The organism is Micromonospora sp. RB23 (genome assembly GCF_053585025.1).
This window is the reverse complement of the sequence record NZ_CM132111.1, coordinates 1,080,724-1,137,013: the sequence shown is the minus strand read 5'-3', so window position 1 is coordinate 1,137,013 and position 56,290 is coordinate 1,080,724. Positions and strand designations below refer to the sequence as shown.

Below are 56,290 nucleotides of genomic sequence, written 5' to 3'. Positions count from 1 at the left end.
GGTCGTGGCCGGGCACCTCGTCGGGCAGCGGTGGAACCGCTACCTCGCCGAGGAGCACGGCCTCACCCAGGCCGGCATGATCACCCTGATGACGCTCGCCCGGCACGGCGAGCTGCCCCACCGCCAGGTCGCCGAGAAGGGATTCGTCCGCCCGGCAACGCTGACCGGCATCGTCGACACCCTCGAACGCGACGGCCTGGTCGAGCGCCAGCGCGACGACAACGACCGGCGCAGCATCCGACTCGCCATCACCCCCGCCGGCCGGGAGCGGGTGGCCGCCCTCGGCGCTCTCATGCACTCCGGACGCCCGCTCACCTCGGTCGACGCCGACCCGGCGAAGGCCCAGGTGATCCGGGAGTTCCTACTCGAAGTCATCGGCAGCGGTCACGACCCGCAGATGACCGGACGACCCACCGACGCGGAGGAACCGTCGTGCTGATCCGACTGTTACGCGGCCAACTGAGCCCGTACTCCAGACCACTGATGGCGGTGGTGCTGCTCCAGTTCGTGGGCACCATGGCCTCGCTCTACCTGCCCAGCCTCAACGCGGACATCATCGACAAGGGTGTGGCCCGGGGCGACACCGGCTACATCGTGCACACCGGCGGCTGGATGCTGCTGGTCAGCCTGATCCAGATCGTCTGCTCGATCGCGGCCGTCTACCTGGGGGCGCAGGTCGCCATGGGCTTCGGCCGGGACGTCCGCGCCCGGCTGTTCTCGCACGTCAACCGCTTCTCCGCCCGTGAAGTGGCCCGGTTCGGGGCACCGTCGCTGATCACCCGCAACACCAACGACGTCCAACAGGTGCAGATGCTCGTGCTGATGAGCTGCACCATGCTGGTCGCCGCACCGATCATGAGCGTCGGCGGGGTGGTCATGGCGCTGCGCGAGGACATCGGGCTCTCCTGGCTGATGCTGGTCAGCGTGCCGGTGTTGGCCGTCGCGCTGAGCGCCATCATCCGCCGGATGGTGCCGGGCTTCCGGCTGATGCAGACCCGGATCGACACGGTCAACCGGGTGCTGCGCGAGCAGATCACCGGCATCCGGGTGGTCCGCGCGTTCGTCCGCGAGCCGTACGAGACGGAGCGCTTCGGCGTCGCCAACGCCGACCTGACCGCCACCGCGCTGCGTACCGGACGGTTGTTGGCGTTGATCTTCCCGGTGGTCATGCTGGTACTGAACGTCTCCAGCGTGGCGGTGCTCTGGTTCGGCGCGCAGCGGGTCGACTCCGGCGCGATCCAGATCGGCGCGCTCACCGCGTTCCTGGCGTACCTGATGCAGATCCTGATGGCCGTCATGATGGCCACCTTCATGCTGATGATGGTGCCCCGGGCGGCCGTCTGCGCCGAACGCATCGTCGAGGTGCTGGACACCGACTCCTCGGTGGTCCCCGCCGCCGCGCCGGTCACCGAACTGCCCACCCGGGCCGAGTTGGAGCTGCGCGGGGTGCGCTTCCAGTACCCGGGCGCGGTCGAGCCGGTGCTGCGCGACATCTCCTTCCGCGCCACCCCCGGCACCACGACGGCGATCATCGGCAGCACCGGCGCCGGCAAGACGACCCTGCTGTCGCTCATCCCCCGCCTGGTCGACGTCACCGACGGGGCGGTACTTGTCGACGGGGTCGACGTACGCGAGTTGGAACCCGACGAACTGTGGCGACGCATCGGGCTGGTGCCGCAGCGGCCGTACCTGTTCACCGGCACGGTCGCCAGCAACCTGCGCTACGGCAACCCGGACGCCACCGACGATGAGCTGTGGGCGGCGTTGGAGATCGCCCAGGCCCGGGACTTCGTGGCCCAGATGCCCGGCGGGCTGGACGCGCCGATCGCCCAGGGCGGCAGCACCGTCTCCGGCGGGCAGCGGCAACGTCTGGCCATCGCCCGGGCGTTGGTCCGGCAGCCGGAGATCTACCTGTTCGACGACTCGTTCTCGGCGCTGGACCTCGGCACCGATGCACGGCTGCGGGCAGCGCTGCGGCCGGTCACCGCGCAGTCGGCAGTGGTGATCGTCGCGCAGCGGGTGTCCACGATCGTCGACGCCGACCAGATCATCGTGCTCGAGAACGGAGGGGTCGTCGGAGTGGGACGACACGCGGAGTTGCTAAAGACCTGCCCGACGTACGCCGAGATCGTGGCCTCCCAGCAGACGACGGAGGTGGCGGCATGAGCGAGCGCGACGAATCGCGGACCGCGGCCGTACCCAGTCAGAAGCCGGCCGGCGACGCGCCGGCGCCGACCGGCGGAGCCGCGCCGCAGCCCGGCGGCGACGCGCGGACGCCGAAGCGGCTGCCGGCGGGCCGGCCGGGCGGCGGCCCGCCGTGGATGAGCGCGGGGATGCCCGCCGAGAAGTCGATGAACTTCGGGCCGTCGGCCCGGCGGTTGCTCGGCCGGCTGCGCCCGCACCGCCTGCACCTGGGCGCGATCATCACGCTCGCCGTGGTGAGCGTCGGTTTCAGCGTGGCCGGACCGAAGATCCTGGGCCACGCCACCGACCTCATCTTCAGTGGGGTGATCGGTCGGCAACTGCCCGCGGGCACCACCGTCGACCAGGCCGTCGCCGGGGCACGGGCCAGCGGCAACGAGAGCTTCGCCGACATGCTGGCCCGGATGGACGTGGTGCCCGGCGTGGGCATCGACTTCGACGCGCTGGGCCGGGTCCTGCTGTTGGCGCTCGGGCTCTACCTGGCGTCGAGCGTGCTGTCGTGGTGGCAGGGCTGGCTGCTCAACGGGGTGGTCCAGCGCACGGTGCTGCGGCTGCGCGCCGAGGTGGAGGAGAAGCTCAACCGGCTGCCGCTGCCCTACTTCGACCGGCAACCCCGTGGTGAGCTGCTCAGTCGGGTCACCAACGACATCGACAACATCTCCACCAGCCTCCAGCAGACCCTCAGTCAGCTGCTCACCTCGCTGCTGACCGTTGTCGGCGTACTCGGTGTGATGTTCTGGATCTCGCCGCTGCTGGCCCTGGTGGCGCTCGTCGCGGTACCGCTGTCGGTGCTGGTCACCCAGCGCATCGCCAAGCGCTCGCAGAAGCAGTTCGTCGCGCAGTGGACGCACACCGGCGCGTTGAACGGCCAGATCGAGGAGGCGTACACCGGGCACGAGCTGGTGAAGGTCTTCGGCCGGCAGCGTGAGGTGGAGGCCGCCTTCCACGCGAAGAACGAGGAGCTGTTCCGGGCCAGCTTCGGCGCGCAGTTCATCTCCGGGATCATCATGCCGTCGATGATGTTCATCGGGAACCTGAGCTACGTGGCGATCGCGGTGGTCGGTGGCCTGCGGGTGGCCTCCGGTGCGATGAGCCTCGGTGACGTGCAGGCGTTCATCCAGTACTCCCGCCAGTTCACCCAGCCGCTCACCCAGCTCGCCTCGATGGCCAACCTGCTCCAGTCCGGAGTGGCGTCGGCCGAACGGGTCTTCGCCGTGCTCGACGCCGACGAGCAGAGCCCCGACCCGGCGCAGCCGGTCCGGGTCGTCGACCCGCACGGCCGGGTCGAGTTCGCGCACGTCTCCTTCCGGTACGCGCCGGACAAGCCCCTGATCGACGACCTGTCGCTGGTCGCCGAGCCGGGGCACACGGTCGCGATCGTCGGCCCGACCGGCGCGGGTAAGACCACCCTGGTCAACCTGATCATGCGTTTCTACGAGCTGGACGCCGGCCGGATCACGCTCGACGGCGTGGACATCACCACGATGCGCCGCGACGACCTGCGCGGACGGATCGGCATGGTGCTCCAGGACACCTGGCTGTTCGGCGGCACCATCCGCGACAACATCGCGTACGGCCGCCCCGACGCCACCGAGGAGGAGATCGTCGCCGCGGCCCGGGCCACCTTCGTGGACCGGTTCGTGCGCAGCCTGCCCGACGGCTACGACACCGTCATCGACGAGGAGGGCAGCAACGTCAGCGCCGGCGAGAAACAGCTCATCACCATCGCCCGGGCGTTCCTCGCCGAACCGTCCCTGCTGATCCTCGACGAGGCCACCAGCTCGGTGGACACCCGTACCGAGGTGCTGCTCCAGCGGGCGATGGCGGCGCTGCGTTCGGACCGGACGAGCTTCGTCATTGCGCACCGGCTCTCCACCATCCGGGACGCCGACCTGATCCTGATGATGGAGAACGGGCGCATCGTCGAGCAGGGCACCCACGAGCAGTTGCTCGCCGCCCACGGCGCGTACCACCGGCTGTACCGCTCGCAGTTCACTCAAGCGGTGGTCGACGACGAGTCGGCCACCGCCTCCCAGCCGGCGTCGGTCTAGCGTGTCAGCCCGGGAGCAGATCCGCCGAGCGGGCCGCGACCTGCCCGCCGATCAGGGCGAGCGCGGCGGCGGCCGGCATCGGAGCCAGGGCACGACCGTCGCGCAGCCGGAGAGCGAGCGCGCCGTCGGCGGCCTCCCGGGCACCCAGCACCCCGAGGTACGGGACGCGGCGGCGGGCCGCGTCCCGGACCCGGGCGCCGAGCGAGCCGGCGACGTCGACCTCGACACGCAACCCGGCGTCGACGGCCCGCCGGGCGAGGTCGGCAGCCGCGTCGGCCTGCCCGTCGTCCACCGGCAGCACCACCAACTGGACAGGCGCGTACCAGGCCGGGAACGCGCCCTCGTGCGCCTCGATGAGGTACGCGAACAGCCGTTCCATGCTGCCGACCAGGCTGCGGTGCAGCATCACCGGCCGACGCCGGCTGCCGTCGGAGTCGGTGTACGACAGGTCGAACCGCTCCGGCTTGTCGAAGTCCACCTGGATGGTGGAGATGGTCGACTCCCGGCCCATCGCGTCGACGATCTGGATGTCGATCTTCGGTCCGTAGAACGCGGCCTCTCCTTCGGCCTCGACGTACTCCACCCCGGCCAGCGCGCCGCGCAGCAGGTCCTCGGCGCGAGCCCACTGCGCGTCGTCGCCGACGTACTTCTCCCCCGGCCCGCGCAGCGACAACCGGAAGCCCGCCGGACGCACACCGAGCGCGGCGTGCGCGGCGCGGATCAGCCCGAGGATCTCGGCGACCTCCGCGCCGACCTGCTCGGGAGCGCAGAAGGTGTGCGCGTCGTTGAGGGAGATGGCCCGTACCCGGGACAGCCCGCCGAGCACCCCGGAGCGCTCCGCGCGGTACATGCCGCCCAGCTCCGCGACGCGCAGCGGCAACTCCCGGTAGGAGCGGCCCCGGGCACGGAACACCAACGCGTGGTGCGGGCAGAGCGCCGGCCGGAGCACGAACTCGTCGTCGGCACTGAGCCGCAGCGGCGGGAACATGTCGTCGGCGAAGTAGCCGAGATGGCCGGAGAGTTCGAACAGTTCGCGCTTGCCCAGGGGCGGCGAGTAGACGTGCTGGTGGCCGGAGCGGCGCTCCAACTCCCGGACGTACTCCTCGACGGCGTGCCGGGCGGCGGCGCCGGCCGGCAACCAGATGGGCAGGCCGGCGCCGGCCAACGGATCGGAGACGAACAGGTCCAGCTCGCGGCCGAGCCTACGGTGGTCGATCATGTCGGGCTCCTGGATCGGGTACGACCCGGAGGCGACCTGGACACCGAACGCCGAACGGCCCTCGGGGGCGGATCGCCCCGGGCCTGGTCGACGGTGGTTACGTCAGAGCGGCACGCCGGGGACACCCGGCGTCGTCGTCATCACTACCGCGCTGCGCATGCCGCGACGCTACCCGTCGGGCGGTCGGGGACGCACCCGGATTTGCGGCGGCGGGAAGAGGGGCGGGCCGCCGGCGCGGGACCCGCCGGCGGCCCTGGGCGGCCCGCGTCGTCAGGAACGGGGGACCCGACGTGCTGGGCCGCGCCCGACCACGGTACGCCGACGGCCGCCGATCCGGCGACCACCTCGGCCGGGCTGGGACCGTCACCAGCGAGGGCTTGCCTCGTTGGGACAAGGTGGCCCTGTGGTGTCGGCGGTCACGACGCCCCGGGGCCGTTCACGGTGACGCCGGCCATGCCGTCAGGCTCAAGACACCCAATCGGCCGCATCCGGCGAGGTGGCAGGCGTGCCCGAACTACTGACTGACGTCGCATCGCCGACGTGGGCGTACCTGGTGCTGCTCGGGCTCCTCATCGCCGACGCCTTCGTACCCGTCATCCCGACCCAGATCGTCATGATCACCAGTGGCGCGCTGACCGTGTACGGCGGCTTGAGCCTGCCGGTCACCATCGCCGTCGGCGCGCTCGGCGTGTTCGCCGGTGACCTCGCCTGCTACCTGCTCGGCCGTCTCGCCCCGGACCGGCGGGCGCCCCGGCACGCCGAGCCCAGCCGCGCCCGCCGCGTCGCCAGCCGCGTCACCCAGGGTCTCCGGCAACCCGGCCCACTTGTCATCCTGCTGTGCCGGTTCGTGCCCGGCGGACGGATGGCAGCCTGTTTCTCGGCCGGCCGCAGCCGCTACCCGTACCGGCTGTTCGCGCTCTACGAGATGATCGCCGCGCTGGGCTGGGCCAGCTACGGCGCGCTGGTCGGGCACCTGGGCGGCGCCGCGCTCACTGAGTCGGCCTGGCGGCTGGCCATCATCGCCGCCGCCGCCGCGGCCGGTTTCGCCGCCGCCGGATGGGCGATGACAGTGGTCAGCGCCCGCCACGCCCGCACGGCCACCCAGGTCCCCCTCGACTGAGTGTCACTCAGTCCTGCGGGTATAAGGTTGACTTATATTGACGGCATGTGAGAGGTCAAACTTCACCCCGAGGTTGAGAAATGGTTCCTCCACCTCTGCGAGACGGAACCAACCAGCGCCGACCTCGTCAGCGAGGCCATCGACCTCCTCGCCGAACACGGTCCCGCTCTCGGCCGCCCCTTGGTCGACCGCCTCAAAGGCAGCATCTTCCACCACATGAAGGAGTTGCGACCCGGCTCGGCCGGCTCCACGGAGATCCGCATGATCTTCGCTTTCGATCCCGTCCGAGAGCAGTCTTCCTGGTCGCTGGAGACAAATCGGGTCAGTGGCAGAGTTGGTACAGGACGGCGGTCTCTCTCGCGGACGACCGATTCCAGGAGCACCTCTCAAGGCTGAAGGAAGCGCAGAGATGACCGACGGAGTGGACTGGCGGGATGTCCGGGCCAAGGCCCGAGAACTCGATCCGTCCTGGGAACATCCAGACCGGGTCGCCCGGCGAGCTCAGCACCGCGAACAGATGTTGGCGCTGGTGAGCGGCGCCCAACTGGCGGAGATCCGCAAGCACCTGGGGATGACCCAGGCTCAACTGGCCGAGGCCGCAGGGTTGAGCCAGGCAAGGATCAGTCAGATCGAGAACGGCGAACACACCAGTCTGGACACCCTTCGCGCCTACGTCACCGGCCTGGGGGGCCACCTCGACATCGTCGCCCGCATCGGGAACATCCACCTCAACGTCGCCTAGGGCGAGGGCGACGGAGGACCGGCCTCTAGGGGTGGGTTCTGCGGGTGAAGTCGGTGGCGGTCCCGGATCTGGCTGGGGTGTTCGCGGCGACAGGCTGAGGCATGCCTGGAACCCGGAGTACCGGCCTGCTGGCCCTCGGCGGGATCGCCGTGGCGGCGCTGCTCACCGTGATCGGCCACCTGGAAGTCAACGACGACCTCAACCCGTGGGCGCTGACCATCAGCGACTTCGCCGTCTCCGACCGGGGCGGTGTCATCGACGTCGCCATGGTGGTGCTGGCCCTCGCCACCGTGGCACTGATGTACGGGCTACGCCGCACCGGCACGCCGCCCGGACGGGCGGTGGAGCTGCTGTTCGGCGCCTGGGTGACGGGGCTGCTGCTGGCCGCCGCGGTGCCGACGAACGAGCCGGGCACCGGCATGACCACGTCCGCCTACGTGCACCGGTACGCCTCGGTGGTCGCCTTCCTGGCTCTCCCGATCGGCGGTTGGCTGCTCGCGCGTCGCCCCGACCTGACGCCTGCCGCGTCCCGGCTCCGTGCCCTCGTGGTGCTGAGCCTGGTTCTGGCGGCGGGGATGGTCTGGTCCGCCTACCCCGGCGAGCGCCTGCTGATCGGCCTGGCCGAACGCCTCCTGATCGTCACCGAGGTAGCGGTCCTGGCGACGGTAGCGGTAACCCAGGTCCGGCGTTCACCCGTCGATCATGGAGTCGTGGTGCCTCACGAAAGGGGCGTGGCACCGCAGAACGGCCACCACAAGTCCATGATCGACGAGAACGGCTACTCCAGTTCGTGGAGCATGAGCTGGCGGGCCGACTCGGTGATCGAGCCGGAGAGGCTCGGGTAGATGGTGATCGTCTGGGCCAGCTCGTTGACCGTCAGATTGTTCTCCACGGCCATCGTGATGGGCAGGATCAGCTCGCTGGCCTTGGGCGCGACCACCACACCGCCGATCACCTGACCGCTGGCGGGCCGGCAGAACAGCTTCACGAAGCCGTCGGAGAGGTCGTCCATCTTGGCGCGGGCGTTCCCGGACAACGGCAGCATCACCTGCCGGGCCGGCACCTTGCCCGCGTCGACCTCGTCCTGCGAGACGCCGACGGTGGCCAGCTCCGGGTCGGTGAAGACGTTCGCGGCGACGGTCCGCAGCCGCAGCGGGCGGACCGCCTCACCGAGGGCGTGCCACATGGCGATCCGACCCTGCATGGCGGCGACGCTCGCCAGCAGCAGCACGCCGGTGCAGTCACCGGCGGCGTAGATGCCGGGCACGTTCGTCCGGGAGACCCGGTCGACCGTGACGTAACCGCCCCGACCCAGCTCCACGCCGTACTCGGCCAGGCCCAGCTCGGCGGTGTTCGGAATCGAACCGACCGCGATGAGGGCGTGCGAACCGGTGACCCTGCGCCCGTCGGACAGCTCCACCTCGACCCCGTCGGCGGTACGACGCACCGCGTCGGCCCGGGAGTTGTTGAGGATGTTCATGCCCCGGTTGCGGAACACCCGCTCGATGGCCGACGCCGCGTCGGCGTCCTCGTGCGGCATCACCCGGTCGCGGCTGGAGACGAGGGTGACCTCCACCCCCATCGCGAGGTACGCGCTGGCGAACTCGGCGCCGGTCACGCCCGAGCCGACCACGATCAGGTGCTCCGGCAGCTCCGGCAGGTCGTACACCTGACGCCAGGTCAGGATGCGCTCGCCGTCGGGTACGGCGGTGGGCAACTGCCGGGGCGTCGAGCCGGTGGCCACGAGCACGGTGGACGCGTCGATCGGGTACTCCTCGCCACCGTCGGCGGGCGTGACGATGACCCGGTGGGTGTGCCCGAGCGCGTCCTCCCCGAGACGGGCGGTGCCGGCCACGAAGGTGACACCCGCCTTGAGCAGCTTGGCGTGGATGTCGGCGGACTGCGCCAGCGCCAGCCGCTTCACCCGCGCGTGCACGGCCTGCGCGTCGACGGTCACCGCTTCCAGGCCGTCCGAGTGCACCCCGAACTCCTCGGTGTCCCGGTAGCCGGTGACCACCTGAGAGCTGGCGATGAAGGTCTTCGACGGTACGCAGTCGGAGAGCACACAGGCCCCGCCCGCGCCGTCGGCCTCGACCACGGTGACATCGGCGTCCAGTTGGGCGGCGACCAGTGCCGCCTCGTACCCGGCCGGCCCACCGCCGATGATCACGATCCGGCTCACAGCGCCATCCTTTCGCTCGCGGCTGCGGGGCTCCGCTGCGCTGCACTCCTCGCGCTCACAGCGTTCGCCCTTCGTTGGTGCTCACAGTGACTTTCTTCTCCCGAGCGCATCCGACACGCACAGTCGTATTCTCCCCCACCCACAAGCCGGGCTATCGTCATCGCCGTGGGTCATCACGCCGCCTACGGCTCAAACCTCGATCCGTCCCGGATGCGGGCCTACTGCCCGCACTCCCCGATGGTCGGCACCGGCTGGCTGGAAGGCTGGCGGCTGACCTTCGCCGGTGAGGATGTGATCGGCTGGGAGGGCGCGGTGAGCACCGTCGTCGAGTCTCCCGGCGACCGGGTGTTCGTGGCGATCTACGACATCCACCCGTACGACGCGGCCCAGCTCGACGAGATCGAGGGCGTGACCGCCGGCACCTACCGCAAGCTGCACGTACGGATCTCCACCCTCGACGGCGACGTCACGGCGTGGATCTACGTGTTCGACGGGTACGAGGGCGGACTGCCGACCTCGTGGTACCTGTCCGAGATCGCGAACGCCGCCAAGAAGGCGGGCGCGCCGGACGACTACGTCACCGAGCTGCGGTCCCGCCCCACCGGCACCGCGTCGCCGTAGCGCGTATCCCACGCCTCCAGTCTGCAACCGTCGTCGACCCGGACGCCCGGCGGGCCCGGCCGGGGTCGTCAATCACACACCGGCGGCCGGGACGACCCGCTCGTACATGTCGGTCCACCCGGTCTCCCGCAGGCCCACCGAGCGGTAGAGCGACAGCGGGGCGGTCTGGTTGGTGAGGTCCACGCCGAGGCCGGCGAACTGCCGGCCCTTGTCGGCGTAGCGGGCGAACGCGCGGCGCAGCAGCGCCGCACCGACACCCCGGCGGCGGTACGCGGGTAGCACCGACAGACTCTTCACCCAGCCCTCCTGCCGGTCGAGCGCCTGGTCCGAGGACTGCAACGCGCCGGCGAGCACCCCGTCGACCTCGGCGACGAACCACTCGTCCCAGGCGGTCACGTCACCGATGCGGGCCCGCCACCTGTCGTACGACAGCGGCTCGTGGTCCGGGGTGTCGCCGAAGGCGATGTCGTGGATCCGGTGGAACTCCCGCAACTCGGCATCGTCGTCGGAGCGGACCGGCCGCACCGTGACGCCGGTCGGAGTGGCCGGCTCGACGGGCAGGTCGACCAACGATCGGCGCATCCGCACGTACCGCTTGGCGAGGGTGAAACCGGCGGCCCGCAGGTCCCGGTCCCAGTCGCGTTCCGGGGCGAACACCGCGCAGCGGACGGTGAGCGCCGGCAGTCGCCGTTCCGCGGCCCGCTCGGCGACCCGGTCGAGCTGGCGGGCGAGCAGCGGCGCACGAAGGGTGGCACCCCGCTCCGGGTCGACGTAGACCTCCACGAACTCCCGGCCGACCCCGGTCGGATTGTCGAGCGTCGCCCAGGCGACGACGGCGCCGTCCGGGTCGAGCGCCAACCAGGAGTCCCGGCTCGCGTCGAAGTAGGGCGCGGTCAGAGCCTCCTCCACGTCCTCGGCGTCGAAGTCGGGATGGCCGATGGCGAAGGTGTCGGCGGCGCGTACCACCGCGAGGATCGCCGGTACGTCGTCGAGGGTGGGCCGGCGCGCGGTCCAGCCGGCGGGAAGCGTCACGGCAGGAGATCCTGACAGCCGGCGGCCGGGAGCGCCGCCCATTTTCGTAGCTGGTCGGCTCGGTCAGGTGAGGCCGGCGCGGGTGTGGTGCAGCAACTCCACCAGCTCGGCGCCGTCGGCGGGACCGAGCGCCGCGAACGCGGGCGCGGCCAACCGGTTGGTCACCGCCTCCGCCCACAGCCGCCGACGCACCAGGGGCCCGACCGCGGGGTACGGCGGCGGCCAGCCGCACGCCACCGCGCCGGCCTCGCCCTCCGGCCCGGCCAGCACCGCCTCCAGCGGGGTCATGCCGGCGGCCCGTACCGCCAGCAGGTAGGCGCCGGTGAAGTGTTCGCGCAGCAGTCGCAGCCCGGCGGCGCTCCGGGCGCCCGGAGAGCGATCCGGCAGCGGCATGGCCCGCCACGCGGCGAAGAGCGGCATGCCGCTGGTGTCGGCGGCGGCGACAGCCCGCTCGACGAGGTCGGCCAGGCGCTCGGTCCCCGGTAGCGCGCCCAGCATCTCCGTCCCCCACCGGCAGCACTCGGCGAGACTCGCGGCGGCCACCTCGACGGGCGGCAGGACCCGGGCGGCGGCGTCCCACCCGTCGGCCACGGCGTCCGGCGCGACGAAGCCGATCGCGGCGGCGGCCGTCTCCGCGCGTACGTCGCCGAGCGCGCCGGCCCGGCCGCTGATGTAGAAGGCCCAGCCGGAGATGCCGAGCAGCCGAGCCCGACGCAGCGTGCTCGGGCACCTGCTGAACCCGTCGCCGAGGTCGAGGACGGCGGGTTTGCTGGCGGCGGCGACCTGCTCCGGCGTCATCCGGACGCCGCCCGCATGCGCCGCTCGGAGACGGCCGGCCGCAGACGGCCCACCCGCTCTTCGTCGTCCATCGATGTCAGTCTGCCGCCCCACCGCCCGCGTCCGCATCCCCCTCTTCGGCCACCAACGCCTCGACGGCCGCCTCGACCTCGCCCGCCCGACGGCGGGCCACGGTCACCGCCCGTTCGGCCGCACGCCGGGCCAGCTTGGCCCGGCTCAGGTCCTGTTCCGCCACCGCGCGACGGCGTTCCAACTCGGCCAACTCCGTTTCGATGCCGTCGAGTACGGCGATGCCGTCGCGCTCCTGCCCGGCAGCCTCGGCCAACTCGTCCTCAGCCCGCTGCTGGTCGGTGCGTGCACGGTCCAACTCGCGGTCCAGGGCCCGACGGCGGCGGGCACGCTCGGCCCGGGCCGCCCGCTGCGCAGCCCGCTCGGCCTGCGCGGCACGCTCCCCGGCGCGGTCGGTGCGACGGGTCGACTCCGAGCTTTCCCGCTGGACGCCCGGGCGCCGGGCCGGCGGCTCCTCCTCGTCGCCGGTGACCAGGCGCAACTGCGGCCGGGGCACCTCACCGAAGCCGGCGTAGGTGGCCGAGCGGAGCAGACGCCCCGCCCGCACCTGCTCGGCGACGTCGGCGTCGGAGAGCGCCGCGTTCAGGGTCGCCTCCACCTCGGCCAGCGGCAGCCGGCCGGCCGGTGGCGCCTCGGGCTCCCCCGCGGCGAGCGTACGGACCTCGGCGACCAGGGCCGCCACCACCGCGCGGCGCTGGGCCGACAACTCCCGCAGCCGGGGGCCACGCAGTTCCCGCTGGGCCGTTCGGAGCGCGTCGGCGAGACCGACCAGGTCGGCGACCAGCTCGGGGCGTTCGATGGCGAGCAGGTTGACCAGCCAGGCGGCGACGGTGGGGCGGCGCAGCCGGGCCAGTTGCCGGGCGGAGGTCGCGTCGCCGGCTCGCCGGGCCTCGGCCACCGCGGCGTCCCGGGCGGCCACGAACCGGTCCGGTGGGGTGCGGTAGAGCTGTCGCACCAGCTCCGCGGAGGGGCCGGGCATCGCGTCAGACGTCCACCCGGGTACCGGGCTCCAGACGTTGGTACTCGGTGCCGGACATCGCGGCGTACTGCCGGTTGAGCACGCCCAGCCCGTTGTGGTTGAGCAGGGCGTCGTGCACGGCGTACGCGCGGCGCGGGGCGACCGCCCGGATGAAGTCGAGCACCTCGGAGAACTTCGACCAGGGTGCGTGGATCGGCGCGAGGAGCGTGTCGACAGGCGTCTCCTGCGGTACCACGAGCGAGTCGCCGGGATGGTAGACCACGTCGTTGATGAGGTAACCGATGTTGTCGATCACCGGGATGTCCGGGTGGATGACCGCGTGCCGTCCCCCGTAGGCGCGGACCGCGACCCCGGCGGCGGTGAACGACTCACCGGGCTCGACGGGGCACAGCGCCTCGGCCGCGTCGCCGAGAGCGTCGGCGAGCGAGGCGGGCCCGTAGATCGGGAACGGCTGCCGGTCGAGCTGGAGGCGCACCGCGGCCGGGTCGAGGTGGTCCGCGTGCTCGTGGGTGACGAGCACCGCGTCCGCACCGTCGAGCGCCGTCGCGGGATCGCTGAACACTCCGGGATCGACCACGAGCACTCCGCCGTCGTGTTCCACCCGGACACAGGAGTGGGCGTACTTGGTGAGCCGCATCGTGACTCCTCGACTATCGAATCGTGATGTCCTCAGCGCAGTCTGCCGGAACCAGCCGGTGGACGCGTCGCGTCCGAACTATCGCCACCGAAGCTGACGACGATAGGAGCGGGGATGGACGAACGGAGAGGACGACGCCGCTGCGCACTCCTGGCGGCGGGAACACTTGTGGCGGCGCTGGCCCTGGCGGGGTGCGGCGCCGGCGACAGCGGATCTTCGGATTCGGCGGGTACGGCGGCCGAGGCGCCGCAAGGCGCACAGGGGGCGCTCGACAAGGGCAGCGGGGCCGAGGCGGCGGGGACCGCCGGGGCCGGCGCTCCGGATCTGCGGGTCGACCAGCGGGCGATCATCTACACCGGATCGATGCGGGTGCAGGTGGCCGATGTGGACGCGGCGGCCCGTGAGGTCAGCGCGGTGGTCACCCGGGCGGGTGGTTTCATCGGCGGGGACCAGCGGCGCAGCGCCGAGGCCGACGCGGTGGCCGAATTGGAGTTGCGGGTGCCGGCGGCCAGGTTCGCCGCGGTGGTGGAGGAGGTCGCGAAGCTCGGTCGACAGGAGAGCCGCGAGATCAACACCCAGGACGTCACGGAGGAGACCGTCGACCTGGAGGCGCGGATCGTCACGCAGCGGGCGCGCGTGGACAGCGCGCGACGGCTGCTCGCCCGCGCCAACTCGATCGCCGACCTCGTGTCGCTGGAGAACGAGTTGGGTCGCCGGGAGGCGGACCTGGCCTCGCTGGAGGCCAAGAAGCGCCGCCTGGCCGACCTGACCGCCCTGTCCACGATCACGGTGTCGCTGGCCGGGCCCGCAGCGAAGAGCACTGAGGAGAAGTCCGAGACCGGCTTCCTGGTCGGGCTCAAGGGCGGCTGGGAGGCGTTCGTCACCTCGATGACCATCCTGCTCACCGTCCTGGGCGCGCTGCTGCCATGGCTGGTGGCGTTCGGCGTACCCCTGGCGGTCCTGCTGCTGGCGCTGCGCCGGCGACGGCGGTCGCCGGCGCTGGTCGCCGAGGTCAGCGCGCCGCCGCCAGTGCCCGCAGCGCGGTCTGCACCATGACGCGTACGCCGGCCGGGATGGCCCGCTCGTCCACGTCGAAGGACGCCCGGTGCAGGTCGACGTTCGGCCCGATACGGCCGACGCCGAGGCGGGCGAGCGCGCCGGGGACGTACTCCAGGTACCAGGAGAAGTCCTCGCCGCCCATGCTCTGCGGCGTCTCGGCGATGCCCTCCGGCCCGAGCGCCGCGCCGGTGGCGGCGGTCAGCACCTGGATGGCCCGCGAGTCGTTGCTGACCGGCGGTCGGCCGCGCAGGTACTCCAGGTCGACCGTCGCGCCGGTGGGCGCGATCACGTCCCGGACCACCTGAGCCACGATCTTGGGGGCCTGCTCCCAGGTGTCGCGGTCCATCACCCGCAGGGTGCCCGAGGCGGACGCCTCGGAGGGAATGACGTTGTAACGGGTGCCGGCCGAGGCGTGGCCGAAGACCAGCAGCAGCCCGCTGTTGGCCGGCACCCGGCGGCTGACCAGGGCGGGGACCTCGGTGATCAACCGACCGAGGGCGTCGACCAGATCCACGGTCAGGTGGGGCCGGGCGGTGTGCCCGCCCGGCCCGGAGAGCCGGACGGTGACGTTGTCGGCGGCCGCCGTGATCGGGCCGACGCGCAGGCCGACCTGGCCCACCGGCAGGTTCGGGTCGCAGTGCAGGGCGAAGATCTGCACCACGTCGTCCAGGCCACCGGCCTCGATGACCTCCAGCGAGCCGCAGGGCAGGATCTCCTCGGCCGGCTGGAAGATCAGCCGGACCCGGCCGTCCAGCTCGCCGAGGTCGGCGAGCTGGGCCAGCAGCATGCCGACGCCGAGCAGGATCGAGGTGTGCACGTCGTGGCCGCAGGCGTGGCAGACGCCCTCGACGGTGGAGCGGTACGGCACGTCCTTGGGGTCGTCGAGCGGCAGGGCGTCGATGTCGGCGCGCAGCGCGACGACCGGGCCGTCCGGGCGACCGTTGACGTCGCAGATGACGCCGTTGCCCTTGGGCAGCAGTCGGGGGTTCAGGCCCGCCAGGGAGAGTTCCCGGGCGATCAGGGCCGCCGTCTCGAACTCCGAACCGGACAACTCGGGGTGCGAGTGGAGGTGACGGCGCGTGGCGATGAGGCCGGGTACCCGAAGAGCGAGCAGGTGGTCCAGGTCGCGGGGCAGGGGCTGGGACCCGGGCGGAGTCTCTTCCAGCCAGGACGACGCCAGCTGGCCGCCCGTGGGCAGCGTCAACGCACTCGTCACGTCGAATTCTCGATCACTAGAGATGGATGGATCATCGGGGACAGCAGACAGCCTAGACCTCCGACGGTGACGCTGCGCAACCTCGTTACGGTGATGATCGGACCGCGCAGCGTCACGTATGCCCTGCTGAGCGCGCTCATCGAGGTACGGGACCGCAGGTAGATCGCGTTCAAACGCCGTCATCTGCCCCCTCACCTCCTACAACGCGTAACCGACCCGAGTGGCCACGAGTTGCCATGCCGCCCATGGACCCACGCTGCGAATTGTCGCATTAGTCAGGGTGATGAACTGACACTCCGACAATAAGACGACCACTCTCCGCAACGAGCCGGACAAGGACGCTCACATAACCTCGCCGACGCCGACCGCACACCGTGTGCGTTCCGGTCCAGTTATGGGCGTACCCCCGGAGCCGGCCGGACACACCCGACGCCGGTCGCGTCAGAACCGGTCGGTGGGCCGGTACTGCCCCCACACCTCGCGCAGCGTGCCGCAGACCTCGCCCACGGTGGCCCGGGCCCGCAGCGCCTCCCGCATCGGGTACAGCACGTTGTCCGAGCCCTCGGCGGCGGCCCGCAGGTCCGCCAGAGCACGCGTCACCGCGTCGGCGTCCCGCCCGGCCCGCAGCCGGGCCAACCGCTCGGCCTGCGCCGCCTCGATCGTCGGGTCGACCCGCAACGGCTCGTACGGCTCCTCCTCGTCGACCGTGAACCGGTTGAGCCCCACCACCACCCGCTCACTGGAGTCGATCTCCTGGGCGATCCGGTACGCGGACTGCTCGATCTCCCGCTTCTGGAAACCCGCCTCGATGGCGTCGACCGCCGAACCGTGATCGGCCACCCGCTCCATCAACTCGACGGCGGCGGCCTCGATCTCGGCGGTCATCGCCTCCACCACGTACGAGCCGGCGAACGGGTCGACGGTGGCTGTGAGGTCCGTCTCGTACGCCAGCACCTGCTGGGTGCGCAGCGCGAGCCGGGCGGCCTTCTCGGTGGGCAGCGCGATGGCCTCGTCGAAGCTGTTGGTGTGCAGCGACTGCGTACCGCCGAGGACCGCGGCCAGCCCCTGCACCGCGACCCGGACCAGGTTCACCTCCGGCTGCTGGGCGGTGAGCTGCACACCGGCGGTCTGGGTGTGGAAGCGCAGCATCATCGACTTCGGATCCCTGGCGCCGAAGTCGTCACGCATGAGCCGGGCCCAGATCCGCCGGGCGGCGCGGAACTTCGCCACCTCCTCCAACAACGTGGTGCGGGCCACGAAGAAGAACGAGAGCCGGGGCGCGAAGTCGTCCACCGCGAGACCCGCGGCCAACGCCGCCCGGACGTACTCCACACCGTTGGCCAGGGTGAACGCGATCTCCTGCGCGGGCGTCGCGCCGGCCTCGGCCATGTGGTAGCCGGAGATGGAGATGGTGTTCCACTTCGGCACCTCCTTGCGGCAGTACGCGAACGTGTCGGCCACCAGCCGCAGCGACGGCTTCGGCGGGAAGATGTACGTCCCCCGGGCGATGTACTCCTTGAGGATGTCGTTCTGGATGGTGCCGTTGAGCGCCGAGCCGGCGACGCCGTTCTCCTCCGCGACGAGCTGGTAGAGCAGCAGCAGCACCGAACCGGGAGCGTTGATGGTCATCGAGGTGGAGACCTTGTCCAGCGGGATGTCGGCGAAGAGCAGCCGCATGTCCTCGATGGAGTCGATGGCCACGCCGACCTTGCCGACCTCGCCGTGCGCGATCGGGTCGTCGGAGTCGTACCCCATCTGGGTCGGCAGGTCGAAGGCGACCGAGAGTCCGGTCGTGCCGGCCCGCAACAGTTGGTGGTACCGGGCGTTGGACTCGGTGGCGGTGCCGAAGCCGGCGTACTGGCGCATGGTCCACGGACGGGAGGTGTACATCGTGGGGTAGACCCCCCGGGTGTACGGGAACTCGCCGGGGCCGCCCAGCCGGGAGTCCAGGTCCTCCGGAAGGTCGGCCGCCGTGTAGACGCCCTTGATCGGGAAACCGGACTCGCTTGACCGCGGTTCGCTCATCCCCGGATGGTAGGACGCCCTGGCCCGAGGTCGGGTGAGGGATACCGCACAGTGCGTCCCGACCGGTCGACGGGAGGTGAACGGTTGGGCACGATCTGTCGACTTCGCCAAACGTCCGCCGCGTCGGCTTTCGCATCGGGCGTCGGAACCAGCAAGATAGGGGGGTTGTGTCCCAGCCCCCCTCGATTTCCCCCGGTGGCTTTTCTGTGACTCAGATCCCGACGTGGAGCGGCGGACAGGTAAGTCCCGCCAGCGGACGAGCAGCGCCCGGCACCACCATCGGTGACCGGTACTCGCTGCGGTCCGCGGTGGGCAACGGCGGCATGGGCACGGTGTGGCGCGCCACAGACACCCTGCTGCGCCGCGATGTGGCGGTGAAGGAGGTCGTCCTCCCGCCGGGGCTGGCCCCCAGTGACCGCGACGCCATGTACGAGCGGACGCTGCGCGAGGCCCGCGCCGCCGCCGCCATCCAGCACCCCGCCGTGGTGCAGGTGTACGACGTGGTCACCGAGGCCGGTCGGCCGTGGATCGTCATGGAGCTGCTGGACGCCCGCAGCCTCGCCGACATGGTCATCGAGGACGGTCCGGTCGCGCCCCGGGCGGTCGCCAAGATCGGCATCGCGCTGCTCGGCGCGCTGGAGGTGGCGCACGCCATCGGCGTCCTGCACCGCGACGTCAAACCGGCCAACGTGCTGATCTGCTCCGACGGCCGTTGCGTGCTGACCGACTTCGGTGTGGCGCGGATGCCCACCGACGTGCAGCTCACCACGCCCGGCATGGTGCTCGGCTCCCCGCACTTCATCTCGCCCGAGCGGGCCATGGGCCAGGAGTTCGGTCCGCCGAGCGACCTCTTCTCGCTGGGTGTGACGCTCTACACGGCCGTGGAGGGGCGTCCGCCGTTCGACAAGGGCGACCCCATCGAGACCATGCACGCCGTCGTCGAGGACCCGCCGGCCCCGCCGCAGCGCAGCGGCCCGCTGACCCGGGTGCTGATGGGCCTGCTGGAGAAGGACCCGGCCCGCCGGCTGGACGTGCACACCTCCCGGGGCATGCTGCGTGAGCTGCTCGCCGGCCCGTTGGGCAGCACCGCCACCGCCGTGCACTCGGTCACCGACCCGTACGCCGTCGTGCCGGTACAGCAGCGTCCGGCCCCCGTGCACGCGCCGGCCGCACCGGAGTCGAAGTCGGACAGCCAGATCGGTGGCCGGGCCATGCTCGGCCCCGAGGAGTCGTTGACCGACCGGTTGGCCGCGCTGCGCCGGGGTGAACGCCCCCAGCCGGCCGGCGCGGCCGCCGCCGCGGCCCTCGACGAGACCAGCGCCGACGCGCTCGCGGGTCCGCTGCACACCCCCACGGGCGCGATGCCCGCCTCGGGCCGCCCCACCGCGGGTCGTACCTACGGCGGCAGCGCGGACGCCACCCAGCGGGTGGATGCCGGCGCCCACCCCGATGCCACCCAGCGGGTCACCTACGGCAACCGGCCCGACGCGACCCAGCCGGTCGGCTACGGCGCGCCCGAGGCCACCCAGCGCATCGGCGGCACGTACGGCGGCGGCAACCAGTGGTCGGTGCCGGGCACGGGCCAGCCCTGGACGACGACGCCGCCCCCGGCCGCCGGCGGCGGCAGTCCCCTGGACAAGGTCCGCGCGACCGGCGGTCAACTCGTCACCACGGTCAAGGGCTGGCCACGCAAGGTCCAGCTCGCCGCGGCCGGCGGTCTGGCCGTGGTGCTGCTGATCAGCATCGTGGCGCTGTCCGGCGGGGACGACCCTGCGCCGAGCACCCCGCAGGCGCAGCCCACCCCGTCCGTCGCGGCGGGCCCCGGCATCGAGATGCAGGAGCACGCGGCCCGCGGCATCCAGGTCATGGTGCCGAAGGGTTGGAAGAAGTCCACCGGCGGCTCGTACACCGACTACGTCGACCCGGAGGACAGCGGCCGCAAGGTGCGCATCATCACCGAGAAGTGGTCCAGCAGCTCCAGCCGGTGGGCCGAGACGGCCGAGAACGGCCTCAAGACCAGGAGCACCTCCTGCGTCAAGCCGTACGAGCAGGTCGCCTCCACCGAGACCAAGCTGGCCGACAAGCCGGCCGCCGAATTCGAGTACACCTGCGGCCAGGGCGACACCATGCGGCACGGCATCTGGCGTGGCGTCGCGCAGGACGGCAAGGCGTACTCGTTCTACCTGACCGCGAACGACGCGAAGTTCGCCGAGAGCAAGCCGATCTTCGACGAGATGGTGCGCACGTTCCAGCTCACCGGCGACGGCTGAGCCGAGGGAAGCAGCAGCGGTGATCCGCCGTCGTGCTATCAAGGGGCATGGCGGCGGACACCACTGACATCGACGACATTCGCGAGCAAGCTCGGCGTTGGCTGGCCGACGACCCCGACCCGGCGAGCCGGGACGAGCTGACGGCGGTGCTCGACGGGCTGCCGGCGAGCGCCCCGGAGCTGGCCGACCGGTTCGCCGGCCCGCTGACCTTCGGCACCGCGGGGCTGCGCGGTCCGCTGCGCGCCGGCCCGAACGGCATGAACCTCGCCGTGGTCACCCAGGCCGCCGCCGGCCTGGTCACGTGGCTCGCGGCCCAGGGCGGCACCGGCCCGCTGGTGATCGGGTACGACGCCCGGCGCGGCTCCCGCCAGTTCGCCGAACGCACCGCTCAGGTGGCGACCGGCGCCGGCCGGCCGGCGCTGCTGCTCCCCCGCCCGCTGCCCACCCCGGTCCTCGCGTACGCGGTCCGTCAACTGGGCGCGGTGGCCGGCGTGATGGTCACCGCCAGCCACAACCCGCCGCAGGACAACGGCTACAAGGTCTACCTGGGTGCGGAGCTGGGCGGTGAGCTGGGCGCCGGGGCGCAGATCGTGCCGCCGGCCGACGCCGGCATCGAGGCCGCCATCCGGGCCGTCGGCCCGCTGACGCAGGTGCCGCTGGGGCGGCCCGGCGAGGTGCTCGGTGACGATCTCGTCGCCGCGTACGTCGAGCGGGCCACCACCGTGATCGACCCGGACGGGCCACGGGACCTGTCCGTGGCGTACACCCCTCTGCACGGGGTGGGCGCGGCGGTGCTCACCGCGGCGTTCGCACGGGCCGGTTTCCCGATCCCCGGCGTGGTGCCCGACCAGGCCGAGCCCGACCCGGCTTTTCCGACCGTCTCGTTCCCCAACCCGGAGGAGCCCGGGGCCGTCGACCGGCTGATCGCGCTGGCCGACGCCACCGGCGCGGACCTCGCCATCGCCAACGACCCGGACGCCGACCGCTGCGCCGTGGTCGTCCGCGAGGGCTCGCCCGCGAGCCCGGGGAGTGCGCTTGCGAGCCCGGCGGTCGAGGGCGATGACCGGCACGGCTGGCGGATGCTGCGCGGCGACGAGGTGGGCGTGCTGCTCGCCGACCACCTGATGCGACGCGGCGTGACCGGGCTCTACGCCACCACCATCGTCTCGTCGTCGCTGCTGCGGGCGATGTGCGCGGCCCGGGGCCTGCCCTACGACGAGACGCTGACCGGCTTCAAGTGGATCGTGCGGGCCGGCGGCGGGAGCGCACCGCTGGTCTTCGGCTACGAGGAGGCGCTCGGTTACTGCGTCGCCCCGGAGCACGTCCGGGACAAGGACGGCATCACCGCGGCGCTGACGGTGGCCGAGCTGGCCGCCGGCCTCAAGGCGCAGGGTCGGACGCTGACCGACCGGCTGGACGAGCTGGCCGCCGAGTTCGGCGTGCACCAGACCGACCAGCTCTCCGTCCGGGTGGACGACCTGCGGGAGATCGCCGACGCGATGACCCGGATCCGGGCGGCCACCCCGGGCTCGCTGCTGGGCCAGCCGGTCGACAGTGTCCGGGACCTGTTGCCCGAGTCGGACGTGGTGATCCTGCGTACCGCGACGGCCCGGGTGGTGATCCGCCCCTCCGGGACCGAGCCGAAGCTCAAGGCGTACCTCGAGGTGGTGGAGCCGGTGACCGACGGCGATGTCGCCGCCGCGCGGAGCCGGGCCGGCGCGGCGGTCGCGCGGCTGCGGAGCGAGATCGCCGCCGCCCTCGGGGTGTAGTGCCCAGCGGTCAGCGACGGGGGCCGAGTGCCTGGTCGACGGCGATGGCCAGGGCGGCGACCACCAGGCCGACGGACGGGCGGACCACCGAGTCGTCGGTGCTCACCTGACCGGAGAAGCCCGCCCCGGTGGCGATCTCCTCCAACCGGCGGCGGGCGGTGGCGGCCTCCTCGCCGCTCACGCCCAGCGCGGACTCCATCCGCAGCACGACGACCAGGGTGGCGAGGGCCGCGGTCCGCTCGTCCGGGGCCGCCGCGCCGGCCAGCGCCTCGGCCAGCCGCCGGCGGGTGTCCGCCTCGACGGAGGTGTCCACCACGGGATAGCGGTGCACGTGGATGAAGCCCAGCTCGGTCTCGTCGATATCGCGGACGACACCCTGGGAGCACAGGTCACCGAGGATCTTGTCGCGCAGGCCGTGCCGCAGGCGCTGCACCCACGAGGCCGGGGTGTGCGGGGTGTCGGCGGCGATCCGGGCGAGCACCTCGTCGGTGACCGGCTCGCCGGTGGGCGTCGCGTCGATCACGGTCAACGACCCGTCGCCGTACGCGATCCGGCCGGCCAGCGCCAGCTCGACCAGCACGGCGGCGGCCATGCCCAGGTCCAGGCTGATCCGCGGCATGGTCGCCTTGCCGGTCGAGTCGTCGTAGGCGAGGAGCAGAAGCTCCTCGGCGAGCGCAACACCAGTCATGGCCGGAGACGGTAGCGGGTCCGCGCCCATCGCGCGCGGACCCGCCGGACCCGGCACCGACCGGGTGTCCCCCTCAGAACCGGGGCATGCCACCGAACTGGCGGTCGCCGGCGTCGCCGAGCCCGGGGACGATGAACATCTTGTCGTTGAGGCCCTCGTCGATCGAGGCGGTGACCAGGCGCAGCGGCAGGCCGGAACGCTCCAGCCGCTCGATGCCGACCGGCGCGGCGAGCACGCAGAGCACCGTGATGTCGGTGCAGCCCCGGTCGGCCAGCAGCCGACAGGAGTGCTCCAGCGAGCCGCCGGTGGCGAGCATCGGGTCGAGCACCAGCACCGGCAGGCCGGCCAGGTCCCGGGGCAGCGACTCCATGTAGGCGCGCGGCTCGTACGTCTCCTCGTCGCGGGCCAGGCCGACGAAGCCCATCGAGGACTCGGGCAGCAGGCCGAGCGCGGCGTCCGCCATGCCCAGGCCCGCCCGCAGCACCGGCACCAGCAACGGCGGGTTCGCCAGCCGGGTGCCCTCGGTGCCGGTGACCGGCGTCTGCACCGGGTACCGCTCGACGGGGAAGGTGCGCGCCGCCTCGTACACCAGCATGGTGGTCAGTTCGTGCAGCGCCGCCCGGAACGTCGAGGAATCGGTGCGCGCGTCCCGCATGGCGGTCAGCCGGGACTGGGCCAGCGGGTGGTCAATGACGTGTACGTCCACGATCGCTCAACCTACCGGTCCGGTCGGCGTGCCGGTGGGGGTGCGGGCGGACCGGCGACGTCGCTCACGCCGACGCCCACCGTGACCAAGATCACTCAGCCGTTCCGTGCGTAGACTTCTCGGCATGACGGCGACAACGACGTCGGCCCGGTCGGACCTCTCCGAGCTGGGACGATCCGAGACCGCTCTGCGGACCTTCCTGCACGGCCTGCCCGGCGTGGACCAGGTCGGCGCGGAGCAGCGGGCGGCACAGCTCGGCACCCGCTCCATCAAGACCACCGCCAAGGCCCAGGCGATCGACCTGGCGATCCGGATGGTCGACCTGACCACTCTCGAAGGGGCCGACACCCCCGGCAAGGTACGCGCGCTGGCCGCGAAGGCGCTGCGCCCGGACCCGGCCGACCCTTCGTGCCCGCACGTCGGCGCGGTCTGCGTCTACCCCGCGATGGTCCCGTACGTCGCCGAGGTGCTGCGCGGCAGCAAGGTGCACCTGGCCAGCGTGGCGACCGCCTTCCCGTCCGGCCAGGCGCCGCTGGAGATCAAGCTCGCCGACGTCCGGGCCGCCGTCGAGGCGGGCGCCGACGAGATCGACATGGTGATCAACCGGGGCGCGTTCCTGGCCGGGCGCTACAAGGAGGTCTACGACGAGATCGTGGCCACCAAGCAGGCGTGCGGGGACGCCCACCTGAAGGTCATCCTGGAGACCGGCGAGCTGGCCACCTACGACAACGTCCGCCGGGCCTCCTGGCTGGCCATGCTGGCCGGCGGCGACTTCATCAAGACGTCCACCGGCAAGGTTCCGGTCGCGGCGACGCTGCCGGTGACCCTGGTCATGCTGGAAGCCGTCCGCGACTTCCGCGCGGCGACCGGACGGCAGGTGGGCGTGAAGCCCGCCGGCGGCATCAAGACCACCAAGGACGCGATCAAGTACCTGGTGATGGTCAACGAGACCGTCGGCGCGGACTGGCTCGACCCGGACTGGTTCCGCTTCGGCGCGTCCAGCCTGCTCAACGACCTGCTGATGCAGCGCACCAAGCTGACGACCGGCACCTACTCCGGTCCCGACTACTTCACCCTGGACTGATAGCCGATGTTCGAATACGCCCCCGCCCCCGAGTCCCGCTCGGTGGTGGACCTCAAGCCCTCGTACGGGCTGTTCATCGACGGCGCGTTCGTCGACCCGACCAGCGGCGGCAGCTTCAAGTCGATCAACCCTGCCTCCGAGGAGGTGCTGGCCGAGGTCGCCGAGGCCGACGCCGAGGACGTGCAGCGTGCGGTCCGGGCCGCCCGTAAGGCGTACGACAAGGTCTGGGGTCCGATGTCCGGCCGCGACCGGGCGAAGTACCTGTTCCGGATCGCCCGGCTCATCCAGGAGCGCTCCCGCGAGCTGGCCGTCCTCGAGTCGCTGGACAACGGCAAGCCGATCAAGGAGTCCCGCGACGTCGACCTGCCGCTGGTCGCCGCGCACTTCTTCTACTACGCGGGCTGGGCCGACAAGCTGGAGCACGCCGGCTTCGGCGCGGACCCGCGGCCGATCGGGGTGGCCGCGCAGGTCATCCCGTGGAACTTCCCGCTGCTCATGCTGGCCTGGAAGATCGCCCCGGCCCTCGCCGCGGGCAACACGGTGGTGCTCAAGCCCGCCGAGACCACCCCGCTGACCGCGCTGCTGTTCGCCGAGATCTGCCAGCAGGCCGACCTACCGGCCGGCGTGGTCAACATCGTCACCGGCGCCGGCGACACCGGTCGCGCGCTTGTCGAGCACCCCGACGTGGACAAGGTCGCCTTCACCGGCTCCACCGAGGTGGGCCGCGCCATCGCCCGCTCGGTCGCCGGCACCCGCAAGAAGCTCACCCTGGAGCTGGGCGGCAAAGCCGCCAACATCGTCTTCGACGACGCGCCCATCGACCAGGCTGTCGAGGGCATCGTCAACGGCATCTTCTTCAACCAGGGGCACGTCTGCTGCGCCGGCTCGCGCCTCCTCGTCCAGGAGAACGTCGCCGACCGCGTGTTGGAGTCACTGAAGCGGCGGATGGCCCAGCTCCGCGTCGGCGACCCGCTGGACAAGAACACCGACGTCGGAGCCATCAACTCCGCCGCCCAGTTGGAGCGGATCCGCGAGCTGTCCGACGCCGGCTCCGCCGAAGGGGCCGAGCGCTGGTCGGCGCCGTGCGAGCTGCCCGACCGGGGCTTCTGGTTCGCGCCCACCATCTTCACGGGCGTCACCCAGGCACACCGCATCGCCCGCGAGGAGATCTTCGGGCCGGTGCTGTCGGTGCTCACCTTCCGCACGCCGGCCGAGGCCGTCGAGAAGGCCAACAACACGCCGTACGGGCTGTCGGCGGGAATCTGGACCGACAAGGGCTCCCGCATCCTGTGGATGGCCGACCGGCTGCGCGCCGGCGTGGTCTGGGCCAACACGTTCAACAAGTTCGACCCCACCTCGCCGTTCGGCGGCTACAAGGAGTCGGGCTACGGTCGCGAGGGCGGCCGGCACGGGCTGGAGGGGTACCTCAATGTCTGAGCGGGTCGCGGTACGCAAGACGTACAAGCTCTTCATCGGCGGGAAGTTCCCGCGCAGCGAGTCGGGACGGTCGTATCTCGTGCAGTCCTCGAATGTGTCACTGGCCTCCCGCAAGGACGCCCGGGACGCGGTGGTCGCCGCCCGCGCCGCCGTGAAGGGCTGGGCCGGCGCGACCGCGTACAACCGGGGTCAGATCCTCTACCGGGCCGCCGAGATGCTGGAGGGTCGCCGCGAGCAGTTCGTCGCCCTGGGCATCCCCGGCGACGAGGTCGACGCCGCCGTCGACCGGTGGGTCTGGTACGCCGGCTGGGCCGACAAGCTCGCCCAGGTGTACGGCGGCGCCAACCCGGTCGCCGGCCCCTACTTCAACATCTCCGCGCCCGAGCCGACCGGCGTGGTCGCGGTGGTCGCCCCGGAACGTCCGGCGCTGCTGGGCCTGGTCAGCGTGATCGCACCGGCGATCGTCACCGGTAACACGGTGGTCGTGGCGGCGTCGCCGTCCGAACCACTGGCGGCGGTGACGCTGGCCGAGGTGCTGGCGACGTCCGACCTGCCCGGCGGCGTGGTCAACATCCTCACCGGCGCCATCACCGAGACCGCGCCCACGTTGGCCTCGCACCTGGACGTCAACGCGATCGACCTGACCGGGGTGACCGACGCGTCGCTCGCCACCGAACTGGAGGTCAAGGCGGCCGAGAACCTCAAGCGGGTGCTCCGGCCGGCCCCGGCCGACCACGACTGGACCACCGATCCGGGCGTAACCCGGATGACGACGCTGCTGGAGACGAAGACGGTGTGGCATCCCAAGGGGGTGTGATCTCTTTGTTCCGGCCGCTTGGGTTTTCCGGGGGGAGCCCGCCCACTCCGGGCGGTCAGGCTTGATCCCTGCGTGGGCGGGCTCCCCCCGGAAAACCTGACGTGGGCCGGGTCCGTCGGGTGGGTCAGCTTGCGGGTACCGCCCGACGTCGGGTTTCCGGTCAGCGGGGCGATCGGGCGCACCCGCCGCCGCGACGGGTGCGGCCGGCTGCGGGGTCGTGATTTGCGCAACTTCAGGGATGGTGCTGCCTCCGAGGCGTTGGAGGCAGCAACATCCCTGTTCTTGTGCGGATCTTGCGCGGTGGGCGGCGGGCGGTGGCGGTGGGCGGGGCTGTGGCGTGGCTGCCGGGACGGGTGGGGGCTGATCTACTACCGGGGGTAGGATTGGGCTGTGACTCGGCTGGGCGATCTTGAGCGTGCGGTGATGGACGTGCTGTGGGACGTGGTCCCGGGCACGTCGGACGGTGTGACCGTGCGCGAGGTCGCCGACGCGCTCGACGGCCGCGAACTGGCGTACACGACGGTGATGACCGTTCTGGACCGGCTCGCCGGCAAGGGCATGGTGCAGCGGGAGCGTGAGGGCCGCGCCTGGCGGTACCGGCCGGCGGCCAGCCGCGAGGCGCACATCGCCCAGCTCATGCTCGACGCCCTCGACCTCGGCGGCAGCCGGGACGCCGCGCTGGTGCGCTTCGCCCGCTCGGTGACCGGCACCGAGGCCGAGGTGCTGCGGGCAGCCCTGGGCAGCGAGGCCGGACTGACCGGCAGCGACGCCGGGCTCACCGACCGGGTGGATCCGCCGGCGGGCCGACGGCCGGCCGACGAGGCAGCGGAGCGGTAGGCACGCCATGGCCTACGCCGTGCACTTCGCCGCCACGATGCTGGCCTGCTATCTGACCGCGCAGGTGCTGGCCCGCTCCACCTGGACGTGGCGCAGTCCCCGGGTGGCGATCGTCTGCTGGCAGGCAGTCGGGTTGGCGGTGGGCCTCTCCGCGATGGGGCTGCCGATGGCGCTCGGGCTGGCCGCGTACGACCGGCCCACCGGGAGCGCCCTGCTCGCCCTGGCCGACGACCTCGCCCACGGCACCCTGCCGGTAGGCGTGACGGCGCTGCACCTCGCCGGCGTCGGGGTGGGCTTCGGCATCGGGGCGGTGCTCGTCACCACGACCGTCCGCAGCATCCACGGCACCATCCGCGCCCAGCGCCGGCACCGGGACCTGCTCACACTCGTGGCCCGGGACGACCCGGCCGCCCCGGGGGCGCTCGTCCTGGACCATCCGAGCGCCGCCGCGTACTGCCTGCCCGGGGTGAAGCCGCAGGTGGTGGTCAGCGCGGGCACGCTGAGCCTGCTGGACCGGGCCGAGTTGGCCGCCGTGCTCTCGCACGAGCGCGCCCACGCTCACGAGCGGCACGACCTGGTGCTGCTGCCGTTCACCGCGCTCTGCCGGGCGCTGCCGTGGTTCGGCTGGGTCCGCGACGCGCACGAGCGGGTCGCCCTGCTGGTCGAGATGCGCGCCGACGACAAGGCCCGCGAGTTGCACGCCGAGGCGCCGTTGGCGGGCGCGCTGCGCCGCTTCGCGGCCGCCGGGCACCGGGTCACCCCGGCGGGCGCGTTGGGCCTGGGCGACCGCGATCTCGACGTACGCGTCCAGCGCCTGCTGGTCGCCGACCGCCCACCCCGCGCCCTGGGCGCCACGGCCCTGGCAGTAGCCACCACCCTGGTAGCCCTCCCGATAACCCTCTTCCTGACCTAACCCCCACCCCCGCGCCCCGCGCCTCCCGCCCCAAGTTCGCGCCGATCTTGCACTTCCTGTTGTTGATACGGGAGGTAATGCACCTTTTGTGACCGCAGAAAGTGCAAGATCGCGGGAGTTTGGGGGCCTGCGGTGATCTTGGGATCAGTGCGATCTTTATTACTACAGGGCGTAGTAGTATTAATATGTAGCTAGTCTACGTGTAGTGTTGCTATGGCAAGGGAGCCAACAGCTAGGAAAGAGTCGGCCATGGACACGCTGCTCCTCGCTCGCCTCCAGTTCGCCACCACCACGTCGATCCACTTCCTGTTCGTGGTCGTCACGCTCGGGCTGGTCACCCTGCTGGTCGGCATGCAGACCGCCTGGGTGCTCACCGGCAACCCGAAGTGGGAGCGGCTGACCCGGTTCTGGGGCCAGCTCTACGTGATCAATTACGTGCTCGGCATCGCCACCGGCATCGTGATGGAGTTCCAGTTCGGGCTGAACTGGAGCGGCCTGTCGCGCTACGTCGGCAACGTCTTCGGCGCGCCACTGGCAATCGAGACGCTTGTGGCGTTCTTCCTGGAGTCCACGTTCCTCGGGATGTGGATCTTCGGCTGGCACCGGCTCCGCAAGGGCGTCCACCTGGCGCTGCTCTGGGGCGTGGCGCTCACGGCGTACGCCTCAGCCTTCTGGAGCATGGTGGCGAACTCCTGGCTCCAACACCCGGTCGGGTACGAGGTCCGCGACGGCATCGCCCACCTCACCGACTTCGGGGCGCTGCTCACCAATCCCAGCCTCGGTATGGCGTTCGGGCACGTGGTCTCCGCCGCGCTCCTGGTCGGCGGGATGCTGATGGCGGCGGTCAGCGCGTGGCACCTGATCCGGCGTACGCCCGACTTCGCGCTCTTCCGCACCTCGCTGCGGATCGGCCTGGTCACGGCCGCGCTGGCGATCACCATGGTGCAGGGCTTCGGGTTCGCCCAGTTCGGGCCGGTCGGCGAGGTGCAGCCGACCAAGTTCTCCCAAGGGCCGGAGGCCCAGGCGTTGATCGCCGAGTGGACCACCCGGTTCGGCCCGGGCGACTACACCCCGCCGGCACTGGCCAGCGTCGGGCTCGGCTTCATGATCCTGATCGGGTTCACGCTCGGTTGCGTCTGGTTCCTGCTGCCGCTGCTCTTCCGGGACTGGATCATCCGGCTGCGCTTCCCGCTCTGGCTGATCCTGCTCGGCGCGCCGCTGCCGTTCGTCGCGGTGATCCTCGGCTGGATCGCCCGGGAGGTCGGCCGCCAGCCCTGGGTCGCGTACGGGCTGCTCCCGACCGAACAGGCGGTCTCCGGAGTCGGCGCACCGGTGATGCTCACCTCGCTGATCGGCTTCAGCCTGCTGCTGGGCACCCTCGCCGTCACCAACTGGGTGCTGCTCGCCCGGCACGCGGCCCGCGGCGCCGCCGACCCGGCTCTCGGTCGCCCGCCGGCGCCACCCACCGAACCGGCCCAGCCGGAACCCGTGCTCGCCTGAGGAGATCACCGTGGACCTCGCCTGGTACGCCCTGCTCGGCCTCTTCTTCGCCAGTTACCTGGTGCTCGCCGGCTACGACTACGGCGTCGGACTGCTGCTCGCCCGGGGCGGCGCTCCGGCCGGACGGCGGGCCACGCTCACCGCCCTCGGGCCGTTCTTCCTCGGCAACGAGGTCTGGCTGGTCGCCGCCGTGGGCATCCTGTTCGGCGCCTTCCCGGTGCTGGAGGGGGAACTGCTCGCCGGCTGCTACCCGGCGGTCGCCGGCGCGCTGGCCGGGGTCGTCCTGGTCACCGCCGGGGTGCAACTGCGCAGCCGACCGGGCGACGAGCGGATCCGCGCCCGCTGGGACCGCGTGATCGTGGTCGGCAGCGCGCTCGCCGCGCTCGGTTGGGGTGTGGTGCTGGCCGCGCTGTTGCAGGGCCTGCCCCGCCAAACCGACGGGCACGTCGCGGGGGTGTCGCACCTGGCCACCCCGTTCGCCGCCGCCACCGGGCTGGCCATGCTCGCACTGGTCGCGGTGCACGGTGCGACGTTCCTCACGCTGCGCCTGCCGGCCGACGCCGCCGCCGTGGCCGGGCGCACGGCCCGCCGGCTGGTGCCGGTGGCACTCTGCGCCGTCGGCCTGGCCACCGTCGCGGGCCTGCTCTCTTCGCGGGTACGCGACGCCGTCCAGCGACCGGCGGTGGCCGTACTCCTGCCGGTGTTGCTGGTGGTGGCGCTGCTGGCGGCCCGCACGGCGCTGGCGCGGCGGCGGCCGGGGTGGGCCCTGGTCGGCACCGGCGCGGCCCTGGCGCTGCCGGTGGCGCTTGTCGGCGCGGCCCTGTGGCCCTACGTGCTGGTGTCCACGGCGGACCCGGGCGTCTCGCTGACGGTGGCCGACGCCGCCGCCAGCGCACCGACGTTGCGCCTACTCGGCTGGGTGGCGCTGCCGCTCCTGCCGGCCCTACTAGGCTTCCAGGCGATGTGCTGGTGGGTTTTCCGGGGACGGACCGACGGTAGGGCACCGGTGTACTGGTGAACCGCCGTCCGTTCGACCCGCGTCTGCTGCGTCGGGTCCCCGCGGCCCGGCGCGATCTCGCCGTGCTCGCGCTCCTCGGCGTGGTCGCCGCCGCGTTGATCGTCGCGCAGGCCACCGCCCTGGCGGCGGTGCTGGCCACCGCCTTCGACGGGCGCCTGAACCGGCCGGCGCTGGCGGGTTTCGTGCTCGCCGTCGCCGCCCGTTCGGCACTGGTCTGGGCGCAGGGCACGGTGTCCGCGCGGGTCGCCGCCACGGTCAAGGCCACGCTGCGGGCCGACCTGCTCGGCGCGGTGGGTCGGCACGGGCCGGGCTGGGTGGCGGGGCAGCGGGCCGGCGAGCTGGCCACCCTCACCGGGCGCGGGTTGGACGCGCTGGACGCGTACTTCACCGGATACCTGCCGCAGTTGGTGCTCAGCGTGACGGTGCCGGTGGCGGTGCTGGCGCGGATCGTCCTCGCCGACTGGAGCTCGGCGCTGATCATCGCGTTGACGCTGCCGCTGATCCCGGTCTTCGGCGCGCTGCTGGGCTGGCAGGCGCAGGCCGCCACCGAGCGGCAGTGGCGGCGGCTCTCCCTGCTGGGCGGGCACTTCCTGGACATGGTCGCCGGGCTGCCGACGCTGCGGGCGTTCGGTCGGGCCCGGGCACAGACCGAGGTGGTACGCCGGATGGCCGACGGGCACCGGCTCGCCACCATGAAGACGTTGCGGATCGCGTTCCTCTCCGCGCTGGTGCTGGAGCTGGTCGCCACCCTCTCGGTGGCGCTGGTCGCGGTGCCGGTGGGCATCCGCCTGCTCGGCGGCGGTCTGGCCCTGCACACCGCGCTGCTGGTGCTGCTGCTCACCCCGGAGGCGTACCTGCCGCTGCGGGCGGCCGGCAGCCGCTTCCACGCCAGCATGGAGGGGCTCGCGGCGCTGGACGAGGCGCTCACCGTCTCCGCCGCGCCGGCCACCCCCCGCGCCGCCGAGGGCGCGGCCGTCCCCGACGGGCGCGGTGAGATCCACCTCGAGGCGGTGACCGTGGCGTACGAGCGGACCACCGCGCTGCGCGACGTGACCCTGACCATCCGGCCCGGCGAGCGGATCGCCGTCATCGGGCCCAGCGGGGCCGGCAAGAGCACCCTGCTCGGTCTGCTGCTCGGCTTCGTGACGCCGACCGCCGGCCGGGTCACCGTGGACGGGATCGACCTGGCCACCGCCGACCTGGACGCCTGGCGTCGACAACTCGCCTGGGTGCCGCAGCGCGCCCACCTGTTCGCCGCCTCGCTGACCGACAACATCCGGCTCGGCGCGCCGGACACCCGGCATGAGGCGGTCGCCGCCGCGGTGCGGGACGCGGCCCTGGACGACGTGGTCGCCGGCCTGCCCGACGGTCTGGACACGCTGCTCGGCGAGCGCGGCCACGGGCTGTCCAGTGGGCAGCGGCAGCGGGTGGCGCTGGCTCGGGCGTTCCTGCGGGACGCGCCGGTGGTGCTGCTCGACGAGCCCACCGCGCGGCTGGACTCGGCCAGTGAGGCGGTGGTGCTCGACGCCACCCGCCGGCTGGTCGCGGGCCGGACCGCGCTGCTGGTCGCGCATCGGCCGGCGCTGCTGGCCGACGCCGACCGCGTCCTGCGCGTCGAGGACGGGCGGGTCACCGAGCTGACGCCGGAGCCGACTCCGAAGGTGGCCCGATGAACACCGTGCCAGGGCCGGTGGACCCCGCGCCGAGCGCCGACGCGGCACCCGCCGAGCGTGCCGTACTGCGGCTGGCCCGCCCGTACCTGGGTCGCCTGGTCGGTGCCGGGCTGCTCGCCGCCGCCACCGAGTTCGCCGGCCTCGCACTGATGGCCACCGCGACGTGGCTGCTGATGAGCGCCGCCGGCCGACCGCCGCTGGACCGCCTCACGGTGGCGATCGTGGCGGTCCGGGCCCTCGCCATCAGCCGGGGTGTCTTCCGGTACGCCGAGCGGCTCGCCGGGCACGACGCGGTCCTGCGCATGATCACCGATGTGCGGGCCCGGGTCTTCGCCACCCTCGCGGCCCGTCGCGACGCCCAGCACCGCTCCGGGGACGTCCTGAGCCGACTCGTCTCCGACGTCGAGGCGGTCCAGGACCTGCTGCTGCGGGTCCTGGTGCCCGGCGCGGCGGCCGCCCTGGTCGGGGTGCTGGCGGTGGTCGGGGCGGTACTGATCTCGCCGCCGGCCGCCGGGGTACTCGCCCTCGGGCTGGTCGTCGCCGGTGTGGCGCTGCCCGCGCTGGCCACCGTGGTCACCCGACGCAGCGCGGCGGAGGTGGCGCCGCTGCGCGGCGCGCTGGCCACCGACGCCGTCGACCTCACCCACGGCGCCGCCGACCTGGCCGCGTTCGGGGCGGCCGACTCCGCGCTGCGCGCCGCCGAACAGCGGGCCGGCCGGCTGGCCCGCCTGGAACGCCGGTTGGCGGCCACCGGCTTCGCGGTGGACGCGGCCGGGGTGCTGGTCGCCGGGCTGACCGCCGCCGCCGTGGTGCTGGTCGCCCTGGCCTCCGACGTGCGGGGCGTCCTCGTCGGCGTGCTGGCCGTCGGCACCCTGGCCGCCGTGGAGGTGGCGCTGGCCCTGGTCTCGGCCGCCCGGCAGTGGACCCAGTTGCGGCCCGGCCTGACCCGGGTCGCCGCCCTCCTCGACGCCGCCCCGCCCGCCCACACGTCCCCCGGCGCCGGGGCCGCACCGTCCGGCCCGCACGACCTGCGCTTCGCCGAGGTGAGCGTGCGATACCGGGCGGGTGCCGCGCCCGCGCTGGACCGGGTGAGCGTGGACCTGCCCGCCGGCCGGCGCATCGCTGTCGTCGGCCCGAGTGGCGCCGGCAAGAGCACCCTCGCCGCCGTGCTGACCGGCGCGGTCCGCCCCGCCGCCGGCCACGTCACCCTGGCCGATCGGGACCTGTCCGCGTACGGCGAGGAGGAGTTGCCCCGGGTCGTCGGTGGACTGCTCGCCGAGGCGTACGTCTTCCACGCCACCGTCCGGGAGAACCTGCTGCTCGGCCGGGCCGGGGCGAGCGAGGCCGAGCTGACCGGGGCGATGACGGCCGCCGGCCTGCTGGACTGGGTCAACGCCCAGCCGGCCGGCTGGGACACCCTGGTCGGCGAGGAGGGTGGTCAACTCTCCGGCGGCCAGCGGCAGCGGCTCGCGCTCGCCCGGGCCCTGCTCGCCGCGCCGCCGGTGCTGGTGCTCGACGAGCCCACCGAGGGGCTGGATCCGGCCGCCGCGGACGCGGTGCTCGCGTCCGCCCTCGCCGCCACCCCGGCCGGGCACTCGGTCCTGCTGATCAGTCACCGGCTCAGTGGGCTGGAGGGCCTGGACGAGATCGTGGTCCTCGACGGCGGTCGGGTGATCCAACGCGGCCGGCACGTCGAGTTGGTCGCCACCCCTGGCTGGTACCGGGACCAGTGGCTTCTTCAGGCGGCGGCGGAGCGTGGGTACCTGGCGCTGGCGCCCTGAGGTGTTTCGGGGACGGACCAGGGTTCTCCCCGACGTGGACGCCGTCGTGCCCGTGGCAGGGTAGTGCCATGCGGCATGCGGAGGACTTCCTGGTCGAGGAGCACCTGCGGGTGCTGGAGTCCCGGTTGCAGGGCCCGGCACGGTTGAAGTCCGAGCTGTTGACCGAGGCGCGTCACGACCTGCTGGACGCCGTCGACGCGTACCGCGAAAGGGGTGTGCCGCCCACGGAGGCGCAGCGCCGGGCGGTGGCCGAGTTCGGCGCGCCGGCGCAGGTGTTGCCCTCCTGGCAGGCGGAGCTGGCGGTGGCCGCCCTGCGCGGCCTCTCCCTGCGGATGCTGGCCGTGGCCGGGGTGGCGGTGGTGGCCGGTGATCTCACCTGGCGGGGGGCGAGTTGGAGCGCGGGCCCGCAGCCGCCCGCTGCCTACCGGCTGCTGTCCGCCTCGGTCGACTGGATCTGGCTCGGTGGGCTGCTGCTCGCGGTGACCGGCCTGCTGGTGGTCTGGGCGGGCGCACGGTCGTCACGACCCCACCTGGCGGTGGCGCAGCGGGCGGTGGGCATCGCCCTGACCGGCACGCTCGTGCTCGGCATGGTGGCCGGTGGCGCTCTCTTCGCGTGGTCGGTCGACCTGTGGGAGGCGGCGCTGACGTGGCCGCCGATGATCGTCGGCATGGTGGTGGCCGGCGCGGCGTACTTCTCGCTGACCCGAGCGGCGCGCGGTTGGGTACGGGCGATCGCCCGCTGACCAGGTCGCCGCTCAGGCGGGGGTGACGGGTGGGCTGCCCGGGTCGAGGAACCGGCCGACCGTCGCCGAGAACTCCTGCCACCCGGCCCGCTCCCCGGCCAGCGCGCGGCGGCCGGAGTCGGTGAGCTGGTACGTCCGCCGCTCCCGCCCGTTGACGGTGCTCCAGGTGCTGGCCACGTGCCCGGCGCGCTCCAGCCTGCGCAGCGCCGGATAGATCGTGCCGGTGGGCAGGTCGAGGCTGCCGGCGCTGCGGCTCCGGAGCGACTCGATGATGGCGTAGCCGTGCAGCGCGCCCTGTTCGAGGACGGCGAGGAGAAGGGCGTCGAGGTGACCGTGCAGCGACTGGGCCTTCATGTGTAGCTACGCTACTTGTCCGAACGCCGGTCCGCCACCGTCGCGCACCCGCAGGTACGGGACGTTGCTCGGCCGGCCACCGGGGTGCGGGCTCCGGGCTTCCCGAGTCGCCGACTAGGGTATGTGCCCAGAGTCACTCGCCGGGCGGAGACCCCGGCGGGTGGGCAACCCGAAGCACACGGAGGTCAGCGTGGCCCGCCAGTCGCCCCAACGGCCCGACGCCGACGAGCCCGAGCTCGACGACACCACCGGCCCGGCCGAGCCAGACGAAGCCGACGAGGCCGACGACACCCCCCGCGCGGCGGTCGACAGGTCGCTCTGGGAAGAGCTGCGGATCGACCCGGTGGAGATCGCCCTGCCCGCCGGCACCGGCTTCACCCTTCGCGCGTACCGGCCGGCCGGCTCGCTGACCCCGACCGACGTCACCGAGCGCGACCAGGACGACCCGTTCCTCGCCCGCCGCCAGGTCATCGAGGAGGAGGACGACGAGACCGTCGTCATCCTCGACGAGGAGCTGGCCGAGGAGTTCGCCGACGCCGACGAGGAGGAGAAGCCCTCCCGCCGTCGCCGCGACGGCGACGCGGACGCGGATGCCGACGCGGACGAAGACGAGGACGAGGACGCCACCGACGAGGCGGACGACGAGGAAGTGCCCGTCTTCCTCAGCCACCGGGGCAAGCTGCTGCTGTTCAAGACCCCCGAGTCGCTGGTGAGTTTCGTCCGTTCCGGCGCGCCCAACGACCTGTCCCAACTGGACAGCTGGAATGAATTGTCCGAACGGGTGGAGCCGGCCGACATCGTGCCGCTCGACGAGGACACGTACGAACTCGACCTCGTCGTGGAGAACCTGCGGGGCGGTCACGACACCTGGGATTCGACCCTGCTGATCGAGGCCGGCGAGGTCGCCCGCGACCTGTCGTACGCGTTGCGCCTGCCTGCGGTCCTGGACATGCTCTCCGCCGGTTCCAGCCTGGACGACCTGGACGAGGCGCTCCGCGCCACGGCCAACGGCGGCATCGGCGCCTTCATGGGCCGGCGACGGCTGAAGAAGATCGGGGCACAGACCGCGAGTTTGGGTTGGCGCACCATTGTCGGCAAGATCTCTGCGGTGGTGGACTGGCGCGACTGACCCGTACCGGGGAGCATCAGTTGCTGGCAGTAGGAAGACCTGTCCCGGGAGGAGGACGACGCCGTGGCGCTCGTGCGCGTGTACTGCGGTCTGGCCTCGGCGGATCCGGCTGACCGACCGGCCTCGGCCGGTTCGACGCTGACGTCCGCTGTGGTCGACGACGCAGGCCGTCTGCTGCATGTCTGCGAGATCGGCGACGACGCGGCTGGCTACGCCCAGCTCGTCGCCCTGCTCGTGGAGCGGTCGGGCGGGCCGAGCGGTGCGGCCATCGCCGCCGACAGCGACGACCACACGGTCACCTCGCTGTTGAGCGCGGCGGGTCGGCCCCTGGCGATCGCCGACGACGACTCGGTGGACGACTTCGCCGAGCGCTTCGCCGACGACGACTCGCTGGAGGAGATGCAGTCGCCCCCGGCCGAGCGCCGGGCGGTCGGTCTGGCCCGCGCGTTGCAGGCCGGCGCTCTCTCCGCCGTCACACTGCCGGCGCCCCGGGACCTCGCCGGCTACAAGCAGGTGCTCGCCGCCCACGCCGCCCTGGCCAGCGGCCGACACTCCGCCGCCGTGGCGCTGCGCGAGGTGCTGCGGGAGCTGTACCCGGCGGCGCTGCGCGCGTACCCGGACCCGGCCGAACCGGTCTCGCTGGCCGTGCTGGACGCGCTGCCCGAGCCGGGCATGCTCGGCGGCACCATCGCCCGCGGCCGCGAGGTCTCCGTCGCCGCGGACGCCATCGCCGCGCACCTCGCGGCGGACGGGGTCGCCGACGCCGAGGAGATCAACGAAGCGGTCACCGCGTTGCGTGTCGCCATCTCGGAGACGCCACGTCGCGCCGCCGTCAACCGGGCGCTCACCTCCGCCGTGGCCGAGACGGTCCGGCAGGCCGTCGCCTCCGTACGGGCCTGCGACGCCGGCTGCGAGGCGCTGGTGAGCGCGCTGAGCGCCCGCGTCAGCACCCCCGCGCCGGCCCCCGGCCGCCGGGCCGCCGCCCGACGCGGCGAAGCGGTCGGCGAGCTGACCGGCCTCGGGAGCGCCAGCACCGGCACCGGCCTGCGCTCCGTCCGACCGACCCCGACCCCCGCCGAGCCCACGCCCGTCGGCGGCCGACGCAGCAGGCCGGAGCCCGCGCCGGGCAGCGCGCCTCTGGCGTCGCCCCGGCCACTCGGCCCGCCGCCGGTCGCACCCGCCCCGGTCACCCCACCACCGGTCGCGCCCGCGCCGGTCGCGCCTGCCGCCATGGCCGGCCCGCCGGTGTCCGCGCCGCCCGGCCGTGCCGAGCCGGCCCCGAGCCGCATCGACGGTCCGACGAACCGCCCGGTCTCGTCGCCCCCGCCACCGCCGCCGGGGATCACCCCGATCGCGCCGGCCCAGCGGGGCGCGGTGCCGCCAGCCGAGGCGGGCGAGCCGTTCCGGCCGACGCTGACCACCGCCGCCATCAACAGCGCGCGTGCCGAGCGGCAGCGTACGGTCATCCCGCCCCGCCCGAAGACCAACGGCGAGCGGCAGAGCCCCCAGCAACGTCCGTCGGTCCAGGACCCACCCACCGGTGGCTTCAGCGTCACCGACCTCAGCATCCCGGTGCCCGCTCCCCGGCCGGAGCAGGAGTCCGCACCGCCCGGGTCCCGAGCCAACTGGCCTCTGGTCAACAACCCGGAGGACCCGGCCGACAGCTCACCGAACAACCCGGTCGCCTACCCGTACGGCGGCAACCGCGGCGTCGAGGCCCCGACGGACCCGGGTCGGGCCGACGGGCGGGTCACGCCGCCCTGGCTGGCCGACGACCTGCCCCAGGAGCCTCCCATGCTGCGGCTGGTCGAGCCGCCGCCGCTGGCCGACCGGGCGCTGCGGGAAGGGCTCAACCCGCCCTCGGGCGAGTCCCGTCTGGACACTCCGCCGCTGCGGCTGGTCGACCGCGAGCAGGCCACCCGCAACGGCCGTCCCGCGCCGCTCGTCGAGCGGGCCGCCGAGCACCGGCCGCCACCCCCGGTCGAGCACCGGCCTCCGCCGGTCGCCGACGAGGGTGACGGAGACCTGCTGATCTTCGCGCAGGCCAAGTCCGCCTGGTTCGTGGGCCACGGCGAGGACGAGTCCGATCTGGACTGGTCGACCACTGCCGACACCGGATGGCAGGCCGCCGAGCAGGCCGCCCGCCCCGCGGTCGGCGCCGAGACCAACGCCGGTCTGCCGAAGCGCGTTCCGCAGGCCAACCTGGTGCCGGGTTCCCCGCTGCGCGAGGAGCGCCCACTGCGGATAGTGCGCGACGCGGCGAGCCTCGCGGAGAACACCACGGGCTACTTCCGTGGCTGGCGTCGCGGCCAGGAGATCGGTGGGTTCGCGGTGGGCGGCCGTCCGGGTCGCGAGGCCGCCGGTGGTTGGGACTTCAGCCGCGATCACGGCGACCGCGACGACGACCGCGAGTACGAGTACCGTTCCGCCGGCTACCAGTCCTGAGCGCCTCTGTAGCGTCCGTTCCTCCTTCCGCCCCCTGCCGCCCCTCCGGCTGGGGGCGGAAGTGCGTTCAGGAGCCAACTCGGCGGGCCGCACCGTCACCGCGGCACTGCCCGGGGCGCAAAAAATCCTGGAAGGGCCCTGCGAGGCCGATCCAGGATCTTTTGGTCGCGTGTGGTGGGCAGCATCGCCCGCCCGGTGGGGCCGGAACCACCACCGGGCGCGGGACCCTACCGGTCAGGCAGGGGCGACGGCGCGGGTACGACGCATGGTGAGCACGTACTCGACGAGCGAGATCAGCACGTGCTTCGTCGATTCCCGGTTACGGGCGTCACAGGCCACCACCGGCACGTCGCTCGAGATCGCCAAGGCGTCCCGGACGTCCTGCGGGTCGTGGTACTGCATCCCGTCGAAGCAGTTGATGGCCACCAGGTACGGCAGCCGCCGGTGCTCGAAGAAATCGATCGCCGCGAAGCAGTCGGCCAGCCGGCGGGTGTCCACCAGCACGACCGCACCGATCGCACCCCGCACCAGTTCGTCCCACATGAACCAGAATCGGGTCTGACCCGGCGTACCGAACAGGTACAGGATCAGGTCACGGTCGATCGAGATCCGGCCGAAGTCCATGGCCACCGTGGTCGTCGTCTTGCCCGGCACCTGCCGGGTGTCGTCGACGCCCACGCCGGCCGAGGTCATGATGGCCTCGGTGGTCAGCGGCGTGATCTCCGAGACCGAGCCGACCAGCGTCGTCTTACCGACGCCGAATCCACCGGCGATAACGATCTTCGCCGACGTCACGCGCCCACTCGGGGTCGGTGGGCGGTGCGACATGTCAGAGCCTGCGAAGTCCACTCAGCACCCTCTCCAGCAGTTCAGTGCCCACCGCGTCGTCGGAGTCGTCCAGGATGGTCGGCTCGTGGACCGCGACCAGGCCGTCCGTCGCCATGTCGGCGATGAGCACCCGGGCCACACCGAGCGGCAGCTGCATCCGCGCCGCAATCTCGGCGAGCGATTGCACGCGTCCGTCACACAGCGCGGCAATGTACTGGTGTTCGCGACCTTGGCCTCCGCTGCCATTGGCAGTGGCCCGGCCGCGCACCGTCGTCTCGACGAGCGCCTCCAGCGCGATGTCGAGCCGGGGACGGGTTCGACCACGGGTCACGGCGTATGGACGGACCAACGCTCCGGTCGGTTCGTCACGATCGGCCATGTCGCCGCTCACCTCCTTCGCACCCCGTACCGGCTCCCACCGGTGGAACTCGTCGTTCTTGTCGTATCAGTTGCGCCGACCGCACGATCGGCGAGACGTCAGCCCAGCATGCCCGCGGCCGCGCGCGGCTGCGGGGTCAGGGCGTCGCCCACCCGGTCGACCAGTAGCGCCATCTCGTAGCCGACCTGCCCGACGTCGGAGCTGCGGGCCGCCAACACGGCGAAGGACGAACCATCCGAGATGGACATCAGGAACAGGAAGCCATTGTCCATCTCCACGACGGTCTGCAGCACCGCGCCTCCCTCGAAGCAGCGGGCCGCTCCCTGGGTCAGGCTGACCAGACCGGACGCGATCGCGGCGAGCTGGTCTGCCCGGTCCCGCGGCAGGTCCCGTGACGACGCGAGGAGCAGGCCGTCCGCCGAGACGGCGACCGCGTGTGCGACACCCGGCACCCGATCGGCGAAGTTGGCCAGCAGCCAACCAAGATCCTGCGTAGTTGTCATCCTTCTTGCTCCTTCTGCCCGCTCCCGGCCGCTGGGCCTGAGCCAGACTGCGAGGATTGCTGCCCTCCCGGAGTCTCCTCCGGGCTGGTCGGGTTGTCCGAGGTGCTACGCCCTCGCTGCACGCCCCGATGGTAGGCGGAGAGCAGGCCACGGACCGCCTCCGGGGAGCGTCGCTGGACCGAGGTGGCGGGCTTCTCCACCGCGCCCGGCACCAGCTGCGCCATCGGCTTGCGCTTGGGCAGGCCGGTCGTGGTGGTCTCGTTCACCGGCGCCGCGCTGGCCGCTGCCGAGGCGGCACGCCAGCCGTCGTCGGCGGCGGTCTGCCAGCCGTTGCTCTGCGATTGGGGCCGGCGGTTCGGCAGGCTCTCGGCGAGGTCGGGGCGTACGCCGCCGTTCGCTGTCGACCCGTTGTCCCGCGGCGCTCCTCCGGCCGTCGGAGTGTCTGCCATCGGTGTGTTACCTGTCGTTCCGGGTGGTGTCTTGGTTGCCCGACCGGTGGCATCGACCGCAGCGAACTGCTGGGTCGCGTCGCCGCCGCCGCCGTTCGTCGACGGCGCGTTGCCGGCCTCCTCCGGACCCGGACGGCGGGTACGGAACCAGGCGGACTCGAGCTCCCGGAAGATCGGCAGCTCCATGGTCTCGTCGGCGTACCGCTGGCGGTTCTGGGCCTGCGGCTGCTGCGGCGCCGGACGGGCCGACGACGTCTGGGCCGGCGTCGGAGCCTGCCGGGCGGTGACCGGCGACGCCTGCGGCGCGGGAGCCGGCGGCTGGGCCGCGGTGGTCGGCTGTTCGCCGGGGCGCGGTACCCGGGGCAGCTCCGTCGTCATGTCCAGGGCGGCGGCGAGCCGCTCGGGCACCGGCGGGGTCTGCGTCTCCCGCTCGCCGCCGGGTACCGGCGGCCAGGCCGGCGGCGCCGGGGTGCTGGGCGCCGGGGCGGGCGGGGCGGACCGGGGGGTGAAGCCGCTGAACGACTGGCCGGAGACCGGCGGCGCCGAGTACGGCTGACCGGAGGCCGGGGAGGCCGAGACGGGCGACGCGGACACCGGCGGACCGGCGTACGGCTGACCCGAGGCGGGCGCGGCGGACACGGGCGGACTGCCGTACGGCGCACCCGAGTAGGGCTGGCCGGAGTACGGCTGGCCGGACGCCGGCGAGGCGGAGACCGGCGCGCCGGAGTAGGGCTGGGCGGAGACCGGCGGAGCGGAGTACGGCTGCGCCTCCGGGCTGCTGGGCAACTGCCGGGGGATGCCCGGCTGCTGGCCGCCGTTCGGCTCGTCGCCGGCCCGGCGCTGCGGCAGCGGGTCGATGGACTGCCCGTTGGCCGTGCGGGGGGTGAACCCGTCGCCGCCGTTGACGCCGTTCGTCGCGCTCGCGCTCGCGCCGGTCAGGTCGGACCAGGCGGGCATCGAGCGGTACCCGCCGGTGTTGGCGGGCGTGCCGGAACCGTTGCGCGAAGCCGGGTCGAACGGCCGACCGCCGAGGGTGACCTGGTTGCCGGACTCGCCGGGGCGCGACCCGTTGCCCAGCGCGGGCAGCGCGCCGAGGACCGGCGACGGCGCGGCGGACTGCGGACCGGCGGCGGGCAGAGCCGGCGGCTGCTGGACCCGGCCGGAGAGCGCCCGGGGCACCAGCACCGAGGTGGGCATCGTCACGTCGGCGACCGTGCCGCGGTCGGACCCGGGACGCAGCTCGACGCGTACGCCGTGGCGCGACGCCAGGCGGGCGACCACGACCAGGCCCATCATCCGGGAGACGGCCACGTCCACCTGGGGCGGCGTAGCGAGCTTGTCGTTGAGTTCGTGCAGCTGCTCGCGGCTGATGCCGATGCCGCGGTCCTCCACGTAGAGCGAGGCGCGGTCACCGACCCGGCGGGCCTCGACCATGACCTGCGAGTCCGGAGGGGAGAACGCGGTGGCGTTGTCGAACAGCTCGGCGACGAGGTGCACGAGGTCGTTGACCGCGTGCGCGGCGACCTCGATGTCCCGGTCGATGACACCGAACTCGATGCGGGTGTAGTGCTCGACCTCGGACTGCGCGGCGCGCAGCACGTCGATGAGCGCCGCCGGTTCGCGCTGCACACGGGTGGAGTCGGCACCCGCGAGAACGAGCAGGTTCTCGTCGTTGCGCCGCATCCGGGTGGCCAGGTGGTCGAGCTGGAACAGCTCGGCCAGCCGGTCCGGGTCCTCCTCGCCGCGCTCCAACCGGTCGAGGTGACCGATGAGGCGGTCGACCAGGATCTGGGAACGACGGGCGAGGTTGACGAACATGGTCGCGACGGAGGCGCGCAGCGCCGCCTGCTCGGCGGCCGTGCGGACGGCTTCCAGGTGGACCGCGTTGAACGCCTCGGTCACCTGACCGAACTCGTCCTTGCTGCGGACCGGCAGCGGCTCGGCGATCTGGTTCGCCAGCTGCACCGGGGAGAGCTGCCCGACGACCTGCGGGTCGCGTAGTCGGGCCACCGCCTGCGGCAGACCGTACTGGGCGACGGAGAGGGCGCCCTGGCGCAGCTCGCGCAGGGACCGGGCCATCGAGCGGGCGACCAGGTACGCGAAGAGGATGGCCAGCAGCAGCATGCTGAGCAGCAGGCCGGTCTCCAGGAACACCTGGCGCTGGACGTCCGACCGGAGGTTGTCGGCCTCGGCGACCACGTCACCGTCGAGCTTCGTCTCCACGGCGCGGATCAGCTTGGCGTTGGCCGTCATGGCCGACTCCCACTGGTCCGGGCCGAACGGGGCGCCGCGCATGTCGCCGGTGGTGTTGCCGTCGATCCAGCCGATGTAGTTCTGCGCCTCGCGCCGGTCACCGCCGGCGACCGTCTGGTCGTGGAACTTCGCCTCGTCCGGGCTGGCCACCGCCTTGAAGCTCTGCAGCGCCTGCTGCTGGCCGGTGCCGCTGGCGATGTAGTCGGTGCGCAGCGCGGGGGTGAGCCGCTGCCCACCCTGCACGCCGAGCGCGCGGTGCACGACGACCCGTCGGAGGGAGAGGAACTCCTTCTCCCGGGCGACCGCCGCCGCGGCCCGCATCTTGTCGCTCAGCTCGTTGTTACCGGCGAGCTGGGTGGCCGAGTCCCGGATGGCGAGCAGGTCGTTGATCAGACCCTCGTACGCCTGGACGGCCTCGGCGAGCTTGAGCTTGCCGTTGAACACCTGGCTGCGAACGCCCGGCAGGTCCTTGAGGCTCTGGTCGATGCCGCCGAGCAGGCCCTCGAGGCTGCCCGGCAGGTCCTCCACGTCGCCCCGCTGCTGCCGGTAGGGGGTCATTGTCTGGTCGACCCGGGTGTTCGCCCGGTTGTAGGCCTCCTGGTACTGCGCCTTCGGCTGCGTCCCGGTCGCCTGCAGCAGCAGCACGGCGGAGGTCCGCTCGTCCTGGAGCTTGTCGACCAGGTCACCCGAATAGCTCGACAGATTGGCCAGGTCGCCGGCCCGGTTGGCATTGTTGAGCGTCTCCAGGTGGTCGACGAGACCACTGGTGCCCACAACGACCGTGGCGATGGTCGGCACGATCATGATGAGACCGAGCTTGGACCAGATCGGCATGTCCCGGAGTCGGCTGGCCGGCCGGCGCAGCCGCGACAGGAAGGAGCCCGCCGTCTTTGGCCGTTTGCTCACGTCACCGCCCTCGCGATTACAGCTTGAACGCGTTGCCCCGGGCAACGCCCAGCGACCGACCCGGCGGGTCGGACCCCCGAGATTCCATCACGACGCTCGGCAAGAAGAAAGCCCAGGTTGTCACCCGCCGAAGGTGTGATGAGATGTTGATGCGATTTGATAGCAGTCCGTCTGGCCGGAGTAACTGAAGGTAATGGATCATCCCCACCGCGTTGTCCTGCTCGCCGGCCCCTCAGGCTCCGGAAAGTCGTACATAGCGCAGCAAACTGGTCTACCTGTGCTGTGCCTTGACGACTTCTACAAAGACGGCGATGACCCTACGTTGCCGCGACGAAACGGCCAGGTCGATTGGGAATCACCGCAGTCCTGGGACGCCTTGACGGCCGTCGAAACGATTGCGCAACTGGCCCGCGAGGGCCGTGCCGATGTGCCGGTTTATGCGATCGGCGCGGATCGACGGGTAGCCACCCGGCCATTTGATGTCGACGGATCGCCACTTTTCGTGGCCGAAGGGATTTTCGCCGCCGAGATCGTCGAGGAGTGCCGCCGTCGCGGGCTGCTCGCCGGGGCGTACGCGCTGCGCCGTCCACGCGGAGCGACGTTCCTGCGCCGGCTGGCCCGGGACCTGTCCGAGCAGCGCAAGGCGCCCCGGGTGCTGGTCCGGCGCGGCGTGGCCCTGCTGCGGGCCGAACCCGAGGTGCTCCGCCGCCAGACGGGGTTGGGCGCCGAGGCGGCCCGGGCCCGGGAGGTGCTGCGCCGGGTGGCCGGCCTGCTCGCCGGCCACCACACCCACCACCGGCAGGACCACCCGCGGGGCTGACGAGGGTCAGGGCAGCAGCTTGGCGTACGCCGGCTTGATCACCTCGTCGATGATCCGCAGCCGCTCGTCGAACGGGATGAAGGCGCTCTTCATCGCGTTGATGGTGAACCACTGCAGCTCACGCCAGCCGTAGCCGAACGTCTCCACCAGCAGCGACATCTCCCGGGACATGGAGGTGCCGCTCATCAGCCGGTTGTCGGTGTTCACGGTGGCCCGGAACCGCAGGTCCCGCAGCAGACCGATCGGGTGCTCGGCGATCGAGGCCACGGCACCGGTCTGCACGTTCGACGACGGGCACAACTCCAGGGGAATCCGCTTGTCCCGGACGTACGCGGCCAGCCGACCGAGCGTGCCGTCCGGGGCGATGTCGTCCACGATGCGTACGCCGTGGCCGAGCCGGTCCGCGCCGCACCACTGGATCGCCTGCCAGATGGACGGCAGCCCGAACGCCTCACCGGCGTGGATGGTGAAGTGGAAGTTCTCCCGCTGGAGGTACTCGAAGGCGTCCAGGTGGCGGGTGGGCGGGAAGCCCGCCTCGGCGCCGGCGATGTCGAACCCGACCACGCCCGCGTCCCGGTGCCGCACGGCCAGTTCGGCGATCTCCTGGGAGCGGGCGGCGTGCCGCATGGCGGTGAGCAGGGTGCCCACGCGGATGGTCAGGCCCGCCTCGACAGCCTGGGCGGTCCCCTCGGCGAACCCGGCCAGCACGGCCTCGACAACCTCGTCCAGGCTCAGGTCCCGCTCCAGGTGCTGCTCGGGAGCGAAACGCACCTCGGCGTAGACGACGCCGTCGGCGGCCAGGTCCAGGGCGCACTCGCGCGCCACCCGGCGCAGCGCCGGCCCGGTCTGCATGACCGCGACGGTGTGCGCGAACGTCTCCAGGTAGCGCTCCAGCGAACCCGAGTCGGCGGCGTCGGAGAACCAGCGGCCGAGCGCCTCCGGGTCGGTGGTGGGCAGCTCGTGCCCCACCTCCGCCGCCAACTCGACGATCGTCGCCGGACGCAGCCCGCCGTCGAGATGATCGTGCAGCAGCGCCTTCGGGACCTTGACGATGTCCTCGTACCGGATTGTTGCGACCATGCTCAGACCCTAGTCAGCCTGCTGGGGACGGCCACGCCAGCCCGCTCATCCGGGCCAGCCGTAGACGCGGTCGACGGCGAGTCGCAGGACCACCCGCCCGTCGGCGACCATCGCGGCGCGGTAGTCCGCCCAGTCCGGGTGGTCGCCGCGGATCCCCCGGTAGACCTCGACCAGTTCGTCGACCGCCGCGTCGCGGGTTGTCGCTGCCGGCTCGGTGAGCGTCACGGTCCCCTCGGCGACCGCGTACGCGCCGCCGTCCGGCGTGGTCACGTGGAAGCTGGCCCGGGGGTCGCGGCGCAGGTTGCGCACCTTCGCCCGGTCGCCCATGGTGGAGCAGCGGATCAACCCGGGTTCGGCCAGGTAGTCGAGGTTCGACAGTTGGGGTCGGCCGTCGCGGCGCAGGGTGACGAGCACGCCGCGTCCACGGGCGCCGAAGAGGTCCCACAGATTAGTTGACATGTCATCGACCGTAGGAGGCGCTTCGATGACATGTCAACCAAGACGCTAGGCTGAGCGGCATGGAGGCGACCCGGTGGCTGGACGAGCGCCAGGACCGTGCCTGGCGGGGCTACCGCCGGATGCGTCGCCTGCTCGACCTGGAACTGGCCCGGGAGCTGACCCAGAACGCCGGCCTGTCCGAGCCGGACTACGACGTGCTCTCCGACCTCTCCGAGACGCCGCAGGGACGGCTGCGTCTCAGCGAACTGGCGGACCGGATGCTCTGGTCCCGCAGTCGACTCTCCCACCACCTGACCCGGATGCAGCAGCGCGGCCTGGTGACCCGGGAGGAGTGCCCGGACGACGCCCGCGGCGCGATCGTCGTGCTCACCCGGGCCGGTCGGAGCGCCATCGAGGCCGCCGCCCCCGGCCACGTGACCGCCGTCCGGCAGCACTTCCTCGACCTGCTCACCCCGGCCGAGGTCGAGGCGCTCGGCGCGTTCACCCATCGGGTCGTCGACCACCTCGCGCAGAGCCGCGCACCCCGTCCCCGCCGGGGTCTGGACGCCTGACGTGGACCCGCGCATCCTCGACCGGCTGAGCTGCCCGGTCTGCGGCGAACCGCTGGCCGAGACGACCGTCGGCACCGCCCGCGCGCTGCGCTGTGGACGCCGACACACCTTCGACATCGCGCGCCAGGGCTACGTGAACCTGCTCACCGGTCGGTCACCGCACGTCGGCGACAGCGCCGAGATGGTGGCCGCACGCGCGGAGTTCCAGGCCGCCGGCCACTACGACATCATCTCGGCCGCGCTCGCCGCCGCCGCGACCGAGGCAACCGCGCGGCTCCGCGCCACGCCCGCGTCCGCTTCCGGGGAGACAACAGCCGGGGTACGGGTCGAGGGCTCCGACGCGTACCCCCTGGTGGTGGATGTCGGCGCGGGCACGGGCCGCTACCTCGGCGCGGTGCTGGCGGCGCTGCCGGACGCCGTGGGTCTGGCCCTGGACGTCTCCAAGCCGGCGCTGCGTCGCGCGGCGCGGGCGCACCCCCGGGCGGCCGCGGCGCTCGCCGACACCTGGCAGCGGTTGCCGCTGGCCGACGGCGCGGCGGCCGTGCTGCTGAACGTGTTCGCCCCGCGCAACGGCCCGGAGTTCCACCGCGTGCTCGACCCCGGGGGCACGCTGCTGGTGGTGACGCCCGCCGCCGACCATCTCACCGAGCTGGTGGACGCCCTGCGCCTGCTCCGGGTGGACCCGGACAAGGCGGACCGGGTCACCGCCACGCTCGGTGGTCACTTCACGCCGACCGGCTCGACGGTGCACCGCGCGGAGCTGGCCCTGACCCGACCGGAGGTCGCCACGCTGGTGGGGATGGGTCCGAGCGCCTGGCACACCGACCCGGCCGCGCTCACCGAACGGCTGGCCGCGCTGCCCGAGCCCGTGCGGGTGTCCGTGGCGGTACGACTCGACGCCTACCGGCCCCGCTGACCTCAGGTCGAGAGGTCGACCTCTTCCCAGCCGGGCGGCTCGTCGTGGTAGGGCCCGCGCAGGATCACCGCCCACTCCAGCGCCCAGCGCCGCTGCCCGATCGCGTTGGCGTCGACGAGGCCCGGCAGGGGGCGGCCGTTGCGCTCGGTCTCCAGGTACGCCCAGTCCAGGCAGTAGTGCAGGTCGAGCAGGGCCGCCGCGTCGGCCGGGTGCTGCGGCGCAGCGAGGATGCGGGACTGCCAGTGCCCGAACGTCTCCCCCTCGGCGATGTGCGGCAGCCGCTCGACCAGCCGCTCGTCCACCGACAGGGTCGGGTCGAGCTGCTTGCTCAACCCCAACACCCAGGTGAGCGCGAAGAGCGCGTCGTGGTGCAGCACGAACGAACGGTGGTCGCCCTTGCCGCCCATCACGAACTGCCACTCCGGCGGGGTGACCATCTCGACCAGGTGCGAGCCGAGCAGCCAGCTCATCGCCGCCTGCGGGGGCATCCCGAAGCAGCGGGCCAGGATGAGGTGCAGCACCGCGATGCGCGCCTCGATCTCGGCCCGGGGACGCAGCTCGATCGCGTCACCCGGCTCCCACACGAGCGGAAACTGGGCCGGCGGCAGCGGCAGACCGAGCCGGGACAACTCGTCCAGGCTCGCCTCACGCACCTCGCGGGGGTCGGGGGCAGGTACGGTCACGGGGCAACTTCCTGTCTGCGCGCCACGCCTTTGGCCTGCGACAATAGCGCTCCCAGATGGCCGGCACCATGCCGACCCGACCCCGGCCCGGTCAGCCGATCCGCTCGATGACCAGGGGTGTGGCGGCCGGCGCGGTCGGCGCAATATGCACCGCGCGACTTGCCTCCGCCAGAGCCGCCGGAATTCGGGTCGAATCCTCCGCGCGCAGCTCGTAGATCGGGTCGCCGGCCCGCACCGCGTCACCCGGCCGCCTGTGCAACACCACACCCGCCGGGACGCTGACCGGGTCCTCCTTGCGGGCCCGGCCCGCTCCGAGCCGCCAGGCCGCAACCCCCATGGCGTACGCGTCGACGGCCGCCACGTACCCGTCCTGCTCGGCCCGGACCACCTCGACCTCGCCGGCGGCCGGCATCGGCGCGTCCGGGTCGCCGCCCTGCGCCCGGATCATCGCCCGCCAGGAGTCCATCGCCCGGCCGTCGCGCAGGGCGGCCTCGGGGTCGGCGTCCGGCAGGCCGGCGGCGTCGAGCATCTCCCGGGCCAGCGCGAGGGTCAGCTCCACCACGTCGGCGGGCCCACCCCCGGCCAGCACCTCGACCGACTCGGTCACCTCGACCGCGTTACCGATCGCCAGGCCGAGCGGGGTCGACATGTCGGTGAGCAGGGCGACCGTCCGTACGCCGTGCGCGCCACCCAGCTCCACCATCGTGCGCGCCAACTCGCGGGCCTGGTCGACGGACTTCATGAAGGCGCCCGAGCCGACCTTGACGTCGAGGACCAGCGCTCCGGTGCCCTCGGCGATCTTCTTGCTCATGATCGAGCTGGCGATCAGCGGGATCGCCTCGACGGTGCCGGTCACGTCGCGCAGCGCGTACAGCTTGCGGTCGGCGGGGGCGAGCCCCGCGCCGGCCGCGCAGATCACCGCGCCGACCTCGCCGAGCTGGCTGATGAACTCGTCGTTGGTCAGCGCCGCCCGCCAGCCCGGGATGGACTCCAGCTTGTCCAGCGTGCCGCCGGTGTGCCCGAGGCCGCGTCCGCTGAGCTGCGGAACGGCGGCGCCGCAGGCGGCGACCAACGGGGTGAGCGGCAGCGTGATCTTGTCGCCGACGCCGCCGGTCGAGTGCTTGTCGACGGTGGGACGCCGTACGGCCGAGAGGTCGAGCCGCTCACCGCTGGCGATCATCGCGGCGGTCCACCGGGCGATCTCCGGGCCGGTCATGCCGTTGAGCAGGATGGCCATGGCCAGCGCCGACATCTGCTCGTCGGCGACGACCCCCCGGGTGTACGCGTCCATCACCCAGTCGATCTGCGCGTCCGACAGCACACCCCCGTCCCGCTTGACCCGAATAACATCAACAGCAGCAAAACCCATCAGATGATCTTTCCCTCGTCTGTTGCAGATCCCGACCCACGGCGGTCCATTACGTCGGGGCGGGGGCCGACCGTGCCCGGCGCAGGGATCAAGCCTGACCGCCCGGAGCCGGGCACGGTCGGCCCAATCCCCCCAACCTCAAGAGGCAGACCACCGAACCGGGATCTCCAAAGGCGGCTCCCCCTCGCCCGCCCAGAAGATCGTGCCGGTCTCGTCCACCACGACGACACGGGGCGTCCGGGCCATTCCCCAGGTGATCGCCTCGGCGGGATCCTCCCAGCTCGGCGCCTCCTCCAGCACACCGGTCTCGGCGCCCGAGTCGTCCCCGGCGGACCGCTCCCAGTACGCCGTCCAGACCTGCTGTCCGGCGGACATGTCCGGGTGCACGAAGACGGTGCCGCGGCCGCGCCAGGCGGCCAGCCGCTCCGGGACGACCGGCACCGGCGTCTCACCGGTCACCGCCTCCAGGTCCTCCACGCCGAAGGCGTGTGGCAGCAGCTCAGCCATCCGCAGTGGGCGGGTCTTCGTCTCGATGAGGCACTCCGGGCCGCCGTTCTCCCAGAGGAGTTGTCGGCACCGGCCGCACGGCATCAGCGGCTCGCCGGTGGCGTCGACGCAGGAGAGCGCGACCAGCCGACCACCGCCGGTGGCGTGCAGGCTGGACACCACGCCGCACTCGGCGCAGAGCGTCACCCCGTAGGCGGCGTTCTCCACGTTGCAGCCGACCACCACGCGACCGTCGTCGACGAGTGCGGCCGCGCCGACGGGAAAGGTCGAGTACGGCGCGTACGCATGCCGCATCGCCTCGGTGGCGGCAGCGCGCAGCCGCGCCCAGTCAATGTCGGTCATGCCGTCATTCTGCCCAAGCGGCCCAGGTCAGGAGCGGGCAGGGCGGGGTCCACGGGCATCCTGTACCTACTGGTATGTACAGTGACGCCATGGACTCGCGACAACTACTGGTCGACACGATGAGCGAGCTGATGTGGGAGCGCGGCTACGCCGACACCAGCCCGCGTGACGTCCGGGAACGGTCCGGCGTGGGCCAGGGCAGCATGTACCACCACTTCCCGACCAAGCGGGATCTCGCGCTCGCCGCCCTCGAACGCAACGTCGCCGAGCTGCTGCCGGCCGCGTCCGAACTCGACGCTCCGGGCGACCCGATGGCTCGGATCGAGGCACACCTGATGCGTCCCCGCGACGCCCTCAAGGGCTGCAAGGTCGGCCGGATGACCCAGGACCCGCAGGTCCGCGAGGACCCGGTGCTGCTCGCCCCGGTGTCGCGCGCGTTCGCCCAGGTCCGCGTCAGCTGGGTCAGGGTGCTGCGCGAGGCCGTCGCCGCGGGCGAACTGCGGGACGACCTCGACCCGGAGCAACTCGCCAACACCCTGATGGCGGTCCTCCAGGGCGGCTATGTGCTCGCGATCGCCCAGCAGGACCCGGGCCCGTTCGACGATGCCCGCTCCGGCGCTCTCGCCCTGCTCCGGGCGGCGGCACCAGCCGGGCTCGACCACGAGAACAACAGGAGGAACTGAAGCCATGACGGTACGCATCGGCATCAACGGGTTCGGACGGATCGGGCGCACCTACCTGCGCGCCGCCCTGGCGAACAAGGCCGACGTCGAGGTGGTCGCGGTGAACGACCTCACCGACGCCCGCACGCTGGCCACCCTGCTCGAGTGGGACTCGGTCTCCGGCCACCTGGACGGCGTCGCCCTCGACGGCGACGCGATCGTCGTTCAGGGCACGCGCATGAAGGTCTTCGCACAGTCCGACCCGGCCAGCATCGCGTGGGGTGACCTCGGCGTCGACGTCGTGATCGAGTCCACCGGCCATTTCACGAGCCGCGACGCCGCGGCGGCCCACCTCAAGGGCGGCGCGCGGAAGGTCATCGTCTCGGCGCCGGCCAAGGGGGACGTGCCCACGTTCGTTCTCGGGGTGAATGACGACCGGCTCGACCCGGACAGCCACGACGTCTTCTCCAACGGCTCCTGCACCACGAACTCGCTGGCACCGCTGGCGAAGGTGCTCAACGACTCGTTCGGCATCGAGTCGGGACTGATGACCACGGTCCACGCCTACACGGGCGACCAGCGGCTCCACGACGCGCCACACTCCGACCTGCGCCGCGCCCGCGCGGCGGCCGTCTCGACCATCCCGACGTCGTCGGGCGCGGCGAGCGCGATCGGCAAGGTTATCCCGGAGCTCGACGGGCGTCTCACCGGCGCCGCACTGCGCGTGCCTGTCGCGACGGGCTCGATCACCGACCTCACCGTGGTCCTGCGCCGGCGCGCCGACGTCCAGGACGTCAACGCGGCGTTCCGCGAGGCGGCCGCATCCGAGGGGCTGCGGCGCTACCTGCAGTACTCGGAGGCGCCGCTGGTCTCGGCGGACATCGTCGGCAACCCCTACTCGTCGATCTTCGACGCGCCGCTGACCGAGGCCGTCGGCAACCAGGTCAAGGTGTTCGGCTGGTACGACAACGAGTGGGGCTTCTCCAACCGCCTCGTGGAGTTCTCCGAGCGGATCGGAGCGACCGCGGCGGCCTGACGCGGGTGGGCTTCGCGGGCGAGCGCTGTGCGCGTGCCCGGCGGGACGTCCCGCCGGGCACGCCTTCAGGTGTCAGCCCTTGATGTACGGCTTGCCGTCCGCGGCGGGCGCCCGGACCCGACCGACCAGGCCGGCGACCGCCAGGATGGTCGCCAGGTACGGCAGCATGGCCAGGAACTGGCTGGGGATCGAGCTGTTGATCGCGCTCAGGTAGGTGGCGAGCTGGTCGGCGAAGCCGAAGAAGAGCGCGGCGAGCAGCGCCCCGGTCGGGTTCCAGCGGCCGAAGATCAGCGCGGCCAGCGCGATGAAGCCCTTACCGCCGATCATGTTCTTGGTGAACGAGTAGAGCGCCAGCGTGTACGACGCGCCACCGATACCGGCGACCACACCGGCCAGCAGCACGTTGCGATACCGCACCCGCAGCACCCGGACGCCGAGCGTGTCGGCGGCGATCGGGTGTTCGCCCACCGACCGGGTCCGCAGCCCCCACCGGGTACGGAACAGCCCGATGTGGATCACCAGCACCAGCAGCAGGCCGAGGTAGAGGAAGATGTTGCCGCGGAACAGCGCCGGTCCGAGCACCGGGATGTCCTTGAGCAGCGGAATCTCCCAGTTGCTGAAGCGCGGCGCGCTGTTGTACCGCTCCGCGTCGGTCTGCATCAGCCGCTCGTAGAGGAAGCCGGTGACGCCGACGGCCAGCAGGTTCAGCACGATGCCCATGACGACCTGGTCCACCAGGTAGCGGATGGCGAAGACGGCCAGCAGCAGCGAGATGAACGCGCCACCGATGGCGGCGGCGACCAGACCCACCCAGACGCTGCCGGAGATGCTGCCGAACAACGCGCCGCTGAACGCGCCCATCAGCAACTGCCCCTCGATGGCCACGTTGACCACACCGGACCGCTCGCAGAGCACACCGGCGAGCGCACCGAAGATCAGCGGCAGGGCCAGGATGAACGTGCCTCGGATGATGTTGACCAGGGGCATGAAGTTCTGCCCGGTCGGCGCGGCGGAGACCTGCCAGCAGAGGAAGGAGAGCACGAAGGCGACCAGTCCCACGCCGAGCACCGGCAGGAACCAGCGCTTCGGCACCCCGGCCAGCAGCGCCGCGCCGGCCGCGATCGCGATGATCCCGAACAGGATCGCGCCGATCGTGCCGTTGATCTCCAAGGCGGCGCCGGCCGCGTCGTCGCTGAGCGTGAACCGGGCCTGCTGATCGGTGGCGAGCGCCCCGAACAGCACCGCCGCCAGCACGCCGAGCGCCGTCAGCGAGAGGCCGACCTTACGGGCCCGGGTCCAGAAACCCTCGTCGACGCCGACCGCGACGTCGGGGACAGCCATGGTGGACATGCGTTACCAGCCCTTCGCCAGGCTCGTCTGCAACCGGGCGGCCCGTGCGGCCCGGAGCTGGAAGATCGCCTTCACCAGGGCGGGTGCGGCGATGAAGATGACGATCAGCGCCTGGAGCACGGTCACCAGCTCCAGCGAGATGCCGGAGTACGACTGCATGCGGTTGCCGCCGGCCTGTAGCGCGCCGAACAGCAGCGCGGCGAGCAGCACACCCCAGGGCTTCACCCGTCCCAGCAGCGCCACCAGGATGCCGTCGAAACCGATCTGCGCCACCACCAGCGGCGTCAGCGCGCTCGCGGTCGAGCCGAGCACCATGTTCGAGCCGCCAAGGCCGGCCAGGATTCCGGAGAAGACCATGATCAGGATGTACGTCCGGGTGACGCTGATGCCGGCCGTACGCGCGGCGTCCGGGTTGGCGCCGACCGCGCGCAGCTCGAACCCGAGCGTGGAACGGTTGAGCAGCCAGGCGACCGCCCAGGTGGCCAGCACGGCGATCAGGATGCCGGCGTGCACCCGCAGGTTGTCACCGAGCAGGCGGGGCAGCTGCGCGGAGGTGTCCACCGCCTTGCTGATCGCGTCGGTCCGGGTCGGGTCCTGCACGCCGTTCTGCACGATGAGCCAGGTCAGGAAGTACGTGGCGACGTAGTTGAGCATGATCGTGTTGATCACCTCGTGGGCTCCCGCACGGGCCTTGAGGATGCCCGGGATGAAACCCCAGATCGCCCCGCCCAGCGCACCGGCGAGCACCGCCACCAGCAGGTGCAGGCCGGGAGGCAGCGGCAGCAGGAAGCCGGCCAGCGCCGCCAGGATCACGCCGATGGTGGCCTGACCCTGCGCGCCGATGTTGAACAGGCCGCCGCGGAAGGCCAGCGCCACCGCCAGACCGGTGAAGACCAGGGGGGCCGCGTACGTCAGCGTCTCCGAGATCGGCGCGAGCACGGCCTGCCAGCCGTTACTGCCGTCCAGCCACCCGGAGAACGCCTCCGGGTCGAAGATCGAACCCTTGAACAGGTTCGCGTACGCCTCGCTCACGAGCGTCCAGCTCGAGCTGAACGCGTCCGAGGGGCGGGCGGTGATGTAGGTGTAGGTGTGCAGGACGTCCGGGTCGGACACGATCATCAGCACCGCGCCCACGACGATCGCCAGCACCAGCGACAACAGGGTCACCGTGAAGGTGTTGGCCGCCCAGAGGTTGTCCAGGAAGAGCCGACCCAGGGACGGCTTCGGCTCCGGCGTCTTCCCGGTGGTGGCGCCGGCCCGCTCGGTGTTGCCGAGCGCGTTCTGCGCCGCCTGCGCCTCGCTCGCCGGCTCCTTGTCCGGTGAGCCCGACTGCGGATTGGGGTTGGTGGTCATGCCTCGTCCTCGCTCGCGGGGCGGTCGGCGTGCGCCGGGCCCCCGTCGGCCGCGCCACCAGCGGTAGCCGTGCCGGGCTGGGCTGCGGTGTCGGCAGCGGCCGCGTCGGGCTCGGCCGGAGTGGCGTCGGCCGCGTCCGGGCGGATGCCGGCCATCAACAGGCCGATCTCCTCACGCGGGGTGTCCGGGCCGACGATGCCGATGATCCGCCCGCGGTACATCACCGCGATCCGGTCGGCCAGCCCGACCACCTCGTCAAGCTCGCTGGACACCACGATGACGGCGGTGCCGACGTCCCGCTCGTGGATGATCTGGCTGTGGATGAACTCGATCGACCCGACGTCCACGCCACGGGTCGGTTGGGCGGCGATGAAGAGCTTCAGCGGCCGGGACAGTTCCCGGGCCACGATCACCTTCTGCTGGTTGCCGCCGGAGAGGGTGCCCACCGCCGCTTCCGCCGACGAGGTGCGGACGTCGAACTGCTCGATCCGCTCCCGCGCCGAGGACGCGATGGCGTCGGGCTTGAGCGCGAGGCCGCTACCGAAGGGTGGCCGGTCATAGATGTCCAGTACCAGGTTCTCGGCGACGCTGAACTCCTTGACCAGGCCGTCGACGCTGCGGTCCTCGGGTACGTAGCCGACCCCGGCGCGCAGCACCCTCTTGGTCGTCCAGCCGTCGATCCGGTCGCCGCCCAGGCTGACCGTGCCGGCGAGCACCGGGCGCAGCCC

51 protein-coding genes (2 of these 51 running past the window's edge) are annotated in these 56,290 nt (G+C 72.4%); 28 read left to right on the top strand and 23 right to left on the bottom strand.

Annotated elements, in window-relative coordinates; all coding sequences use genetic code 11:
• The 3 genes from ACTFTM_RS05290 to ACTFTM_RS05280 form a co-directional block, all read left to right on the top strand.
• Positions 1–439: the 3' portion of a MarR family winged helix-turn-helix transcriptional regulator gene (locus ACTFTM_RS05290; RefSeq protein ID WP_449564735.1), read on the top strand. It extends 44 nt beyond the left edge of the window; only the last 439 of its 483 coding nucleotides appear in the window; the start codon falls outside the window, past its left edge; the stop codon is at positions 437–439.
• Positions 433–2,166: an ABC transporter ATP-binding protein gene (locus ACTFTM_RS05285; protein ID WP_449564734.1), complete on the top strand. Its 1,734-nt coding sequence runs from the start codon at positions 433–435 to the stop codon at positions 2,164–2,166. The genes ACTFTM_RS05290 and ACTFTM_RS05285 overlap by 7 nt, the downstream gene beginning before the upstream one ends.
• 155 nt (positions 2,167–2,321) lie before the next feature.
• Positions 2,322–4,253 carry an ABC transporter ATP-binding protein gene (locus ACTFTM_RS05280; RefSeq protein ID WP_449566546.1) on the top strand — a complete coding sequence of 644 codons (1,932 nt, stop codon included), beginning with the start codon at positions 2,322–2,324 and terminating at the stop codon, positions 4,251–4,253.
• 4 nt (positions 4,254–4,257) lie between these two features.
• On the opposite strand, the gene thrS is transcribed toward ACTFTM_RS05280, so the two are convergent.
• Positions 4,258–5,472 carry a threonine--tRNA ligase gene (gene thrS, locus ACTFTM_RS05275; RefSeq protein WP_449564733.1) on the bottom strand — a complete coding sequence of 405 codons (1,215 nt, stop codon included), beginning with the start codon at positions 5,470–5,472 and terminating at the stop codon, positions 4,258–4,260.
• Positions 5,473–5,977: 505 nt separating this feature from the next.
• Here thrS and ACTFTM_RS05270 point away from each other — a divergent pair.
• From ACTFTM_RS05270 to ACTFTM_RS05255, 4 genes are all read left to right on the top strand, one after another.
• A complete protein-coding gene (locus ACTFTM_RS05270; protein WP_449564732.1) occupies positions 5,978–6,592 on the top strand; it encodes a DedA family protein in 615 nt (204 codons plus the stop codon).
• 180 nt (positions 6,593–6,772) lie between these two features.
• Positions 6,773–6,988 carry a hypothetical protein gene (locus ACTFTM_RS05265; protein ID WP_449564731.1) on the top strand — a complete coding sequence of 72 codons (216 nt, stop codon included), beginning with the start codon at positions 6,773–6,775 and terminating at the stop codon, positions 6,986–6,988.
• Between the two features lie 13 nt (positions 6,989–7,001).
• Positions 7,002–7,334: a helix-turn-helix domain-containing protein gene (locus ACTFTM_RS05260; protein ID WP_449564730.1), complete on the top strand. Its 333-nt coding sequence runs from the start codon at positions 7,002–7,004 to the stop codon at positions 7,332–7,334.
• 101 nt (positions 7,335–7,435) lie between these two features.
• A complete protein-coding gene (locus ACTFTM_RS05255) occupies positions 7,436–8,179 on the top strand; it encodes a DUF998 domain-containing protein (RefSeq protein ID WP_449564729.1) in 744 nt (247 codons plus the stop codon).
• Here the strand turns inward: ACTFTM_RS05255 and ACTFTM_RS05250 are convergent.
• Positions 8,113–9,516, bottom strand: a complete 1,404-nt coding sequence (locus tag ACTFTM_RS05250) for an NAD(P)H-quinone dehydrogenase (protein ID WP_449564728.1) — start codon at positions 9,514–9,516, stop codon at positions 8,113–8,115. The two genes, ACTFTM_RS05255 and ACTFTM_RS05250, sit on opposite strands and share 67 nt — an antisense overlap.
• A 165-nt stretch (positions 9,517–9,681) precedes the next feature.
• Between ACTFTM_RS05250 and ACTFTM_RS05245 the strand changes: the two genes are divergently transcribed.
• Positions 9,682–10,137 (top strand): gamma-glutamylcyclotransferase, encoded by a 456-nt coding sequence (locus ACTFTM_RS05245; protein ID WP_449564727.1) that lies wholly within the window; start codon positions 9,682–9,684, stop codon positions 10,135–10,137.
• Positions 10,138–10,209: 72 nt separating this feature from the next.
• Here the strand turns inward: ACTFTM_RS05245 and ACTFTM_RS05240 are convergent, their stop codons facing one another.
• From ACTFTM_RS05240 to ACTFTM_RS05225, 4 genes are all read right to left on the bottom strand, one after another.
• Positions 10,210–11,169 carry a GNAT family N-acetyltransferase gene (locus tag ACTFTM_RS05240; protein ID WP_449564726.1) on the bottom strand — a complete coding sequence of 320 codons (960 nt, stop codon included), beginning with the start codon at positions 11,167–11,169 and terminating at the stop codon, positions 10,210–10,212.
• A 63-nt stretch (positions 11,170–11,232) separates the two neighbouring features.
• Positions 11,233–11,967 (bottom strand): SCO6745 family protein, encoded by a 735-nt coding sequence (locus ACTFTM_RS05235; protein WP_449564725.1) that lies wholly within the window; start codon positions 11,965–11,967, stop codon positions 11,233–11,235.
• Positions 11,968–12,043: 76 nt separating this feature from the next.
• A complete protein-coding gene (locus ACTFTM_RS05230) occupies positions 12,044–13,015 on the bottom strand; it encodes a hypothetical protein (RefSeq protein ID WP_449564724.1) in 972 nt (323 codons plus the stop codon).
• A gap of 4 nt (positions 13,016–13,019) precedes the next feature.
• Complete coding sequence (locus ACTFTM_RS05225; protein WP_449564723.1) at positions 13,020–13,652, bottom strand: MBL fold metallo-hydrolase; 633 nt, start codon at positions 13,650–13,652, stop codon at positions 13,020–13,022.
• A gap of 93 nt (positions 13,653–13,745) precedes the next feature.
• Between ACTFTM_RS05225 and ACTFTM_RS05220 the strand changes: the two genes are divergently transcribed.
• Complete coding sequence (locus tag ACTFTM_RS05220) at positions 13,746–14,708, top strand: DUF4349 domain-containing protein (protein ID WP_449566545.1); 963 nt, start codon at positions 13,746–13,748, stop codon at positions 14,706–14,708.
• Here the strand turns inward: ACTFTM_RS05220 and ACTFTM_RS05215 are convergent.
• Positions 14,665–15,927 carry an amidohydrolase gene (locus tag ACTFTM_RS05215; protein ID WP_449564722.1) on the bottom strand — a complete coding sequence of 421 codons (1,263 nt, stop codon included), beginning with the start codon at positions 15,925–15,927 and terminating at the stop codon, positions 14,665–14,667. The two genes, ACTFTM_RS05220 and ACTFTM_RS05215, sit on opposite strands and share 44 nt — an antisense overlap.
• Positions 15,928–16,368: 441 nt before the next feature.
• Complete coding sequence (locus ACTFTM_RS05210; RefSeq protein WP_449564721.1) at positions 16,369–17,952, bottom strand: acyl-CoA mutase large subunit family protein; 1,584 nt, start codon at positions 17,950–17,952, stop codon at positions 16,369–16,371.
• 206 nt (positions 17,953–18,158) lie between these two features.
• Here ACTFTM_RS05210 and ACTFTM_RS05205 point away from each other — a divergent pair, with 206 nt between their 5' ends.
• Positions 18,159–20,222 carry a protein kinase domain-containing protein gene (locus ACTFTM_RS05205; RefSeq protein ID WP_449564720.1) on the top strand — a complete coding sequence of 688 codons (2,064 nt, stop codon included), beginning with the start codon at positions 18,159–18,161 and terminating at the stop codon, positions 20,220–20,222.
• 47 nt (positions 20,223–20,269) lie between these two features.
• On the top strand, positions 20,270–21,991 hold the full coding sequence (locus tag ACTFTM_RS05200; RefSeq protein ID WP_449564719.1) for a phospho-sugar mutase: 1,722 nt from the start codon (positions 20,270–20,272) through the stop codon (positions 21,989–21,991).
• 10 nt (positions 21,992–22,001) lie between these two features.
• Here the strand turns inward: ACTFTM_RS05200 and ACTFTM_RS05195 are convergent, their stop codons facing one another.
• Both ACTFTM_RS05195 and upp read right to left on the bottom strand, forming a co-directional pair.
• Complete coding sequence (locus ACTFTM_RS05195) at positions 22,002–22,679, bottom strand: GOLPH3/VPS74 family protein (RefSeq protein WP_449564718.1); 678 nt, start codon at positions 22,677–22,679, stop codon at positions 22,002–22,004.
• 73 nt (positions 22,680–22,752) lie between these two features.
• Positions 22,753–23,385 carry a uracil phosphoribosyltransferase gene (gene upp / locus ACTFTM_RS05190; RefSeq protein WP_357130340.1) on the bottom strand — a complete coding sequence of 211 codons (633 nt, stop codon included), beginning with the start codon at positions 23,383–23,385 and terminating at the stop codon, positions 22,753–22,755.
• Between the two features lie 124 nt (positions 23,386–23,509).
• Here upp and deoC point away from each other — a divergent pair, with 124 nt between their 5' ends.
• The 10 genes from deoC to ACTFTM_RS05140 all read left to right on the top strand — a co-directional run bounded on the left by deoC (position 23,510) and on the right by ACTFTM_RS05140 (position 35,188).
• Complete coding sequence (deoC, locus tag ACTFTM_RS05185) at positions 23,510–24,469, top strand: deoxyribose-phosphate aldolase (RefSeq protein WP_449564717.1); 960 nt, start codon at positions 23,510–23,512, stop codon at positions 24,467–24,469.
• 6 nt (positions 24,470–24,475) lie between these two features.
• Positions 24,476–25,906, top strand: coding sequence for an aldehyde dehydrogenase family protein (locus ACTFTM_RS05180; RefSeq protein ID WP_449564716.1), 1,431 nt, complete (start codon positions 24,476–24,478; stop codon positions 25,904–25,906).
• Positions 25,899–26,723, top strand: coding sequence for an aldehyde dehydrogenase family protein (locus ACTFTM_RS05175; protein WP_449564715.1), 825 nt, complete (start codon positions 25,899–25,901; stop codon positions 26,721–26,723). Before ACTFTM_RS05180 ends, ACTFTM_RS05175 begins: the two co-directional genes overlap by 8 nt.
• 390 nt (positions 26,724–27,113) lie before the next feature.
• A complete protein-coding gene (locus ACTFTM_RS05170) occupies positions 27,114–27,560 on the top strand; it encodes a BlaI/MecI/CopY family transcriptional regulator (protein WP_449564714.1) in 447 nt (148 codons plus the stop codon).
• A gap of 7 nt (positions 27,561–27,567) precedes the next feature.
• Positions 27,568–28,473, top strand: coding sequence for a M56 family metallopeptidase (locus tag ACTFTM_RS05165; RefSeq protein WP_449564713.1), 906 nt, complete (start codon positions 27,568–27,570; stop codon positions 28,471–28,473).
• A 249-nt stretch (positions 28,474–28,722) separates the two neighbouring features.
• Complete coding sequence (locus ACTFTM_RS05160) at positions 28,723–29,973, top strand: cytochrome ubiquinol oxidase subunit I (RefSeq protein WP_449564712.1); 1,251 nt, start codon at positions 28,723–28,725, stop codon at positions 29,971–29,973.
• 10 nt (positions 29,974–29,983) lie between these two features.
• The gene (locus ACTFTM_RS05155; RefSeq protein ID WP_449564711.1) at positions 29,984–30,991 is read left to right on the top strand and encodes a cytochrome d ubiquinol oxidase subunit II; all 1,008 of its coding nucleotides are present in this window, start codon (positions 29,984–29,986) and stop codon (positions 30,989–30,991) included.
• A complete protein-coding gene (cydD, locus tag ACTFTM_RS05150; RefSeq protein ID WP_449564710.1) occupies positions 30,988–32,664 on the top strand; it encodes a thiol reductant ABC exporter subunit CydD in 1,677 nt (558 codons plus the stop codon). Before ACTFTM_RS05155 ends, cydD begins: the two co-directional genes overlap by 4 nt.
• A complete protein-coding gene (gene cydC, locus ACTFTM_RS05145; RefSeq protein WP_449564709.1) occupies positions 32,661–34,445 on the top strand; it encodes a thiol reductant ABC exporter subunit CydC in 1,785 nt (594 codons plus the stop codon). The genes cydD and cydC overlap by 4 nt, the downstream gene beginning before the upstream one ends.
• A gap of 68 nt (positions 34,446–34,513) precedes the next feature.
• On the top strand, positions 34,514–35,188 hold the full coding sequence (locus ACTFTM_RS05140) for a permease prefix domain 1-containing protein (RefSeq protein WP_449564708.1): 675 nt from the start codon (positions 34,514–34,516) through the stop codon (positions 35,186–35,188).
• 12 nt (positions 35,189–35,200) lie between these two features.
• On the opposite strand, the gene ACTFTM_RS05135 is transcribed toward ACTFTM_RS05140, so the two are convergent.
• Positions 35,201–35,542, bottom strand: coding sequence for a PadR family transcriptional regulator (locus tag ACTFTM_RS05135; protein ID WP_449564707.1), 342 nt, complete (start codon positions 35,540–35,542; stop codon positions 35,201–35,203).
• Between the two features lie 160 nt (positions 35,543–35,702).
• Between ACTFTM_RS05135 and ACTFTM_RS05130 the strand changes: the two genes are divergently transcribed.
• Together ACTFTM_RS05130 and ACTFTM_RS05125 are read left to right on the top strand one after the other, a co-directional pair.
• A complete protein-coding gene (locus ACTFTM_RS05130; RefSeq protein ID WP_449564706.1) occupies positions 35,703–36,671 on the top strand; it encodes a DNA primase in 969 nt (322 codons plus the stop codon).
• Between the two features lie 39 nt (positions 36,672–36,710).
• Entirely contained in the window at positions 36,711–39,116 is a 2,406-nt protein-coding gene (locus ACTFTM_RS05125; RefSeq protein ID WP_449566544.1) for a transposase, read from the top strand.
• Positions 39,117–39,350: 234 nt separating this feature from the next.
• Here the strand turns inward: ACTFTM_RS05125 and ACTFTM_RS05120 are convergent, their stop codons facing one another.
• From ACTFTM_RS05120 to ACTFTM_RS05105, 4 genes are all read right to left on the bottom strand, one after another.
• Positions 39,351–39,944 carry a GTP-binding protein gene (locus tag ACTFTM_RS05120; protein WP_334628720.1) on the bottom strand — a complete coding sequence of 198 codons (594 nt, stop codon included), beginning with the start codon at positions 39,942–39,944 and terminating at the stop codon, positions 39,351–39,353.
• 1 nt (position 39,945) lies between these two features.
• Positions 39,946–40,323 carry a DUF742 domain-containing protein gene (locus ACTFTM_RS05115; RefSeq protein ID WP_357130437.1) on the bottom strand — a complete coding sequence of 126 codons (378 nt, stop codon included), beginning with the start codon at positions 40,321–40,323 and terminating at the stop codon, positions 39,946–39,948.
• A 98-nt stretch (positions 40,324–40,421) separates the two neighbouring features.
• Positions 40,422–40,826, bottom strand: a complete 405-nt coding sequence (locus ACTFTM_RS05110; RefSeq protein ID WP_007455462.1) for a roadblock/LC7 domain-containing protein — start codon at positions 40,824–40,826, stop codon at positions 40,422–40,424.
• A complete protein-coding gene (locus ACTFTM_RS05105) occupies positions 40,823–44,434 on the bottom strand; it encodes a nitrate- and nitrite sensing domain-containing protein (RefSeq protein WP_449564705.1) in 3,612 nt (1,203 codons plus the stop codon). The genes ACTFTM_RS05110 and ACTFTM_RS05105 overlap by 4 nt, the downstream gene beginning before the upstream one ends.
• A 502-nt stretch (positions 44,435–44,936) precedes the next feature.
• Here ACTFTM_RS05105 and ACTFTM_RS05100 point away from each other — a divergent pair.
• Positions 44,937–45,254 (top strand): hypothetical protein, encoded by a 318-nt coding sequence (locus ACTFTM_RS05100; RefSeq protein ID WP_449564704.1) that lies wholly within the window; start codon positions 44,937–44,939, stop codon positions 45,252–45,254.
• A 6-nt stretch (positions 45,255–45,260) separates the two neighbouring features.
• Here the strand turns inward: ACTFTM_RS05100 and ACTFTM_RS05095 are convergent, their stop codons facing one another.
• Both ACTFTM_RS05095 and ACTFTM_RS05090 read right to left on the bottom strand, forming a co-directional pair.
• Positions 45,261–46,334 carry an adenosine deaminase gene (locus ACTFTM_RS05095; protein WP_449564703.1) on the bottom strand — a complete coding sequence of 358 codons (1,074 nt, stop codon included), beginning with the start codon at positions 46,332–46,334 and terminating at the stop codon, positions 45,261–45,263.
• A gap of 45 nt (positions 46,335–46,379) precedes the next feature.
• Positions 46,380–46,793 carry a PPOX class F420-dependent oxidoreductase gene (locus tag ACTFTM_RS05090; protein WP_449564702.1) on the bottom strand — a complete coding sequence of 138 codons (414 nt, stop codon included), beginning with the start codon at positions 46,791–46,793 and terminating at the stop codon, positions 46,380–46,382.
• Positions 46,794–46,852: 59 nt separating this feature from the next.
• Here ACTFTM_RS05090 and ACTFTM_RS05085 point away from each other — a divergent pair, with 59 nt between their 5' ends.
• Positions 46,853–47,344, top strand: a complete 492-nt coding sequence (locus ACTFTM_RS05085; protein WP_449564701.1) for a MarR family winged helix-turn-helix transcriptional regulator — start codon at positions 46,853–46,855, stop codon at positions 47,342–47,344.
• Between the two features lies 1 nt (position 47,345).
• Positions 47,346–48,260 (top strand): putative RNA methyltransferase, encoded by a 915-nt coding sequence (locus tag ACTFTM_RS05080; protein WP_449564700.1) that lies wholly within the window; start codon positions 47,346–47,348, stop codon positions 48,258–48,260.
• Between the two features lie 2 nt (positions 48,261–48,262).
• Here the strand turns inward: ACTFTM_RS05080 and ACTFTM_RS05075 are convergent, their stop codons facing one another.
• The 3 genes from ACTFTM_RS05075 to ACTFTM_RS05065 form a co-directional block, all read right to left on the bottom strand.
• The gene (locus ACTFTM_RS05075; RefSeq protein ID WP_449564699.1) at positions 48,263–48,943 is read right to left on the bottom strand and encodes a DUF4272 domain-containing protein; all 681 of its coding nucleotides are present in this window, start codon (positions 48,941–48,943) and stop codon (positions 48,263–48,265) included.
• Positions 48,944–49,034: 91 nt separating this feature from the next.
• A complete protein-coding gene (locus ACTFTM_RS05070) occupies positions 49,035–50,315 on the bottom strand; it encodes a thymidine phosphorylase (RefSeq protein WP_449566543.1) in 1,281 nt (426 codons plus the stop codon).
• A gap of 135 nt (positions 50,316–50,450) precedes the next feature.
• Positions 50,451–51,161, bottom strand: coding sequence for a cytidine deaminase (locus ACTFTM_RS05065; protein ID WP_449564698.1), 711 nt, complete (start codon positions 51,159–51,161; stop codon positions 50,451–50,453).
• Positions 51,162–51,250: 89 nt separating this feature from the next.
• On the opposite strand from ACTFTM_RS05065, the gene ACTFTM_RS05060 reads away from it, so the two are divergent.
• The gene (locus ACTFTM_RS05060) at positions 51,251–51,844 is read left to right on the top strand and encodes a TetR/AcrR family transcriptional regulator (RefSeq protein WP_449564697.1); all 594 of its coding nucleotides are present in this window, start codon (positions 51,251–51,253) and stop codon (positions 51,842–51,844) included.
• A 4-nt stretch (positions 51,845–51,848) separates the two neighbouring features.
• Complete coding sequence (gene gap, locus ACTFTM_RS05055) at positions 51,849–52,859, top strand: type I glyceraldehyde-3-phosphate dehydrogenase (RefSeq protein WP_449564696.1); 1,011 nt, start codon at positions 51,849–51,851, stop codon at positions 52,857–52,859.
• A 72-nt stretch (positions 52,860–52,931) separates the two neighbouring features.
• Here gap and ACTFTM_RS05050 read toward each other — a convergent pair whose 3' ends face one another.
• The 3 genes in view from ACTFTM_RS05050 to ACTFTM_RS05040 are tightly spaced (at most 3 nt apart) and all read right to left on the bottom strand, a layout consistent with a single transcriptional unit that may run on beyond the window.
• Complete coding sequence (locus ACTFTM_RS05050) at positions 52,932–54,209, bottom strand: ABC transporter permease (RefSeq protein WP_449564695.1); 1,278 nt, start codon at positions 54,207–54,209, stop codon at positions 52,932–52,934.
• Between the two features lie 3 nt (positions 54,210–54,212).
• Positions 54,213–55,562: an ABC transporter permease gene (locus tag ACTFTM_RS05045; protein WP_449564694.1), complete on the bottom strand. Its 1,350-nt coding sequence runs from the start codon at positions 55,560–55,562 to the stop codon at positions 54,213–54,215.
• Positions 55,559–56,290 carry the end of an ABC transporter ATP-binding protein gene (locus tag ACTFTM_RS05040; protein WP_449566542.1) on the bottom strand. The gene runs 852 nt beyond the window's last position, so only the last 732 of its 1,584 coding nucleotides appear in the window; its start codon lies beyond the right edge, outside the window; the stop codon is at positions 55,559–55,561. The genes ACTFTM_RS05045 and ACTFTM_RS05040 overlap by 4 nt, the downstream gene beginning before the upstream one ends.

Excerpts from the sequence above, each read along its gene's own strand:
- ACTFTM_RS05280 (WP_449566546.1), top strand. The coding sequence starts at position 2,322 with ATGAGCGCGGGGATGCCCGCCGAGAAGTCGATGAACTTCGGGCCGTCG.
- thrS (WP_449564733.1), bottom strand. The coding sequence starts at position 5,472 with ATGATCGACCACCGTAGGCTCGGCCGCGAGCTGGACCTGTTCGTCTCC.
- ACTFTM_RS05260 (WP_449564730.1), top strand. The coding sequence starts at position 7,002 with ATGACCGACGGAGTGGACTGGCGGGATGTCCGGGCCAAGGCCCGAGAA.
- ACTFTM_RS05255 (WP_449564729.1), top strand. The coding sequence starts at position 7,436 with ATGCCTGGAACCCGGAGTACCGGCCTGCTGGCCCTCGGCGGGATCGCC.
- ACTFTM_RS05235 (WP_449564725.1), bottom strand. The coding sequence starts at position 11,967 with ATGACGCCGGAGCAGGTCGCCGCCGCCAGCAAACCCGCCGTCCTCGAC.
- ACTFTM_RS05230 (WP_449564724.1), bottom strand. The coding sequence starts at position 13,015 with ATGCCCGGCCCCTCCGCGGAGCTGGTGCGACAGCTCTACCGCACCCCA.
- ACTFTM_RS05225 (WP_449564723.1), bottom strand. The coding sequence starts at position 13,652 with ATGCGGCTCACCAAGTACGCCCACTCCTGTGTCCGGGTGGAACACGAC.
- ACTFTM_RS05210 (WP_449564721.1), bottom strand. The coding sequence starts at position 17,952 with ATGAGCGAACCGCGGTCAAGCGAGTCCGGTTTCCCGATCAAGGGCGTC.
- ACTFTM_RS05200 (WP_449564719.1), top strand. The coding sequence starts at position 20,270 with ATGGCGGCGGACACCACTGACATCGACGACATTCGCGAGCAAGCTCGG.
- ACTFTM_RS05195 (WP_449564718.1), bottom strand. The coding sequence starts at position 22,679 with ATGACTGGTGTTGCGCTCGCCGAGGAGCTTCTGCTCCTCGCCTACGAC.
- deoC (WP_449564717.1), top strand. The coding sequence starts at position 23,510 with ATGACGGCGACAACGACGTCGGCCCGGTCGGACCTCTCCGAGCTGGGA.
- ACTFTM_RS05180 (WP_449564716.1), top strand. The coding sequence starts at position 24,476 with ATGTTCGAATACGCCCCCGCCCCCGAGTCCCGCTCGGTGGTGGACCTC.
- ACTFTM_RS05175 (WP_449564715.1), top strand. The coding sequence starts at position 25,899 with ATGTCTGAGCGGGTCGCGGTACGCAAGACGTACAAGCTCTTCATCGGC.
- ACTFTM_RS05165 (WP_449564713.1), top strand. The coding sequence starts at position 27,568 with ATGGCCTACGCCGTGCACTTCGCCGCCACGATGCTGGCCTGCTATCTG.
- ACTFTM_RS05160 (WP_449564712.1), top strand. The coding sequence starts at position 28,723 with ATGGACACGCTGCTCCTCGCTCGCCTCCAGTTCGCCACCACCACGTCG.
- cydC (WP_449564709.1), top strand. The coding sequence starts at position 32,661 with ATGAACACCGTGCCAGGGCCGGTGGACCCCGCGCCGAGCGCCGACGCG.
- ACTFTM_RS05140 (WP_449564708.1), top strand. The coding sequence starts at position 34,514 with ATGCGGCATGCGGAGGACTTCCTGGTCGAGGAGCACCTGCGGGTGCTG.
- ACTFTM_RS05135 (WP_449564707.1), bottom strand. The coding sequence starts at position 35,542 with ATGAAGGCCCAGTCGCTGCACGGTCACCTCGACGCCCTTCTCCTCGCC.
- ACTFTM_RS05120 (WP_334628720.1), bottom strand. The coding sequence starts at position 39,944 with ATGTCGCACCGCCCACCGACCCCGAGTGGGCGCGTGACGTCGGCGAAG.
- ACTFTM_RS05115 (WP_357130437.1), bottom strand. The coding sequence starts at position 40,323 with ATGGCCGATCGTGACGAACCGACCGGAGCGTTGGTCCGTCCATACGCC.
- ACTFTM_RS05110 (WP_007455462.1), bottom strand. The coding sequence starts at position 40,826 with ATGACAACTACGCAGGATCTTGGTTGGCTGCTGGCCAACTTCGCCGAT.
- ACTFTM_RS05095 (WP_449564703.1), bottom strand. The coding sequence starts at position 46,334 with ATGGTCGCAACAATCCGGTACGAGGACATCGTCAAGGTCCCGAAGGCG.
- ACTFTM_RS05090 (WP_449564702.1), bottom strand. The coding sequence starts at position 46,793 with ATGTCAACTAATCTGTGGGACCTCTTCGGCGCCCGTGGACGCGGCGTG.
- ACTFTM_RS05085 (WP_449564701.1), top strand. The coding sequence starts at position 46,853 with ATGGAGGCGACCCGGTGGCTGGACGAGCGCCAGGACCGTGCCTGGCGG.
- ACTFTM_RS05065 (WP_449564698.1), bottom strand. The coding sequence starts at position 51,161 with ATGACCGACATTGACTGGGCGCGGCTGCGCGCTGCCGCCACCGAGGCG.
- ACTFTM_RS05060 (WP_449564697.1), top strand. The coding sequence starts at position 51,251 with ATGGACTCGCGACAACTACTGGTCGACACGATGAGCGAGCTGATGTGG.
- gap (WP_449564696.1), top strand. The coding sequence starts at position 51,849 with ATGACGGTACGCATCGGCATCAACGGGTTCGGACGGATCGGGCGCACC.
- ACTFTM_RS05050 (WP_449564695.1), bottom strand. The coding sequence starts at position 54,209 with ATGTCCACCATGGCTGTCCCCGACGTCGCGGTCGGCGTCGACGAGGGT.
- ACTFTM_RS05045 (WP_449564694.1), bottom strand. The coding sequence starts at position 55,562 with ATGACCACCAACCCCAATCCGCAGTCGGGCTCACCGGACAAGGAGCCG.